Source organism: Flavobacterium sp. R1_16 (assembly GCF_057652095.1).
On record NZ_JBYFCG010000010.1, the window covers coordinates 1 to 57671 of the forward strand.

General features: G+C 33.5%; 52 protein-coding genes, 1 other RNA gene and 1 pseudogene (1 of these 54 running past the window's edge). 32 read left to right on the forward strand and 22 right to left on the reverse strand.

Annotated features, from left to right (window positions below; all coding sequences use genetic code 11):
* A pseudogene (locus AC23L6_RS12580) lies at window positions 1–250 on the forward strand (hypothetical protein); the annotation flags it as partial.
* On the opposite strand, the gene AC23L6_RS12585 reads toward AC23L6_RS12580, so the two are convergent.
* Together AC23L6_RS12585 and AC23L6_RS12590 are read right to left on the reverse strand one after the other, a co-directional pair.
* Window positions 216–839: a hypothetical protein gene (locus tag AC23L6_RS12585; RefSeq protein WP_487562844.1), complete on the reverse strand. Its 624-nt coding sequence runs from the start codon at window positions 837–839 to the stop codon at window positions 216–218. The pseudogene AC23L6_RS12580 and the gene AC23L6_RS12585 overlap by 35 nt on opposite strands.
* Window positions 839–2104: a DNA cytosine methyltransferase gene (locus AC23L6_RS12590; protein ID WP_487562843.1), complete on the reverse strand. Its 1266-nt coding sequence runs from the start codon at window positions 2102–2104 to the stop codon at window positions 839–841. The genes AC23L6_RS12585 and AC23L6_RS12590 overlap by 1 nt, the downstream gene beginning before the upstream one ends.
* A gap of 451 nt (window positions 2105–2555) precedes the next feature.
* On the opposite strand from AC23L6_RS12590, the gene mef(C) reads away from it, so the two are divergent.
* Complete coding sequence (gene mef(C) / locus AC23L6_RS12595; protein ID WP_487562842.1) at window positions 2556–3779, forward strand: macrolide efflux MFS transporter Mef(C); 1224 nt, start codon at window positions 2556–2558, stop codon at window positions 3777–3779.
* 4 nt (window positions 3780–3783) lie between these two features.
* On the forward strand, window positions 3784–4668 hold the full coding sequence (gene mph / locus AC23L6_RS12600) for an Mph(E)/Mph(G) family macrolide 2'-phosphotransferase (RefSeq protein ID WP_078213155.1): 885 nt from the start codon (window positions 3784–3786) through the stop codon (window positions 4666–4668).
* A 236-nt stretch (window positions 4669–4904) separates the two neighbouring features.
* Here the strand turns inward: mph and AC23L6_RS12605 are convergent, their stop codons facing one another.
* The 15 genes from AC23L6_RS12605 to xerA all read right to left on the reverse strand — a co-directional run bounded on the left by AC23L6_RS12605 (window position 4905) and on the right by xerA (window position 16923).
* Complete coding sequence (locus tag AC23L6_RS12605; RefSeq protein ID WP_487562841.1) at window positions 4905–5408, reverse strand: hypothetical protein; 504 nt, start codon at window positions 5406–5408, stop codon at window positions 4905–4907.
* A 201-nt stretch (window positions 5409–5609) separates the two neighbouring features.
* Window positions 5610–7271, reverse strand: coding sequence for an alpha/beta hydrolase-fold protein (locus AC23L6_RS12610; protein ID WP_487562840.1), 1662 nt, complete (start codon window positions 7269–7271; stop codon window positions 5610–5612).
* Window positions 7272–7284: 13 nt separating this feature from the next.
* On the reverse strand, window positions 7285–7452 hold the full coding sequence (locus AC23L6_RS12615) for a hypothetical protein (RefSeq protein WP_487562839.1): 168 nt from the start codon (window positions 7450–7452) through the stop codon (window positions 7285–7287).
* Window positions 7445–7993: a MepB family protein gene (locus AC23L6_RS12620; protein WP_487562838.1), complete on the reverse strand. Its 549-nt coding sequence runs from the start codon at window positions 7991–7993 to the stop codon at window positions 7445–7447. The genes AC23L6_RS12615 and AC23L6_RS12620 overlap by 8 nt, the downstream gene beginning before the upstream one ends.
* A gap of 413 nt (window positions 7994–8406) precedes the next feature.
* Complete coding sequence (locus tag AC23L6_RS12625; protein ID WP_487562837.1) at window positions 8407–9141, reverse strand: YggS family pyridoxal phosphate-dependent enzyme; 735 nt, start codon at window positions 9139–9141, stop codon at window positions 8407–8409.
* Window positions 9138–9743, reverse strand: coding sequence for a MarR family winged helix-turn-helix transcriptional regulator (locus AC23L6_RS12630; RefSeq protein ID WP_487562836.1), 606 nt, complete (start codon window positions 9741–9743; stop codon window positions 9138–9140). The genes AC23L6_RS12625 and AC23L6_RS12630 overlap by 4 nt, the downstream gene beginning before the upstream one ends.
* Window positions 9740–10114 (reverse strand): group III truncated hemoglobin, encoded by a 375-nt coding sequence (locus AC23L6_RS12635; RefSeq protein WP_487562835.1) that lies wholly within the window; start codon window positions 10112–10114, stop codon window positions 9740–9742. Before AC23L6_RS12635 ends, AC23L6_RS12630 begins: the two co-directional genes overlap by 4 nt.
* Window positions 10111–10443, reverse strand: coding sequence for a DUF2024 family protein (locus AC23L6_RS12640; RefSeq protein ID WP_487562834.1), 333 nt, complete (start codon window positions 10441–10443; stop codon window positions 10111–10113). Before AC23L6_RS12640 ends, AC23L6_RS12635 begins: the two co-directional genes overlap by 4 nt.
* A gap of 64 nt (window positions 10444–10507) precedes the next feature.
* Window positions 10508–10786 (reverse strand): DUF2024 family protein, encoded by a 279-nt coding sequence (locus tag AC23L6_RS12645; RefSeq protein ID WP_487562833.1) that lies wholly within the window; start codon window positions 10784–10786, stop codon window positions 10508–10510.
* A 6-nt stretch (window positions 10787–10792) separates the two neighbouring features.
* Complete coding sequence (locus AC23L6_RS12650) at window positions 10793–11530, reverse strand: hypothetical protein (RefSeq protein ID WP_487562832.1); 738 nt, start codon at window positions 11528–11530, stop codon at window positions 10793–10795.
* 81 nt (window positions 11531–11611) lie between these two features.
* Window positions 11612–11845 carry a thioredoxin family protein gene (locus tag AC23L6_RS12655; RefSeq protein WP_487562831.1) on the reverse strand — a complete coding sequence of 78 codons (234 nt, stop codon included), beginning with the start codon at window positions 11843–11845 and terminating at the stop codon, window positions 11612–11614.
* A 543-nt stretch (window positions 11846–12388) separates the two neighbouring features.
* Window positions 12389–13552, reverse strand: coding sequence for an HNH endonuclease family protein (locus tag AC23L6_RS12660; RefSeq protein ID WP_134338253.1), 1164 nt, complete (start codon window positions 13550–13552; stop codon window positions 12389–12391).
* A complete protein-coding gene (locus tag AC23L6_RS12665) occupies window positions 13553–14647 on the reverse strand; it encodes an adenine-specific methyltransferase EcoRI family protein (RefSeq protein WP_134338252.1) in 1095 nt (364 codons plus the stop codon). It lies immediately after the preceding gene.
* A gap of 237 nt (window positions 14648–14884) precedes the next feature.
* Window positions 14885–15706, reverse strand: a complete 822-nt coding sequence (gene blaOXA, locus AC23L6_RS12670) for a class D beta-lactamase (RefSeq protein ID WP_209390865.1) — start codon at window positions 15704–15706, stop codon at window positions 14885–14887.
* A gap of 179 nt (window positions 15707–15885) precedes the next feature.
* Window positions 15886–16923, reverse strand: a complete 1038-nt coding sequence (gene xerA, locus AC23L6_RS12675; protein WP_487562830.1) for a site-specific tyrosine recombinase/integron integrase — start codon at window positions 16921–16923, stop codon at window positions 15886–15888.
* A 470-nt stretch (window positions 16924–17393) separates the two neighbouring features.
* Here xerA and pulA point away from each other — a divergent pair, with 470 nt between their 5' ends.
* The 3 genes from pulA to AC23L6_RS12690 all read left to right on the forward strand — a co-directional run bounded on the left by pulA (window position 17394) and on the right by AC23L6_RS12690 (window position 20781).
* Window positions 17394–19412 carry a type I pullulanase gene (gene pulA / locus AC23L6_RS12680; protein ID WP_487562829.1) on the forward strand — a complete coding sequence of 673 codons (2019 nt, stop codon included), beginning with the start codon at window positions 17394–17396 and terminating at the stop codon, window positions 19410–19412.
* An 81-nt stretch (window positions 19413–19493) separates the two neighbouring features.
* A complete protein-coding gene (locus AC23L6_RS12685) occupies window positions 19494–19676 on the forward strand; it encodes a CAL67264 family membrane protein (protein ID WP_487562828.1) in 183 nt (60 codons plus the stop codon).
* Window positions 19677–19770: 94 nt separating this feature from the next.
* Window positions 19771–20781 carry a helix-turn-helix domain-containing protein gene (locus AC23L6_RS12690; RefSeq protein ID WP_487562827.1) on the forward strand — a complete coding sequence of 337 codons (1011 nt, stop codon included), beginning with the start codon at window positions 19771–19773 and terminating at the stop codon, window positions 20779–20781.
* A 46-nt stretch (window positions 20782–20827) separates the two neighbouring features.
* Here AC23L6_RS12690 and AC23L6_RS12695 read toward each other — a convergent pair whose 3' ends face one another.
* Complete coding sequence (locus AC23L6_RS12695; RefSeq protein ID WP_487562826.1) at window positions 20828–22501, reverse strand: alpha/beta hydrolase-fold protein; 1674 nt, start codon at window positions 22499–22501, stop codon at window positions 20828–20830.
* A gap of 380 nt (window positions 22502–22881) precedes the next feature.
* On the opposite strand from AC23L6_RS12695, the gene AC23L6_RS12700 reads away from it, so the two are divergent.
* The 14 genes from AC23L6_RS12700 (at window position 22882) to AC23L6_RS12765 (ending at window position 41053) form a co-directional block, all read left to right on the forward strand.
* Window positions 22882–23361 (forward strand): nucleoside deaminase, encoded by a 480-nt coding sequence (locus AC23L6_RS12700; RefSeq protein ID WP_487562825.1) that lies wholly within the window; start codon window positions 22882–22884, stop codon window positions 23359–23361.
* Window positions 23362–23374: 13 nt separating this feature from the next.
* A complete protein-coding gene (locus tag AC23L6_RS12705; RefSeq protein ID WP_487562824.1) occupies window positions 23375–24775 on the forward strand; it encodes an FAD binding domain-containing protein in 1401 nt (466 codons plus the stop codon).
* On the forward strand, window positions 24772–27021 hold the full coding sequence (locus AC23L6_RS12710) for a xanthine dehydrogenase molybdopterin binding subunit (RefSeq protein ID WP_487562823.1): 2250 nt from the start codon (window positions 24772–24774) through the stop codon (window positions 27019–27021). The genes AC23L6_RS12705 and AC23L6_RS12710 overlap by 4 nt, the downstream gene beginning before the upstream one ends.
* A 55-nt stretch (window positions 27022–27076) precedes the next feature.
* On the forward strand, window positions 27077–27991 hold the full coding sequence (locus tag AC23L6_RS12715; RefSeq protein WP_487562822.1) for an XdhC family protein: 915 nt from the start codon (window positions 27077–27079) through the stop codon (window positions 27989–27991).
* A gap of 112 nt (window positions 27992–28103) precedes the next feature.
* Complete coding sequence (gene allB, locus AC23L6_RS12720; RefSeq protein ID WP_487562821.1) at window positions 28104–29429, forward strand: allantoinase AllB; 1326 nt, start codon at window positions 28104–28106, stop codon at window positions 29427–29429.
* Complete coding sequence (gene alc, locus AC23L6_RS12725) at window positions 29411–30430, forward strand: allantoicase (RefSeq protein WP_487562819.1); 1020 nt, start codon at window positions 29411–29413, stop codon at window positions 30428–30430. Before allB ends, alc begins: the two co-directional genes overlap by 19 nt.
* Complete coding sequence (locus tag AC23L6_RS12730; protein ID WP_487562818.1) at window positions 30430–31848, forward strand: urate hydroxylase PuuD; 1419 nt, start codon at window positions 30430–30432, stop codon at window positions 31846–31848. The genes alc and AC23L6_RS12730 overlap by 1 nt, the downstream gene beginning before the upstream one ends.
* Window positions 31849–31855: 7 nt before the next feature.
* Window positions 31856–32704, forward strand: coding sequence for a 2-oxo-4-hydroxy-4-carboxy-5-ureidoimidazoline decarboxylase (gene uraD / locus AC23L6_RS12735; RefSeq protein ID WP_487562816.1), 849 nt, complete (start codon window positions 31856–31858; stop codon window positions 32702–32704).
* A 58-nt stretch (window positions 32705–32762) separates the two neighbouring features.
* On the forward strand, window positions 32763–34097 hold the full coding sequence (locus AC23L6_RS12740; RefSeq protein WP_487562815.1) for a DUF6986 family protein: 1335 nt from the start codon (window positions 32763–32765) through the stop codon (window positions 34095–34097).
* A 420-nt stretch (window positions 34098–34517) separates the two neighbouring features.
* Window positions 34518–36404 (forward strand): molecular chaperone DnaK, encoded by a 1887-nt coding sequence (gene dnaK / locus AC23L6_RS12745; protein ID WP_487562814.1) that lies wholly within the window; start codon window positions 34518–34520, stop codon window positions 36402–36404.
* 205 nt (window positions 36405–36609) lie between these two features.
* Window positions 36610–37215 carry a hypothetical protein gene (locus tag AC23L6_RS12750; protein WP_487562813.1) on the forward strand — a complete coding sequence of 202 codons (606 nt, stop codon included), beginning with the start codon at window positions 36610–36612 and terminating at the stop codon, window positions 37213–37215.
* A 51-nt stretch (window positions 37216–37266) separates the two neighbouring features.
* Window positions 37267–39360 carry a phosphate acetyltransferase gene (gene pta / locus AC23L6_RS12755; RefSeq protein WP_487562812.1) on the forward strand — a complete coding sequence of 698 codons (2094 nt, stop codon included), beginning with the start codon at window positions 37267–37269 and terminating at the stop codon, window positions 39358–39360.
* A gap of 5 nt (window positions 39361–39365) precedes the next feature.
* Complete coding sequence (locus AC23L6_RS12760) at window positions 39366–40565, forward strand: acetate/propionate family kinase (RefSeq protein ID WP_487562811.1); 1200 nt, start codon at window positions 39366–39368, stop codon at window positions 40563–40565.
* A 104-nt stretch (window positions 40566–40669) separates the two neighbouring features.
* Window positions 40670–41053 (forward strand): RidA family protein, encoded by a 384-nt coding sequence (locus tag AC23L6_RS12765; protein WP_487562809.1) that lies wholly within the window; start codon window positions 40670–40672, stop codon window positions 41051–41053.
* Between the two features lie 69 nt (window positions 41054–41122).
* On the opposite strand, the gene AC23L6_RS12770 is transcribed toward AC23L6_RS12765, so the two are convergent.
* Complete coding sequence (locus AC23L6_RS12770; RefSeq protein ID WP_487562808.1) at window positions 41123–42172, reverse strand: glutaminyl-peptide cyclotransferase; 1050 nt, start codon at window positions 42170–42172, stop codon at window positions 41123–41125.
* Between the two features lie 87 nt (window positions 42173–42259).
* Between AC23L6_RS12770 and ffs the strand changes: the two genes are divergently transcribed.
* From ffs to fsa, 3 genes are all read left to right on the forward strand, one after another.
* Window positions 42260–42357, forward strand: an RNA gene (ffs, locus tag AC23L6_RS12775) — signal recognition particle sRNA small type.
* 94 nt (window positions 42358–42451) lie between these two features.
* Window positions 42452–43255 (forward strand): SDR family oxidoreductase, encoded by an 804-nt coding sequence (locus tag AC23L6_RS12780; protein WP_487562807.1) that lies wholly within the window; start codon window positions 42452–42454, stop codon window positions 43253–43255.
* A 122-nt stretch (window positions 43256–43377) separates the two neighbouring features.
* A complete protein-coding gene (fsa, locus tag AC23L6_RS12785; RefSeq protein ID WP_487562806.1) occupies window positions 43378–44034 on the forward strand; it encodes a fructose-6-phosphate aldolase in 657 nt (218 codons plus the stop codon).
* Window positions 44035–44122: 88 nt separating this feature from the next.
* On the opposite strand, the gene AC23L6_RS12790 is transcribed toward fsa, so the two are convergent.
* Window positions 44123–45526 (reverse strand): TlpA family protein disulfide reductase, encoded by a 1404-nt coding sequence (locus AC23L6_RS12790; RefSeq protein WP_487562805.1) that lies wholly within the window; start codon window positions 45524–45526, stop codon window positions 44123–44125.
* Window positions 45527–45675: 149 nt separating this feature from the next.
* Here AC23L6_RS12790 and AC23L6_RS12795 point away from each other — a divergent pair, with 149 nt between their 5' ends.
* The 9 genes from AC23L6_RS12795 (at window position 45676) to AC23L6_RS12835 (ending at window position 54346) form a co-directional block, all read left to right on the forward strand.
* A complete protein-coding gene (locus tag AC23L6_RS12795) occupies window positions 45676–47292 on the forward strand; it encodes an ABC-F family ATP-binding cassette domain-containing protein (RefSeq protein ID WP_487562804.1) in 1617 nt (538 codons plus the stop codon).
* A 163-nt stretch (window positions 47293–47455) separates the two neighbouring features.
* Window positions 47456–48838: a T9SS type A sorting domain-containing protein gene (locus AC23L6_RS12800; RefSeq protein ID WP_487562803.1), complete on the forward strand. Its 1383-nt coding sequence runs from the start codon at window positions 47456–47458 to the stop codon at window positions 48836–48838.
* Between the two features lie 170 nt (window positions 48839–49008).
* Window positions 49009–49560, forward strand: coding sequence for a bifunctional pyr operon transcriptional regulator/uracil phosphoribosyltransferase PyrR (gene pyrR / locus AC23L6_RS12805; RefSeq protein WP_487562802.1), 552 nt, complete (start codon window positions 49009–49011; stop codon window positions 49558–49560).
* Between the two features lie 4 nt (window positions 49561–49564).
* On the forward strand, window positions 49565–50491 hold the full coding sequence (locus tag AC23L6_RS12810; RefSeq protein ID WP_487562801.1) for an aspartate carbamoyltransferase catalytic subunit: 927 nt from the start codon (window positions 49565–49567) through the stop codon (window positions 50489–50491).
* A 105-nt stretch (window positions 50492–50596) separates the two neighbouring features.
* Window positions 50597–50929 (forward strand): ribonuclease Z, encoded by a 333-nt coding sequence (locus AC23L6_RS12815; RefSeq protein ID WP_487562800.1) that lies wholly within the window; start codon window positions 50597–50599, stop codon window positions 50927–50929.
* A 272-nt stretch (window positions 50930–51201) separates the two neighbouring features.
* Window positions 51202–52107 (forward strand): ribonuclease Z, encoded by a 906-nt coding sequence (locus tag AC23L6_RS12820; RefSeq protein WP_487562799.1) that lies wholly within the window; start codon window positions 51202–51204, stop codon window positions 52105–52107.
* Window positions 52108–52183: 76 nt separating this feature from the next.
* Window positions 52184–52831, forward strand: coding sequence for a pyridoxamine 5'-phosphate oxidase (pdxH, locus tag AC23L6_RS12825; protein ID WP_487562798.1), 648 nt, complete (start codon window positions 52184–52186; stop codon window positions 52829–52831).
* 226 nt (window positions 52832–53057) lie between these two features.
* Window positions 53058–53561, forward strand: a complete 504-nt coding sequence (locus AC23L6_RS12830; RefSeq protein ID WP_487562797.1) for a CAP domain-containing protein — start codon at window positions 53058–53060, stop codon at window positions 53559–53561.
* A gap of 422 nt (window positions 53562–53983) precedes the next feature.
* A complete protein-coding gene (locus AC23L6_RS12835; RefSeq protein ID WP_487562796.1) occupies window positions 53984–54346 on the forward strand; it encodes a CAP domain-containing protein in 363 nt (120 codons plus the stop codon).
* A 487-nt stretch (window positions 54347–54833) separates the two neighbouring features.
* Here the strand turns inward: AC23L6_RS12835 and AC23L6_RS12840 are convergent, their stop codons facing one another.
* A complete protein-coding gene (locus tag AC23L6_RS12840) occupies window positions 54834–56792 on the reverse strand; it encodes an OmpA family protein (protein WP_487562795.1) in 1959 nt (652 codons plus the stop codon).
* A 12-nt stretch (window positions 56793–56804) separates the two neighbouring features.
* A protein-coding gene (locus AC23L6_RS12845; RefSeq protein WP_487562794.1) for a PorP/SprF family type IX secretion system membrane protein crosses the window boundary here: on the reverse strand, window positions 56805–57671 show its 3' portion. The gene runs 45 nt beyond the window's last position; the window shows 867 of its 912 coding nt (coding positions 46–912); its start codon lies beyond the right edge, outside the window; it ends in the stop codon at window positions 56805–56807.

Below are 57671 nucleotides of genomic sequence, written 5' to 3' on the forward strand. Positions count from 1 at the left end.
AGTGAAATTGTCAATATTGCTAAAAATATTTTCTTCATTTTTTGTTGGTTTGTGTCGTCATAGCCTGACCGCTAACGGTTTGCAGCTTGGCGAAGTGGCGGAAATCGAAGCACAAATGTTCAGTTTTGCACAAACGTTCAATCGAAGAACTGAACTTGAATTTAGCACTGAACCCGCCATTTTGCCAAACTGCTGTTGTGCGATCGCCCTTTTTTCTATTTTATTTTGTTTACTTTTTCTTCGGTTATAATTTGATTACTTTCAATAACTTTCACGGTTGGTGGTTCAGAAAATTCAAACTCTTTTAATTCAAAAATTAGTTGGTTAAAATCTTCTGATGTCGCAACAATCACATCATCAAGTCCAATCACATCTCCACTTTTAATTTTTGCTTTCACGCTTCTTGCTTCATTTTCTTCAAGTGTTATTAAGTAACTCAAAGCTTTTCTATGAACATATTTTAATGCAATTGCTTCTAAATCTGCTTGCTTATATCTTTCTCTTAAGCTAGTTTTTACACTCCAACAAATTGGGCCACGTTCAGTTGTGTAAAACATTAAATCATAAATTACGTTTGGAACAAATGCAACTTTTGCACTCATATAAATTGGCAAAATGCCTTCTCTAACACAAAGAGTTGCTAAAATATATTCAAACACTTTTCCATTTAGATTATTATTTCTTTCTGGATGTAGCAAAAATGCGTTCCAATATTTCTGAATGTATTCGTTTGGTTTTTCGTATTCTACTTCTAAAAAATTAGGAAACAAACTATCAAAAACTATTTCGGCTTTGTTATCTCGTCCTATTGTAATACTTAAATCGTTTAATTTTCCCATTATAGTTTGTTGATTAGTTTTAATATTTCCATTGCAGTTGCTTGAATAGCTGGAACGGCAACGGAGTTGCCGAATTGTTTATAAGCAGATGCGTCAGCAACTGGAATTAGAAATTCGTCTGGAAATCCTTGTAATCTTGCCCATTCTCTTGGTGTCATTTTACGAATTCCTTCACGATTTACAGTTCCTTTGATATGAGTTGTTGGTGTAAAATCTGTAATTCTGTGGTCTAAAACCAAGTTTCTTTCTCTTCCCATTCCGCCAACAACAATTGCGTTGCTAATTCCATCATCGGGAATTATGGCATAACCAAAACCGTTTCCTTTTCCCTCGTGTCGAGCTTTATGATTAACTAAAGTTTGAACATATTGAGTTGAAAGAAAGTATTTAGTTGCTGGAACTTCTTTTTCTTTAATGTCAGAAAAAGCAACTTTTATATTTGTTGGTTTTGGATATTCAAAACTCTCAATTCCTAAATCATTTCTAAAACCCACGATATAAATTCGTTCTCTGTTTTGTGGAACTCCAAAATCTTTTGCGTTAATAATTTGAGGTTCAGGAACAAAATAACCCAAATCATTTCTTAAAACGTTTAAGATTGTCGCTAAAGTTTTTCCTCCGTTATGGTTTCGTAAACCTTTTACATTTTCAAGAAAAATTGCTTTTGGTTGTTTGCGTTTGATGATTTCGGCAACGTCAAAAAACAATGTTCCTCTTGTATCTTCAAAACCACCACGTTTTCCAGCAATTGAAAAAGCTTGACACGGAAAACCTGCACAAAGCAAGTCAAAACCGTCTGGAATAAAGGCTTTTGTTTCTTCTTTTGTGATGTCGCCAAAAGGTCGTTCTCCAAAGTTTGCTTTGTAAGTTCGTTTTGCATCTTTGTCCCATTCACTTGTGAAAACGCATTTTCCGCCAAGGTTTTGCATTGCCAAACGAAAACCGCCAATTCCAGCAAATAAATCGATAAACTTAAATTTAGGATTTTCAACTGGCGGAAATGGAATATCAAATGTGTCAAAAATTCCGTATTGCAATGCTTCTTCCGCAACAATGTTTGAAATTTCTTCTTTTGGGTATTCGTATTGTAAAATTTCTTTTGTGTATTTTACAGCATCTTTTTTGAAAAATTGAGAAACACCATTTTTACTGTTGTGCAAAAAATGAGTAATAACCGCTTCCTTGTTGCTTTCAAGTTCAACAAGTTTTACTTTGTATTCTTTTTCAAATACTTTTTCGAGCGATATTTTCTCTTTTAATTTCATTATAATTTTTCAAATTATTTTAAGATGCTAAAATACAAAAATTATTAGAAATGGTTTTCGTTTACCTTTGATATTGTTGTCAGGTAAATGTTAGCGGTCAGTTTGGTTAGGGTGTCGCACAACGGTTTGGGTATTGCCGAAGGCGGGGTTTTTTAGCACTAAAGTTTAACCGAAGAACGAATGTTTAACCTTGCACAAATGTCCAATCGAAGCCGTTCAGCCCCGCTTTTGGCAATACCTTGTTAGCTGCTGGGCTTAATTTTGCTAAAATAGCTTATTTTTTTAAGATAATAATTTGTACTTTTGTGGCTTCACTTCCAAAAAGTATACAACACGTGGCAAAGCCTTGGATTAAATAATAGGGTTATTCTCTTTAAACCCCACTTTTATGGTATAGTACTCTATAGTATTATGCTACAATTATTTTGTTGTATAATTTAATCAAGTTTTTATGGAAAACCGTAAATGGTTTAAGACCTATATGTATATATGGGCTGGACAGTTTGCTTCAATGCTCACAAGTTATGCTGTTCAGTTTGCTATTGTTATATGGCTTAGTCTGGAGTACAATTCAGCCGAAGTTTTAGCATACGCAGGAATAGCAGCTATGTTACCTCAAGCATTGATAGGCTTAATAGCAGGTGTATATGTTGACCGTCTCAATCGGAAGTACGTTATGATTTTTTCGGATGCTTTTATAGCTCTCTGTGCCCTTTTGTTACTCGTCATTTTACAAAATGAAAATGTTAATCTTATATGGATATACATTTTATTGGGTTTACGCTCTGTTGGTAATGCTTTTCACGCTCCGGCACTACAGGCAATTGCTCCGCTGATTGTACCCCAAAATGAATTGATAAAGGTAGCAGGAATTAATCAGGTGTTACATTCGGTTTGCAGTATTGGTGGTCCTGCCATTGGCACATTAGCCATTGCTTATCTTCCTATTTCAAAAGTATTGTACTTGGATTTGATTGGAGCATTGCTGGCTATTCTTTCACTCGTGATTGTGAAAATTCCCAATGTGGCTACGAAGTCAAAATCGTCTGCACATTCTATTGCTACAGAATTTTCGGAAGGGTTTCAGACTGTTTCAAAAAACAAAGGTTTGCGTTATCTTTTTCTTTATGCAATGGCGATAACCTTTGTTATAATGCCAGCTGCCATTATGTTTCCGTTGCTCACAACAGGGCATTTTGCAGGAGGAAAATGGGAGATAGGAATTGTAGAAGTGGTTTGGGGCGGAGGTATGCTTATTGGCGGTGTCATCCTGAGTATTTTCAAATTGAAAGGCTCAAAAGTAGTCGCAGTCAATGTTATGTATGTATTATTGGGACTTACATTTATTTTGAGTGGTGTATTACCTGCAAGTTGGTTTGTAGGATTTGTGATGGTAACAGCCATTGGCGGTATCAGCCTGTCTGTTTTCAATGGCTGTTTTACAGCAATTGTACAAACAGAGGTAAGTCCTGAAAAATTAGGACGTGTATTTTCACTTTATTATAGTTTGGCAGTTTTGCCAAGTGTAATCGGTTTATTATTCACAGGCCTGATTGCAGAAGTTATTGGTGTAAACATTACGTTTATCATAAGCGGTTGTTTGGCAATCCTTGTGGGTATTCTTTCGTTTAGCACTCGCAACTTAATGCAATTAGGTAAAATCAAAAATATTTAAAAAAATGAAAAATAGAGATATTCAAAAATTAGCGGAAAGAAATGGGTTAATTCTTTCGGATGAAATGAGTTTTAATGAAATGGGAATTGATTTTAAGGTTGGTTTCGCTACAGATAGGGATGGCACAAAGTGGTTGTTGCGTATTCCAAGAAGAACAACCTTAGGCGAACAGATTGCGAATGAGAAACGCATTCTTCAATTGGTGTCGAAATACCTTTCGGTTCAAGTTCCTGATTGGCGTATAGCTAATGAAAAACTGGTAGCCTATCCTTTGCTCGATGGAAAACCTGCACTTACTTATGATGCGGAGACTTATGAAGTAACCTGGAATATGTCTAAAGAAAACGACCTTTATATACCATCATTAGCGAAAGCACTTATAGAACTTCATTCAATTCCTACGGAAGAAGTACTTCGTAATAATCTAAAAGTTTTGACACCTGAACAGGTTAGAAATGAGATTTCTGAAAGATTGATTTTGGTGAAATCTGAATTAGGGATAAATGCCGAATTAGAACTTCGGTACCAAAAATGGCTGGATAATGATGCCTTATGGCCGAATTTTACAAAATTCATTCACGGTGATTTGTATGCAGGTCATACACTTACTCATCATAATGGAGAAGTTTGTGGAATTATTGATTGGTCAACTGCACAAGTCAGCGATATAGCACAAGATTTTTCAGGTCACGTTACTGTTTTCGGTGAAGAAAGTCTGAAAAATTTAATTTCGGCATACGAAAAACAAGGTGGAGAAGTATGGGATAAACTGTTTGAACAAGCAGTTGAACGAGCTGCTGCCGCACCTCTAGCTTATGGATATTTTGCTTTAGAAACACAAGATGAAATTCATCTTAGTTCTGCAAAATTACAGTTAGGTGTTGAGTAGATTTTTTTTAGTAGGGGCTGACACCTTAATCGGGTCAGCTCCCTATTATTTCAAGGGATGTTTGTCTATTAGCGTTGTTGTGTAGCCTTGCAGCTAACGTCCCGTGGCTTCATGAAGTTGGGGTTTATATGTTCCCAAACCTTTCCATTATCACGGAAGTCAAATATATAAAATAACCTTTAAATTTAGCCTTAAAGCCCCAATTTCATGAAACCACTGTTAGCAACAGTTTCTTTCTAAAAATCGTATTCAGATTGTTTTATTAAATTTTGAATAACATCTTTTTGTGTACTTCCACTTTTTAATGTTTCCATCATTTTTAAAACCGTTTGTTTTACTACTGATGTTTCAGAACCATAACCAGCTGTTATATAACGATTCATATAATAGTCAATATTATAAAACTGTTTTTTCTTTATATCAAAAAAAGCGTAGTTGCCTTCTTCATTATTCGCCACAATATATTTATCCGTTTTCTTTGTTATCGTATAGTTATTCATTCCCTTTGGATTTGGATTGTCATAAGTGGAGAATTTTAAATTTGTTTTGTCAAAAATTACAGTTAAAGTATATTCTCTTTCAGTTTCTGTGATTCCAAATTTTTGACTGCAACTAATGTCGGCTGTACATTTAGTAGTTATTTTAGATTCTGTAATTGCAGTTTTACTTTTAGCTTTTGTTTGCGAAAAAGAAATAGATGTAAAGACAATTAATAATAAAGTTAGTAATGATTTTTTCATAATATTTTATTTTTCAATGTTATTGATTATGTGGTGTTTAGGTTTCGTTCGTGTGAAATTGTTGCTAACGGTTTGCAGCTACCCGAAGGTGGCGATTTCGGAGCACTTCACTGTCAACCAAGCAGAAACTTTGATAGAAGTACAAAGCTTGATTTAACCACTGAATCGCCACTTTTGGGTAGGTGCTGTTATGCCCAGTTTTTATTGCTTTCTAAGCTTTTCTAAATCGCCCTTGTTAAACAATTTATTTACTTTAAATGTCTTTTCAACTTGCTTTAAATACTTTTTGCTTTTTTCAATCTGAATATTATTTTCAATCCCAATTTTAGCTAATAGATATTTAAATTCTAATTCATATTTGGGATTTTTTAGAAGCAAAATTTCAAGATTCCGATATGCTTGTTCTTTTTTGTTTATATTTTCATACGTTTCAAATAAATATTTGGCATATGTAAAAATGATGGCTCGTATGTTTTGTTCCTTATTTTCATCTATTACTTTTTCCCAATACTTTACAGAAGTATTATAGTCGTTAAATCCTGCAAACATATTTGCTCTTGCATAGTAATCAAATATTTCAAATTCTGGGTCTTCAAATTCAAGCATTTGATAGAGAACATCAACTTTCTTGGATTTCATTACAATTTCAGTTATCAAACTTGTCTTTTCATTTTCTGAATAGGGCTGTATGTATTCTTCATTTTGTCTAATGAATCTCAATTTTGTTTTTTCATAGTTAAAGGTGTCTTCTGTAAAACAAGTTTCAAACAAACTAAAATCTTGATAATCAGAGAAAATGAATTGGAAAGCATCTAAAACTGATGAAGCAATTAAATCTTCGTGTCCACTTTTATAAAATTTTTGTTGAAAAAATAGATTTTCATTCGGAACACTTTTGATAATTTTTTCAATTTCCAAACCGCTCGGATAACGATTTGGATTATCATATTTTGAGCTTGCAACAAAATATTTAATAGGCTTTTTATTATGATTTAAGAATTCAATAAATTTATTTTTAATTGGGTCAATATTGCCGTTTTCTAAGTCAATTAAATTTTCACTAAAATTGATAAACGCATCAAATGGATTGTTTTTTTCAAACATTAAATAATGGTTGTATTCAGCACCATTTGAGTGTCCAAAAATTGCTTTAAAAGAACTTGTAGAATAGTTTTCATCAATAAATGGGATTACTTCATCAAAAATATAGTTTTTAAATTTTTGTCCTTTCTCACTGTAAGTTATATCTAATTCATCGTTTCTATTTTCTCCAATATGATAAATACCAATAACAATACATTCAGGAAAATTTGAAAAATTTGACTGTTGCCTAATGGTTTGTGATACAATTTCAAAATGGTGTAAATTGTGAGCATCGGTAACATAAATTACAGGATATTTAATTTGCTGATTATAATTCTCGGGCAATGAAATGTAAAGTTTTCGTTTTTGGTCTAATACTTTTGAGTTTATTTCAACTATTTGAAAATCACTATAAGTTGAGAATTTGTTTATTTGGTCAGTCCAACCTTGTATTTTATAATATTCATCTTGAATTGGTTTGTTTTTCAAAATAAAATTTGGTTGTCCTGAAAGTTGATTAATAATAGCTTCGCTATCCCACTTACCTCTTGTGAATTTGAATTCAGCGGGAAAAGTCAAGTTCAATGAGATTTCTCTCTCATATTCAGAAATTTTATTCAGTTTTATTTTGTCAGGTTGCCAATTACCTAAGTTTTCTTGATTACCTACAATATATACATCGTCTGTTTTGTTTGGAACAGAAACCTTGATTGTTGTTATTTCTTGTCCAAAAGATACAATGGAAATTAATATTAAAATATTTGTCAAAATCGTTTTCATTCTGCGTTTCGGTTTAAAATTGGGCATAACGTTTTGCAGCTACACGCAGGTGGGGATTTTTAGCACTAAACTTCATTAAAAATACAGAACTTGGATTTAGCACTTCACTTTCAAAGAAGTACTGAACCCCCACTTGCGTGTAGGTGCTGTTGTGCGTTCGGTGTTTTTCTTCGTCAAACATTTTCGATTGTTTGTGTTAGTAATTTCTTAGTCAAATCAAGGTCGGTTGAGTTGTCATTCTTGATTGTCAAAAAATATTTTGTCTGCCAGGTTTGTGTTTTTTCCGCTTGTTTATTTGTTGTTTTGTCCCAAGGTGGATAAACTCTTATCCCACGTTTTCCTTCTTTTCCTTTTCTTGTTATTATCCCTTTGTCAGCCAAAACCGATTTTGGAAAAATAAACTGTCCGAAGTTGTTGTCATTTCTTGCTGTTATAATTACGAAATCAAAATCGTCAGAAGTGTCAAACGGTTCTGTAATTCCATCTTTATTTCGTTTCCAAATCGTCACAAATTGTCCTGTTTTTGTCGGTGTGATTTTAGAAATTCGTTGTTGAACTCTCTTCCCGTTAAGTTCAAAAGTGCAAGCTCCGTATTCTGAATTTTCTATGTTCTGGTTCAAGTTTGACAAGTCAAAACCACATTTGTCATAAACCAATTCTTTTACAACATTTAAGTCGCTATGAATTGATTTTAAAAGTTTCAAAGTGTTTTCGTTTGTCATTTTTCTGTCAATATTTTGTTAGTTCGTTTCTTGTTTGCAGTGTCGTTTTACACTGACGCACAACGGTTTCGGGCTTTGCGAAGGTGGCGATTTTTAGCACCGAACTTCATTCGAAGCACCAAACTTCAAATTTACGAAAAACTGTCATACGAAGAACTGCACCGCCACTTTTGCAAAACCCGTGTTACCAGCTGGCGTTCTGTCTGTCGTGTTGTGTAAGTCAAGTCTGATTGGGGTTTCGCTGTCATTGTCCAGTGAGTGTTTTGGTTTTTATGTGTCGGCTGAGCGTTGGTGGGTTTAAAAATTTTTGAAGGGAAGGAAATTTTAAAAATTAATTTTCTTGGGTGGCAAAGGTGGAAGCTCTTTTGCAAACTTTAGTCTTAGGGTATGCTTGTAGCGGTTTGCAAATGTGCTTACACCTGTGGGTTGGTTTCTATGTTGTCATTCCAATAATAGCTGTCTGGATAAGGTCGTATGCCAAATATTGCAGTTCCAACACGAATAATCGTTGAGCCTTCTTCTATGGCTGTTTCTAAGTCGTTGCTCATTCCCATTGATAAATCGTAAACAGGTAAGTCTTTATCTAACATTCGTATTTGAATGTTTTTCAGTGATCGAAAGCACTTGCGAACTTTTTCTGTTTCCGCAGAAAAAAGTCCGATGGTCATTAAACCTTTAATGTTTAATCGGTCAAATTGTTTAACTTGTTGAGCAAAATTCAAAGCATTTTCGGGTGAAATGCCAAACTTACTTTCTTCATAGGAAGTGTTTACTTGAATAAAAACATCTATAGTTTTATCTTCAATTTCTAATCTGCTTTGTAATTTTTTAGCTACTTCCAACCTGTCAACCGATTGTATGCAGTCGGCATACCTGATAACTTCCTTAATTTTATTCGTTTGCAAATGTCCGATAAAATGTTTTTGATGCGGGATAGCTTTGAGTACTTCAGCCTTTTCAATTAGTTCCTGCACTTTGTTTTCTCCTATCAAAGTTTCTCCTGATTCAAGAGCTATTTTAATATTCTGTGCTGAAACAGTTTTAGTGGCTAAAAGAAGTTTGATATCATTTGGATTGCGACCCGAAAACTCAGCCGAACTCTTAATTCTGCTTTTGATATTAGCTATATTTTCAACTATGAGATTCATAGCTGTAACTCGTGTTCAGGGCAATCAACTCTCAATTCCCTTTCAGCAAGTTGACTTTTTAAAAGTTTGCAATAATGAACACCTTTGTCAACCTGATAGTTTGAGCAAGTAAAACACATTCGTTGAATGGTAATGATACCTGATTTGTTAAGGTCATAAATCAATTTTAGTAATCCATTAAGCATTACGGTTTTTTGTTCTTCGTTCAATTTTTCAAGAGGTTGCTCTATGGAAGAAGCGAAAAAGGACGCTTTTATGGCTATTTTTTTTCCTTCGGTTGTTAAGGAAAGTGAATAACTTCTTGTGTCTATTGGGTCAGTTTCTTTAGCGACTAAATCTTTTGAAAGCAATACTTTTACACTATCACTAATGGTGGCTTTGGTCATATTGAACTCATCCGCTAAATAACCAACTTTACATTTTTCTTGTGAATGAAAATAAACAAAAATCAAAATCTGAATTTGGATAGGACTTAATGAATTTTCTTTGCTTTCGTTCCATAGCAAAACTCGAAACGCTTCTGATATTCGTTCCAAAGCCACTACAATCCGGCTCTCTACCTTTTGGTTTTGCTCACTTAAATTGAATGAAGAATATTTCATACTGTTTGAATATTATGCAACATTAATCTTGCTATGTTTCCTGCCCTTAATTTTGCTTCGTTTGCTTTTTCGCCCAAGAAAAGTTCATCAACGGTTTCAACGAAAAGATATAGCCATTCTGAAAATTCCTTATCGGTCATTGCGGTTTGCTTACTTAACGCAATGTGTTTGTGCATTGGGTTTCCTGAAAAACTATGTTCACCCAACAGAATACTTGACCAAAACGAATACATTTTAGGAAGATGCGTTTCCCAATCAATTTTTGCAACATCATCAAAAATGTAACCCAATACAGAATTAGTTCTTACTTTCTGATAGAAAGTATTCACCAATAATTCTATATCCTTTCGAGTATTGATATCTGTTTTCATTCGCAATTTTCCATTTCAAGGATGAAATATCCCTGCTTTTTTATGTCGGCTTCCCATTGGGGTTGCAAACTTCTAACGTGGCAAAACCTACATTCTTTAGATGTTAAGGGCTGACCTTCTTGTTTTTTAGTTCTTAAATAGGCTCTGCCATATTCGTAAATAACGGCAGTGTCTTTTACTGATGATGGTGCAATAATGTCAAAGTGCATCACGCTACCATCTTTCTTAGTTACATAGGTGTCCCAAACTGCTACTTCCATTTTTTTAGTGTTTTGTGCATTTGCTGAAATCGCAAATTGCAATATGAATAATAAACTTAAAATTCTCATTTTACTTAATTTTAAAATGCCCTGCAAAGATAGGAATCCTAACTTTGCAGGGCAAATAATTAAACTATTTTGCTAAAGTTGTGAATCCCCAATGTTTAAAAATCGAGTATCCCTTTTGTTTTATATCATCTTCAATCGCTCTTGTAGCTACTTCCAAATGACAAAAAGTACACTCGTCAGCACTTATAAGGGTAGTTGCCTTAATTTTTTCAGATTTTAAAAAGGAATTGCCAAATTCGTAAATTTGCTTTAAATCTGTAAGGTTTGATGGAACAAGAATGTCAAATTTGAGCAATGTTCCGTCTTCTTTTTTAAAAACTGTATCGTAAACTGAAATTTCCATTTTAGGTTATTTTACTTTATAAGGTAATGATAAATTACCGCTTGCTACTGAATACACTTTGTAAACACCAAGCATAGGTTTGTCACCACCACCGTGGCCACCATCACCGCCTGTATTCACTTGCATATAAGCCGCAACACCGTCATAGGAAAAATCGGTTTTGTTGTTCATTCGATAATTGGGAACAACAACTCTAATGGTATTTCCCTTAGTGATGACTTGAAAACCGGGAGAATCCATATACATTGGCATCCCAGGATTGGTTGGGGGTAAAACAACTGTTGTATCTTTGGGGTCAAACTGTTTTACGGCTAAACCGCCTTCTACCCTTTTGTCTTCCGTAAGAATTACCCAATGAGGATGCCAAACGATACCGTCATTGTCAAATTTACCATCAGAGTTTTCGTCCCACAGTGGGCTGTCATCAAAATCAGGATGTGAAGTAAGGGCAAGGGCAACTATGCCTTCTGTATTGCTGAATCCAACATCCGTTGGTTTCAAGGAGGTAGGGAAAACGTAACCCAAAACAGGAGCACCGTTAAGTTGACCTACTGGTGTTGGTGTAGTTTTCCCAGCTGTACCTTTTACGGTAATTTCCCAGATAGTTGCTCCAATTTCAGGTGAGTGTTTTACGCTTACTTTTTTGATTTGAAAATCATCATTGTTGTAGTTTCCGCATTTGTCGCAAGCAAAGCCTTGAACGGTAAAAAGGGAAATTCCGAGAAGTAGAAATAAATGTTTCATTTTTTTTAAAATTTGATGGTTAATGATAAAGTTAGGAATCCATTTTAAATTAGGATTCCTAACTTTAAGGTTGAAATTTTTTTAGCCTTTTACGTCAGCCATAGACGCGCCAAAATTGATGTGAAGCACATTTCCGTTTGGAGTAAGCAAAGCTGGAACAGATTTCACACCTGCATTTTCAGCTTCTGCAATTCGGTTGCGGTCTTCACCGATGTGAACGATTTCTACATTGGTTGCACCAATAAGATTTACGATGTCGTGCTCTGCACTCACGCATACTGGACATCCTGCGTGATAGAAAATTGATTTTGCCATTTTTTTAAATGATTTTAATTGTTGTTTGGCATTATTGCCGCTGCAAATATAGTAAGGATTCCTAACTAAACAAATTATTTTTGAGAAATCTCAAAGAAATTTTTTATATAATTGATAATCAATATTATAAAATTATCGAAGTGATGGGGATGATTGGCTCTTTTGCAAAACTTGGGTTGTGTGTTGGCTTGTGTGGTTTTGTAAATGTGCCAATGTGCGTAGGCATAAAATTATTTTTTAGAATGTGCGGTGGGGAAAATTTTTAAAACCATTTGGGTCGGCTTGAGTGTCGGAAAAGTTAGGTCGGTTTGTGTCAAGGAACAGCTAAATTGTCTGTCGAGTTTTGGTCGTCTGTTGGTGTCGTGGTGGTCGTCTTACGCTTGCTGGTAACGTTTTGCAGCTTGGCGAAGTGGCGGATTTAGAAGCACTTACTTTCAATTTAGCACTAATGTTTATTAGAAAACCAAATGTTCAATTTAGCACTGAACCCGCCATTTTGCCAAACTGCTGTTAGCCGTTCGGTGTTTTTTTGTTCATCATTTTCTATTTATTTCCTTTTGCTCTGTTATGCGATTTACACAACATTTCGCAGTTTTTCGTGTCTGTCGCTCCGCCTTTACTCCAAGCTGTAACGTGGTCTGCGTCCATTTCTGCTAATTTCCAAATTTTGGTTTTGTTAGCATCGTGTCCGATTGCACAATGTGAACAATTTGATATATTTTTCTTTTCAGCTTCTGCTGTCTGAATAGCGTAAGTTGATTTTTTTGTCGCTTCGTCAAAAACTCGAACTTCCAAAAGTTTAAAGTCTGTTGAGCCACCCAAAATAAATTCAAAAACGCCTTTTCTGTTTTTTATGTATGGGTCGGCATACAATTTTTTAACTTGTTCAGAAACTGTCTTTGAGTTGTATGGTTGTTTCTTATACGTTTCGTAAAGTCTGCCCCATTCAAGTCCTTTCATTTCGCTTTCTACGTCTGTAAACACTGTAGAAACCCAGTCAATAACACTTGTAAAATAGTTTTTAAGTTCTGTAATGTTGTTGTCAAATCGGTGTTTGCTCATATAATCGCCAACATTTTCTTTGCTTACCCATTCCAATGCTCTTTCTAAAAAGTCTTGTCGGTTTGCACTACCAGAAACGTAAGCACTCCATTTTTGAATGTTTGCATTTTGGCTGTTGCTAAATTCTTCTTTACCAAGTGTTACAAATGGTCCAGAATAGACAGCGTTTAATAATTCTTGATTTGTCAAAGGAACACCTGAAATATTAATGGTTCTAAACCATTCTTTTATTTCGCTTTCTGTTCCTTCACATTCATAAATTAAAAGTTTCGCTTCTAAAATTTTCTTTTGTTTGTCTTCTGCAATACCACTAAAATATTGCTCCATTCCGTTTTCGTCTTTTATGGCAAATTTGTTAGTTACAAATCTTCCAAAACTTGTAATTCGCTGTTGTCCGTCTAAAACTTCAAGGCTGTTTTTATCTACTCTGTTGAAATAAATTAAACCTAATGGATAACCTTTTAAGATTGAATTTATTACTGCAACATCTCTTTTTCCGTCTGCATAAATATAGTTGCGTTGGTATTCGGGTTGAATTGTTAAAGTACCTGAAAGTCCAAACAAACCCTTTCCTTCAAGTTCATTGTATATGAAACCATCGCAAACGTCTTTTACTGTTATATCTGTTCGTAAAGTAGTATCCATTTATTTCCTCTTTTTTATTACAAGTCTTACATAAGTTGGTATGCCATTAATTGTTCCGTCTTTGTCTTTAATTAAACCGTGCTCTTTAAATGGCATTGTATCATTTGTTATTATATCATTTGAACTAATTATTTCAAATTGTTCAGGTGAATACTTATCTAAAAAACTAATTGGAACTGCCATTGCACCGTCATAATCGCTAGGTATTGCATCCGTAAATGGAATATTAATAGCATCGTAATTATCAAACTTTTGATATTCTTTTCCTTTGATTTCCTTGTGTTTACTGAATTTTATATTGTCTTGCATTGTCATTAATGGCAAAGGTTGGTGTCGTCTACCGTGGTCAAGATTTGAATACCAAACAGAAGGCGACCTTAAATAAACTACACCATCAACAGTTCTTGTGGCTGAACTTGGTTTTTTTGTTGGGTCAACTTCTTCCGGTGAAATAAACAACATATCTTTATTAAAACTTGTAGTTCCAACCCACATTTTATTAGCTTTTATTAATGGGAAAACTTCTTTTAATGTAATTGCATTTTTGCTACCAACAATTACAAACTTCTTATCTGCTTCAACTATCCACGCTAAAAAATCTCTAAATAAAGAGAAAGGTGGATTTGTAATAATTATGTCCGCTTCGTCACGCAGTTTTTTTATTTCATCACTTTTAAAATCTCCATCGCCTTTTAAGTAAGTCCATTCCAAATCATTTACATCAATTTTTCCATCGCCACTTTTGTCATAAGTTAATGAAAATATTTTTCCGTTTTTAACAGTTTTCTTTTTGTCAAATTGAGGATTGTTCGTTTCGAAAAGAGTTGGTTGATAATTGTTTTTGTATAGTTTGCTGTCAGGGGCGTAACTTGTACTTATTAATTTTTTAAGTCCAAAGCGTTCAAAATTCTGTGCAAAAAATTTTGTGAAGTTGCTCCATTCTGGGTCATCACAAGGTAATAAAATAGTTTTGTCCTTAAATGTATTTGGGTCATAGTCTAAATAAGCCATTATTTCTTTCTCAATGTCTTGATATTGAGTATAAAATTCGTCATTCTTCGCATTTTTCGCTTTTGATAGATTACTATTTGCCATTAATTTATTGTCAATATGTTAAGTCGCAAATTTACGATTTTTATTTCTGTTATTTGTCGGTTTTGTCTGTCGGTTTTGCGGTTCGCTACACTGACGGCTAACGGTTCTCATATTTGCGAAGGCGGGGATTTTCAGCACTAAACTTCATTAGAAGCACAAAGCTTGAATTTAGCACGTCACTGTCATAGAAGCACCAAACCCCCGCTTTTGCAAATATGATGTTGTGCGTTCGTCTTTTTATTGAATTATTTTTAGTTTTCTGAATGCTTCTTTTGTTGAATTCAATCGAATAATTGGAAATTCGTCCATATTTGTTTCTTGCTTTTCAACGTTTGTAGCAAAAAAGTACACTGAGTTATTCGTTTCTAAATATCCAACTAACCAACCATTATTCATTTCATTCCTCATTCCCCAACCTGTTTTTCCACTTATAACATAATTTTCAGTTTTTTCAATTTGCATTATGTCTTTCATTATATTTTCTGTTTTTTTTGAAATCGGTAATTTTGAGAAATATAATCTTTCTAAAAAGTCGATTTGTTGCATTTGAGAAAATTTGGATTTTCCTTCAAGCCAAAAATTATCAATGGTTAAAGTGTCGAAAACCATTCCTTTGTAATCTAATTTTCTCAAATATTTTTTCATTCTTTTTACACCAACTTTTCTAGCAATTTCTTGATAACAAGGAACACAAGAAACTTGAAACGCTTTTTTAAAAGTCAAATCTTCTTCCCAACTTTTAAATCTCCGTTTTTCACCATTCCATTTGAAAATTGCAGAATCATTTTTAATTATTCCAGTTTCTAAAGCAATTATTGAGTTCGGAATTTTGAAAGTTGATGCTGGAATTACTCCAGTTTTTGCCCAAGAAAAATCGTTAGAATAATATATTTTGTTTTTTACGTCATAAATTAAAATTGATCCGTTTACTTCTAAACTATCCAAAATATTTCCAAATTCTGTTTTTACAACTTCTTTTGTATTTAGTTTTTTAGTTTGGCAATTTGCGGTAAAGTTTACTAATATAATTATATTTAAAAGTATTATTATTTTTCTCATTTTAATTTTTGTTTCATTAAGGTTTATGTCGCTTCAAGATGACGCACAACTATCTTATATGCGAATAAAATACACCGCTTTTATTCCTTTTTGGTATGTTATACGAAGGTTTTGGCTTATTTTTATTCACTTATTTCTAGTCTTTTTCTAACGGCTACTTACAAATTTAACTATTTTAATCAGACGTCAAAGGGATTTACAATTTTTTTCAATGAGCTACTACTCACGTGAGTATAAATCATAGTGGTTTTAGGACTACTATGACCCAAAAGGTCCTGTATATAGCGCAAATCTGTTCCGCTTTCCAGTAAATGAGTAGCAAAACTATGTCGCAAAGTATGCAAACTAATTCGCTTTGTAATTCCAACCTTAGCGACACATTCTTGTAATACTAACTGAGCACTTCTACTGTTATATTGTCCGCCATTTTGTCCCTCAAATAAAAAGGTTTTCGGTTTATAAAGACTGTAGTATTCTCGTAGCAATCCCAAAACCTTACTGGATAACAAAGTATACCGATCTTTTTTTCCTTTAGCATTCTTAATATGAATCAACATCCGTTCACTATCAATATCAGTAGCTTTTATATTCAACGCTTCACTAATTCGTAAACCAGAAGAGTAAATTAAGGCTAATAATGTTTTGTGCTTCAAATTAGTAGCAGCATCAATGATACGAAACACTTCTTCTTTGCTCAAAACATTTGGCAACTTTTTAGCGTTATTGGGTCGGTGAATTTTATCTATTTCAATTCGAGTATCTTGCGTAGTTTTAAAGAACAATTTAATAGCATTCACAATCTGATTTTGATAAGATGCAGAAAGTGTATTTTTTATGATGTACTCGTTGTTAAAAATTATGATGTCTTCATTTGTGATATCACCAATCGATTTTTCTCTGTAAAAAACCAAAAACGATTTTAACGCCTCCGTATACGTACTAATCGTACTTTCGCTGTACCGCTTAGAACGCATCCATTGTTTAAAACGCTCTATTTGAGCAATCCCTTCAGCATTGGGCACTGTATCAACAATTCGTGTCAACTTAAAACGTATTCGGTTTTCATCCGTATCCGGAATATGCCAAGCCCTCATCTGCATACTCCATTTCGAACCCTCAATCGCTTTAATGCGCTCAATCAATTCAGCATCTTTTTCAAAATAAACCGCAATACGGTGTTTTCCTTTGTGTTTTACTGGTTTGGCTTCCCATTTCATCGGCGTGTAATTTAAAATACTAAAATAGAAAAATTAAATAAAAGCAGGAAAACTAAAACAAAAGTTTTAATCCTAAAAAACAGTTGTATAGTAACTTTAGGATTAAGTACCCGAGCCGAAGGCGAATTGAGCGAAGCTAATTACATTTGTATAACTATAATAGGATTTATTTATTAATCTGTATAGTTATTTTAGGACGGGTCAACATCCATACCTTAAGCATACCAAAGGCATAGATAAAGCATACATAGTGTATATGGAGTGTATGTAAAAGTAAAATAGTCATATGCAGCTACATAAAAAGATTCGTACTGTAGTGTGGGGATGGTAAGTTTTTGAATAAAAATAGTTAAAAAGCGTAATTCCTAATTTTCAATAGACTAAATAGTGTATTTTTGATAACGATGTAGTACAGCGCACAGACACTAGTCGTGATTGTTGATGTCAATTCATTTATAAATTCAAAAATCATGTTTCATTTATCACCTCGAAAACTAATGCTGGTAAGTTTTTTTCTTTTGACCCAATCTTTTTTAGGGCAACACACTAAGACAAATACAATCAAGTACAAGTCCTATGAGGACTATCCTGTCTATTTGAAATCGGATTTAGGGTGTACCTACACGCCCAAGAAAACTACCATAAAGCTATGGAGTCCAAATGTGGAAGAAGTGAAAATAAACCTCTACAAAAAAGGTGATGGCGGTACAGCAATAGCCGCAGACAATTTACTTTATGAACCTAAAACAGGAGTATGGCACATTGTTTTGAATGGAGATTATCACAACACCTATTATACTTTACAAGCAAAAAATGATGGAAAATGGTCTAAGGAAATGCCCGACCCTTATGCTAAAGGAGTAGGGGTAAACGGAAAGCGTGCGCTAATTTTTGATGCTTCAATGACCAATCCGCCTCAATGGAATTCAGACTCAAAACCACCGTTACAATCCTTTTCAGATATTGTTCTTTACGAGGCACATGTCCGTGATATCTCAATTGATGCATCATCGGGGATTGTAAATAAAGGGAAATTTCTCGGTTTGACAGAAACCAATACCCAAAATGATTTTGGACAAGCTACAGGTTTGGCACATCTCAAAGAAATGGGCATCACGCACTTGCATTTGTTGCCTGTCTTTGACCATAGGTCTATTGACGAGTCTAAATTAGAGCAAAACAACTACAACTGGGGGTATGATCCTCTAAATTATAATGCTCCAGAAGGTTCTTATGCTACCAATCCGTATGATGGCTTGGTGCGAATTACCGAATACAAACAAATGGTGCAAGCGCTACACAAATCAGGAATACGAATGGTGATGGATGTGGTGTACAATCACACGAGTTCGACAGCTGTTTTTGACGAATTGGTTCCGGGTTATTATTACAGAAGTTGGCCAAATGGAAAACGCTCTGATGCCACAGCCTGTGGTAATGAATTTGCCTCCGATAGAATTATGGCGCGTCAGTTTATGTTAGAATCCTTAAAATACTGGGTTAAAGAATACCATGTTGATGGTTTTCGTTTCGATTTAATGGCGGTACACGATATCGAAACAATGAATCTCATTTCTGAAGAGTTGCACAAAATAGACTCGTCTATCTTTCTTTATGGTGAAGGTTGGACGGCAGGCGATTCTCCACTTCCAGTAGAAAAAAGAGCACTAAAAAATAATGCAAAGCAGTTAAATAACATTGCTGTTTTTTCAGATGATATTCGCGACGGCGTGAAAGGGTATTGGGCCAATGTCAAAGAGAAAGGCTTTGTGAGTGGAAATCCTGATTTAAAAGAGGTGATTCAATTCGGAATTGTCGCTTCGACTAAGCATCCACAAATACAATATGATGTAAAACGAAGTTATGCACAATTTCCTTATGCTGATGCACCAACAAAAGTTATTGGCTACGTTTCTTGCCATGATAATAATACTTTGTACGACAAGTTGGTCATCGCCAATCCAAAAGCTACCGAGGAAGAATTGGTACAAATGGATCGTTTGGCCAATGCGATTGTTTTTACCTCACAAAGTATTCCTTTTTTACACATGGGCGAAGAGATGAAGCGCACCAAAAAAGGGGTAGAGAATTCGTATAACGCACCCGACAGTATCAACAAAATCAATTGGAACTGGAAGCACGAAAATGTAGCATTGCTGGAGTATTATAAAAAAGTAATCCAACTCAGAAAAAATCATCCTGCTTTTAAAATGCCTACGGAGCAAATGATACAAGAGCATTTGGAATTTCTAGCACTTGAGTCACCATTATTGGTAGGTTATACGATTAAAAACAATGCCAATGGCGATCAATGGAAAACCATTAGAGTGTATTTTAATGGAGATGAAAAAGCTATAGTTCAGCCATTAGAAAGTACTTGGATCATGGTGTGCAGTGGAGAACTACTAGATGAAAAGGGTTTGCAAACCTTGTCTTCAGGAACAGTAACTATACCCGCAAGAAGTGCCGTCATTTTATATCAAAAGTAGACAGTACGAAAAAGAGAAGTTTTGGTTGTAGAATAAAAATGTGCGATATTCGCACTTCTAAAATAATAAAATACCACAATTATGGGAATGAATAAAAACACCATCTTAGGATGGGCTACTTTATTAATGGTAGTTATGGGATTTCTATTAATAGGTTTAGGGGCTTTTCGATACAGAGATATTTCAGGCTGGGGTTTTGCTGCGGTTGGGATAGGATTCTTAGCCAATGCTTGGGTTTTTAGCTCTTTGAAAGGAAGACTTTAAGCTTTTTAAATTTTAAAAAGGGGATTAAGTTGTAATTTTTTTGTCCTATTTTCTAAATGAGAATTATTAACAAAGCTAATACTTTACAAGCTGTATGAATAATATTGCATTAATTCAAATTGCATTGGCTACAACAGGCATAATTAACTGCTTTTTAGTGGCCTTATTTTTATTTTTTACTAAAAGAGGTAATAAAAAATCAAATGTTGTACTAGCTTGTATTGCTTTGACAATATGCCTAAAATTAGGTTTTGCTTTGGTTATTAATATCCCACACGAATGGAATTTAATTAGCCTAACGGTTTATTATTTATCTCAAGCTGCATATTTGGCAATTGGACCACTTTTGTTACTTTATTTTAATAGTTTAATTAAAAAGAACACCAATTCGATTACTAGTTTTTTAATTTTTACACCTATTATTTTACCATTTATTTACAATGTTCATTTAGAGATAATGCAATTGTATTTTTTATGTTTTTTAATAATTGTTTTTGTTAATTTAAGAAATCATTATGCACAAAGCGGTGATTTTAAAATCTATAAATCTGACAAATTTTGGATGAACACCTTTTACATAACCTTTAGTTGCATTTGGATTATTGTAAATCTTTTATTTATTGATTTTAAATACTATTTTTTTGAGTTATCAATAATATGTATTACCGTTTTTTATATTAATTTTTACATCGGAATAAAACAATATTGGCTTATAAAAGCAGATAGTATAGAACCCCTGAAATACAAAAAATCTACATTAACTACAGAAATAGAAAATGATGTTTTATCAAAATTAGAATCATTAATGTTGGTAGATAAACAATATCTAGATTCAGATATTTCATTACCAAAAGTTTCAAAATTAATTAATTGTAAACCACATTTACTCTCACAAGTAATTAATCAAAAAATGAATATGACATTTAATGAGTATGTTAATTCATACCGAATTAATGAAATAACAAATATTATAAAACTTCCTGAATATAAAGAAGTTAAAATATCAAGTTTGGCTTTTGATTATGGTTTTAATTCCATCTCATCTTTTAATACAGCTTTTAAAAAATTTACAGATTTAACTCCTTCACAATATAAAAAAGTCTAATAATAAGTTTAGACTTACTATTAGACTTTTTATGTTAAAGCCTTTTTTAATTAAAAATTACTTTCTCGATAATCTGGGTATTATTAACGAATGCTTTTACAAAGTAAGCACCAGAGGTAATATTATCTCGCTCTATAATTACAGATTCAGAAGGGGTTGAAATATTTTTTTGTGAAATAATACGTCCGTACATATCTATTATTTCTATACGATGAATTAAGTATTTTTCGTTTGATACTACAAAATTATCAGTTACCGGGTTTGGAGTGATTTTTAATTTTATTTTTTGTTTTTTAAATATTTCGTTACTTAATTGTGTATTTACATACACAATCCACGACGTATTTACTTTTCCGTTTTCGGATCTTACAGTATAAATTACTGAACCAGATGAAAAATCTTGTACTATACCTTGCGCTGGCGAAATCTTTGCACCAGGGGATAAATAAATGATGGGTATTATAGTTTTTAAATTAGTTCCAGTTTTTAAAGTAATGTATATTTTTTTCTCCACAGAATCTATAATAGGATTGCTAACTTGGGAGGAACAGGTCAATTTCTCAATTAAAGTAGCATCACTCAGATTTTGATCGTCGTAGGTTAAAAGTGCGTCACAATATGGTAATTGTACATTTTCTGTTCGGGTTTTATGCAAATTACCATGTCCGCCGTTATTTTTCCATAATTGATTGGGTATTCCTTCTTCTGTAAGAATATTACTGTAATAAATACTTCCTTCAGTTATCCATTTAAAAACATCAGCGGTTCCATAATCAATGGCGTAACCTTTTAATTTTAATAAATTGTTTTTGTACTGTTCTACTTTTGTCTTTAAATTTCCAAAACCATTTTCGTATTGCTGAAATATAGTTTCGTCTTTTACTAAATTGTTTTCTGAATCTAATGTAAAGGGATAATAAAAATAAGGAGCGTTGCCAGTAACATCTGGGGCAAATGCAGATCCGTATGCTAATGAAAATAAAGTTATCCAATCTCCTTGACTTTTATACTTATTTATGATTTCGAAATATTTTTTATGCGCCTCTTCTTTTGAAAGTGCATTAAGTTCTTTTTTTATTCCGATTATTCTTTTTATAATAGTTGTGTTATCAAATAGAGAAGTTTTCATCATTCCTGTTGGATCAGCTAATCCCGGACACTCTCCTAATCCTATTGAAAAAATGGATGGATATTTCATGCTCAAATGCAATGCACCATAGCCACCCATAGAAAGCCCAATTAATGCTCGAGAACCTACTGCTGGAATGGTTCTAAAATTAGTATCAATATAATTTACCACATCTTTTACCACAAAATCTTCCCAATTTCCTGTTACAGGGGAGTTATTAAAAAAACACCCTTCTAGGATATTATAGCCGTTTACAATAACCATAATCACTTCCTTAATTCTCCCCTGGGTCAAATTTGAATTCATAGAGTTTTCAAAATAATAACCTCCATAGAATCCTTTTGTATATACATCAATAGTATCTTCATAACCAGGTAAGAAATAAACAACAGGATATTTTTTATTTGGTTCTTTGTAATAGGATGGAGGTAAATAAATTCCTATTGGTTGAGATGTAGATTCTCCAATAATTGAATTTGCTAAAGACGGTGCATTCATGTTTTGAAAGATGGTTGTGCCTTTTTGCTGACTAAATGATGTAAACTGACAAACGATAATTATCAGAATTACTAATTGAATTTTTGCTTTCATAAAGAATTATTTAATGATTGTTTAATAAAGCAAAATTGAGTTATTTCAAATTTTATAGCTATTTGATTTATAAATTCATAAACGATTTTTAATCTAATTACACTCACATAGATTAATTTAGGTTATTTTTTTTATCTCTTTTTCAAATTACTTTACCTAAAAAGACAACAAATTTTTCTTTGTAATTTACCCTAATTGGTAAATGAATTTTTTCTAATGCATTATTGTTAAAAACTTTTGCTTTTTTGTAGTAATTGTATCTAAAAATGCAATAAATAAATCTAATTTTTATGGAATAGTTTCTTAATCAACAAATATGTTAACAATATCTTTGTTTGTGTTTTAGAAGTTTTCTATATATTTACAAAAAAATATTATACATGTGTGCTACAAAACAAAATGAATTTATGCAAGAGGCTATCAACCTGTCTATCGAGAATGTAAAATCGGGAAAAGGCGGGCCTTTTGGTGCAGTAATCGTTAAAGATGGAAAGATTATTGCCCGCGGAGCCAATGGAGTAACTTCTACTAATGACCCCACAGCACATGCTGAGGTTGTAGCCATTAGAAATGCTTGTGCAACATTGGGAACCTTCCAGTTGGATGGTTGTGAAATTTACACCAGTTGTGAACCTTGTCCAATGTGTTTGGGTGCTATTTACTGGGCTCGACCTGACAAGATGTATTTTGCCAATACTAAAAAAGATGCAGCTGATATTCAGTTTGACGACCAATTTATTTATGAAGAATTGGAAGTTCCGTACCAACAGAGAAAGTTGAATACAGAGCAAATGATGAGAGAGGAAGCTCTTGAGGCATTCCGTCTTTGGTCAGAGAGTATCAACAAAATAGAATATTGATTCCGTTAGACTTATGATTCAATTTTTTTTAAACAACCGGCTTATCACAACTGATAAGCCAGCGAGTACTACGTTATTGGATTTTATTCGTTACGATGAAAATCTTCGTGGTACTAAAATAGGATGTCGTGAGGGCGATTGCGGTGCTTGTACCGTGCTCATAGGTTTGTTGAAAGGAGACAAAATGGAGTACATGAGTGTTACTTCTTGCTTAACTCCTTTGCCTAATGCTCATGGAAAACATGTTGTAACTGTTGAGGGTTTAAATTTACCAGACCAACTCAATCAGGCGCAACAAGCTATGGTAGATTGTTCCGGAACTCAATGTGGTTTTTGTACTCCCGGATTTATTAATTCGATGAGTGGTTATGCCTTAAACACTACTTCGGCTACTATCGAAGAAGCGATTAGTGCTATTGACGGTAATATTTGTAGATGTACAGGATATAAATCTATAGAAAGAGCTGCAGCAAAATTGACTGAAAAATTAACCTCTAAAGATCAAGAAAAGCCTTTGGAGTGGTTGGTTTCAAACGGCTTTGTTCCAGAGTATTTTAAACACGTTGCAGACAGATTAAAAGAAATAAAAATAGAATATCATACCAATGGTCAAATTCCAATAGGAGGAGGTACTGATTTGTACGTGCAGAAACATGACGAATTGCATGACATGGATTTGCATTATTTGTTTGATAAAAGTCATCTCAATGGTATTTCTTTCAGTGAAGGTCAATGTACTATTAAATCGGCAGTTACCGTTTCCGATTTGATTGCCAATGAAGTTTTGTTGGATGCCATTCCGAATTGGTACAACTATTTGAAATTGGTTTCTTCAACACCCATTCGAAATATAGGAACCATAGCTGGAAATATCGCCAATGGATCACCAATCGGGGATTTTACAATTATTCTTTTAGCGATGAATGCACGAGTAACGCTTACCAATAAGGAGGATGTTTCTCGTAGTTTGCCTTTGAAAGATTTTTATTTAGGCTACAAAGTATTGAATAAAACTGCAGACGAAATCATTACTGCCATTACTTTTGATGTTCCTAATGCTCAAACACAATTCAATTTTGAAAAGGTGTGTAAAAGACAATATTTGGACATAGCTAGTGTCAATGCAGCTATTACAATTGCTTCAGACGGTACCACCATCAATGAAGCTCATGCTTCTATGGGAGGAGTGGGGCCAACACCAAAGTATTTAGAGAAGACCAGTACGTTCTTAGTGAACAAAACGATAGAAGCCCAAACTATTTTAAGGGCAGAAGCGCTATTGCAAACGGAATTATCGCCTATTAGTGATGCAAGAGGAACAGAGGCCTACAAAAGATTTTTAGCACGTCAATTGTTCTTTGCTCATTTTATTGCACTTTTTCCTAACCACATTAAAATGGAAGATTTGATATGATAAATATAGACGCACACAATCACGTAAGAGGGAAATCCATATATCTTGATGATATTCAAGAAATACAAGGAACCTTATATGCACTTCCTTTTGATACCACTGTAGCACATGCTAAAATAAAGAGTCTAAACCTAGAAGCGGCCTTACATAGAAAAGGAATTGTGACTATTTTGACCGCTAAAGATATTCCTGGAGAAAATCAAATAGGAGGTATTCTGCCAGACGAGCCTTTATTTGCTGATGGAGAAGTACATTTTAGAGGGCAAGTCATAGCACTTATCATTGGAACATCTGAACATCATTGTCGTCAAGCAGCGAAACTGATAGAGGTAGTTTATGAAGAATTACCTATAATCACAGATGCGAGAGAGGCACAAAAGCAAAACAAATTAATCATACCACCAAGAAGTTTTAAATTGGGGAATACTTCTGAAGCTTGGTCTCAGTGCGACCATATTTTTGAAGGAAGAACCGATGTTAACGGACAAGAACATTTGTACATAGAAACACAAGGAGCCTATGCTCGACCTAAAGAAGATGGAAGCATTATTATTTCTTCTTCCACTCAAGGGCCAACAGCGGTTCAAAGAATGGTTGCTAGAGTTTTAGGTATTCCAATGCATAAAGTTGAAATTGATACCGTGCGTTTGGGAGGTGGATTTGGAGGAAAAGAGGACCAAGCAACTCCATGGGCAGTTATGGTGGCTCTAGCATCGCAACTTTTGCATAAGCCTGTAAAAATGGCAATGCATCGTATGGACGATATGCGAATGACAGGGAAACGACATCCGTACTCCGCTGATTTTAAAATAGGATTAACCAAAGATTTAAAGATAGTAGCCTACGAAGTAACTCATTACCAAAATGCTGGTGCTGCTGCCGATTTATCGCCAGCCGTTATGGAGCGAACGTTATTTCACTCTACCAATGCTTATTTTATTCCCAATGTTATAGCGACTGCCTATAGTTGTAAAACAAATTTACCTCCTAACACAGCTTTTAGAGGGTTTGGAGGGCCACAAGGTAAATTTGTAATTGAAGCCGCGATTGTAAAAGCCGCTGAGAGCCTCGGAGTTTCTCCAGCAGTAATTCAGAAAGCGAATTTAGTTGTTGATGGAGATGAGTTATCCTACGGACAGATTTTGCAACAAGTAGAGGCAAGAAATACTTGGGAAACGGCGATGAAAAATTATGATTATGAAGCCCAAAAGGCAAGAGTCGAGCATTTTAATAAAACCAATACCCGTTTCAAAAAAGGTTTGGCTATTCAGCCAATTTGTTTTGGAATTTCTTTTACCAACACGATGATGAATCATGCGCGTGCTTTGGTTCATATTTATCATGACGGTAGTGTTGTGGTGAGTACTGGTGCAGTTGAAATGGGTCAGGGTGTCAATACCAAGATGCTTCAAATTGTAACAGAAACTTTTGGAATACCTAACAATCGTGTTCGAATTGAATCCACGAATACCTTAAGAGTAGCAAATACCTCTCCTACGGCAGCAAGTGCAGGAGCTGACCTTAACGGAAAAGCGTTGCAAATGGCTTGTGCTGCTTTGTCTGAGCGGTTGAAGGCAGTAGCTCAAAAAGAGTGCAGTGATGCGACGATTGAGTTTAAAGAAGAGATGGTATTTGCAAATGGTGTGAAAACTGAAATTAGTTGGAACGATTTGGTCATGAAAGCTTTTACTCAAAGGGTGGCATTAAGTGAGAATTCGCATTATTCCACTCCAACCATACATTATGACAAGACCAAAGAAAAAGGGCATCCTTTTGCCTATCACGTTTACGGAACTGCCATTCATGAAGTAACGGTAGATTGCTTGAGAGGGACTTATGATTTTGACAGTGTTAATATTGTACATGATTTTGGGAAAAGTATGAATACTGACATTGACAATGGTCAAATTGAAGGCGGATTGGTTCAAGGAATTGGATGGATGACTTTGGAAGAAATCATATACAACAATCAAGGACGATTGGTTTCTAATGCACTTTCTACCTATAAAGTTCCTGATATTTACTCGGTTCCGAAAGAAATCAATATCAAGCATTTGGAAACCGAGGGACATGAATTGGCCATAAAGAAATCTAAGGCTGTTGGTGAACCGCCTTTGATGTACGGAATTGGAGCTTATTTTGCGATTCGAGATGCTATCAAAGCTTTTAATCCAAGTGCAGATTTGGCAGTTAACGCACCATACACTCCTGAAAAGGTTTTGATGGATTTGTATCGCAATTCATAGGTAAAAGATTTTATCTAAAAAAATACTTCGGTTAACAGTTGAGGCTTTTTGATTTATGACGATAGATTTTTATAAAAAAGTTGAGGATATTCTCAGGCAAGAGCAGCGATTGGTTTTACTAATTGTTATTGACAATGAAGGAAGTAGTCCAGGACGAAAAGGATTTAAAATGGCTGTCAGTCGTAATCAAATGTCTGGAACTATTGGTGGAGGAATCATGGAGCATAAGTTGGTGGAATATGCGCAAACGCTTTTAGATAAACCAAGTTTTGATCCATTTATTAAGCATCAAATTCATGATAAATCGGCAGTTAAGGATCAGTCAGGAATGATTTGTTCTGGGAGACAGACCATTGCTTTTTATGATATCAAATTAGATTTTCTCCCAATAGTGAAGCATATCGTTAATGATAAAAATCTGACGGTATGTTACTCTAATCAGGGAATAGGAACTAAAGTCGAAAAAGCTAAAACCTTCGAATGGTATTTTGAAGAAAAAAATGAGTTGGTTCAAAAAGTCTATATTATAGGCGGAGGTCATGTTGGTTTAGCTCTTAGCCAAGTAGTGTCGCATTTGGATTTTGAAATACACGTTCTTGACCATCGAGAGAATTTAAATACGATGTTAGCCAATAGCTATGCTCATTCCAAGCAAACCGTAGATTTTGAAGATATTGAGCGATATATTCCTGAAGATGATTCGGTTTATGTGGTAATCATGTCATTTGGGTATAGAACAGACGATATCATTATTAGAAGGCTAATCAATAAAAAATTTCGGTACATTGGCATGTTAGGGAGTAAAGAAAAAATAGCGACTTTGTTCCGAAGTATGATTGAAGATGGATTTGATAAAGATAAAATTTCAAAAGTATATGCACCCATTGGAATAGATATCAAAAGCGAAACCACCCAAGAAATCGCCATTAGTGTAGCGGCACAACTTATAAATGTTAAAAATCGCAATTAATTAACCTTTTGATTATTAAATTCTAACAATTCCGCAAGGATTTGTTGTCTTTTTTTTATTTTAAAAGTATATTTGTTGCCCCAAAAATAAATCGGTTTAAAAACAGAACATCTTGCAAGAAAGAAAAATATACAGTAAAAGAGTTTGGATTAATAACGTTTTGCAACCAGCAACAGTTGGATTTGCTGAAGGTTTTATAACATCCATTCATTTTGAAAAATTACAGGATGCCGAGGATATTGGACAAGCCATTTTGATGCCCGGTGTTATTGATGTTCATGTTCATGTTAATGAGCCAGGAAGGACAGAATGGGAGGGTTTTGAAACGGCAACTCTAGCAGCGGCAGCTGGTGGCACTACTACCATAATTGACATGCCTTTAAACGCTAGTCCAGTAACTATAACTTTGGAAGCATTTCAACAAAAACTAGAGGCTAGCAAAGGGAAATTGAATGTCAATGCGGGATTTTATGCGGGTCTTATTCCAGGAAATGCTCAACATTTAGAAGAGTTATTGCAATCGGGAGTAGTAGGTGTAAAATGTTTTTTGACTCATTCAGGAATCGATGAATTCCCTAATGTTACCGAAAAAGATTTGGACAAAGCCATGCCAATAATCGCTAAATACAATTTGCCCTTGTTAGCTCATTGTGAATTGTATGATGAAGAAGTGGCTAGTGATTTTGAAAATCATCCAACGAGTTACCAGCATTATTTAGCTAGTCGACCCAAAAAATGGGAGAATGATGCCATTGATTTAATGATACGAATGAGTCGCAAACATCAATGTGCTGTACACATTGTTCATGTTGCTTCTGCAGAAGCTTTAGCTAAAATTGAAGCCGCTAAAAAGGAAGGTTTGCCAATTACGGCAGAGACATGTACCCAATATATTTATTTTAATGCTGAAGAAATACCTGATGCAAATACTATTTGTAAATGTGCTCCGCCTATTCGTGAAAAGGCGAATAACGAACAATTAAAGGAAGCTTTAGGTACGGGTGTTTTGAATTTCATTGCAACCGATCATTCTCCTGCACCTCCGAATATCAAAGAAATAGAAACAGGGAATTTAAAAAAAGCTTGGGGTGGTATTGCTGGAATTCAGTTCTTGTTGAACGGTTCTTGGACTGCTTTGAGAGAAACAATGTCTCTGGAACAGTTTATTCCGTTAGTTACCTCTAAACCTGCTGAATTTATAAAGGCCAGTCAAAAAGGCACAATCGAAATGGGAAAAGATGCCGATTTTGTTATTTGGAATCCAGAGGAAAGCACCGTTATCACCGAGGAAGCTATTCATTTTAGGTATAAAATAAGCCCTTACATAGGACAAGAATTAAGTGGAATTGTCTTGGAAACTATAGTAAATGGAGAGACAGTTTATAAAAATAAATCAATTATAACTAAAAATAAAGGACAATGGCTTTTACAAAAGTAACTGAAATACTGAAAGAATCACCAGCATTTACACAATTAACCGACTTAGCTGCAGAGCGATTAGGAGGTAAAGTCTTGTATGCCACCGATGATTTTTTTGCCGAAAAGGAGAATTTAATTGCCCCTACCAGAGGTGTCTTTATAGCAGATAAATATACAGACAGAGGTAAATGGATGGACGGTTGGGAAAGCCGAAGAAAAAGAGTTCCTGGTCATGATTGGGCTGTAATTCAATTGGCAACTTCAGGAAAAATTAAAGGATTTGATATTGATACCAATTTCTTTCTAGGAAATCATCCACCTCATGCTTCAATTGAAGCTATTTATCTTGAGAATGCAGAAGACATAACGGATTGGGAAAATCTGGCATGGAAAGAAATTTTACCGAAATCACATTTGGATGCTGGTTCACAAAATTTCTATGAATCCAATAGCGATGCCATTTATACCCATTTGCGTTTGCATATTTATCCCGATGGTGGTGTAGCACGATTCAGAGTGTATGGTGAAGTATTTAAAAATTGGGACACTTTTGACGCTTCTCAAGAAATTGATTTGGCAGCAGCTATTAATGGAGGTCAGGCAATTGCATGTAACGATATGTTTTTCAGTTCGATGAGTAACTTAATCATGCCTAATCGTGGTGTAAACATGGGTGATGGTTGGGAAACGAAAAGAAATAGAACTCCAAATAACAGAGACTGGGTGGTTTTGAAACTAGCCCACAAAGGTACTGTTGATAGAATTATTGTAGATACTTGTCATTTCAAAGGCAACTATCCGGACAGCTGCTCTATTGAAGCTTGTGTTTCTGATACTGACGATGTAGTTAATAAAGCTACTTGGCAAACACTTTTACCGCAACAAAAATTAAGTGCTGACTTTATTCATGAGTTTACTCAAGAGGTTAATAAATTAGGTGCGGTAACTCATATTAGATTAAATATTTTCCCTGACGGAGGAGTAAGTCGTTTAAGAATTTTTGGAAAAATCGATAGATAGTGAAAGTAAACCTCTTTATTTTAGTAGTATTATACATAGTATATTTTGGTGTTTTACTAACGCTTGGATATCTCTCTTATAAAATGCCTTCCTTTTTAAAAGGGAAGTCAGGTAAGTCTTCAGAAGAAAATGAAGAAATAAAAAATACGATTCAAAATTATATTTACACCATAATTTTATTGTCGATAGTTGGGATTCTTGTCAATACCTACATTTTGGTGCAGGGAACCGCTCTCGAAAGCCATTTAATGGAATGGTTAAATATAATAATTCGTGTCATGCATATTACTTTTGGAATTGCATGGATTGGCGCTTCTTTTTATTTTGTTTTCTTAGAGAATGCTCTGAATAGAACAGAGGATGTCCGTGAGGAATTAGCAGGAAACCTTTGGGCTGTCCATGGCGGTGGATTTTATTATTTAGAAAAATACAAAGTCGCACCTAAAACTATTCCAAAGGATTTGCATTGGTTCAAATATGAGGCTTATTTTACTTGGCTTTCAGGTTTTTGTTTGTTGTTTGTCGTTTATTATTTCAATGCATCGGCTTTCCTAATTGACAAAAATGTTTTAGACATCACTGCCACAGAAGGGATACTAATTGGAGTGGGGTCTTTTGTAGTGGCTTGGGTGATTTATGATGTAATGTGTAAATCAGCTCTAATCAAAAATCAATTGGCTTTTGCCATTATTGGGTTTCTTATTCTAATAGGTTTTGCGTGGTTTTATTGTCACGTTTTTAGTGCTAGAGCTGCTTACATTCATTTTGGCGCTATGATAGGCAGTATTATGGTGGCGAATGTCTTTTTTGTTATTATTCCATCTCAAAAGGCTATGGTGAAAGCGGCCAAGTTAGGACTGCCTTTAGACCCAACTCTTGGTAAAAAAGCTTTGGCTCGTTCGTTGCACAATAACTATTTTACATTACCTGTTTTGTTTGTAATGGTGAGTAACCACTTTCCATCAACTTTTGGTTATGAATATCCGTGGTTGATTTTAGCTATCATATCTTTAGGAGCGGCAGGAGTAAAGCATTATTTGAATTTAAAAGAGAAAAAACAACTCAATGTTTGGATTTTGCCAGTTTCGGTACTGATTCTTTTGTCTGCTTGTTTCATTTCAGCACCAAGTACTAATCCTAATGAGTGTAAAAAAGAAGTTAGTATCACCGAAGTACAAGAGATTGTTCAAAAAAGATGTGTACAATGTCATTCTGCTAATCCAACAGATGATGTATATAAAGTAGCTCCCAATGGAGTTATGTACGACACGCCAGAAGATATTGTAAAGAAAAAAGATTTGATTATGCAACGTGTGGTTTTGACCAAAACGATGCCTCAAAATAATAAAACCAACATCACCGAAGAGGAACGCAATATGATACGATGTTGGATTGAACAAGGTGCAAGCCTGAAATAAAAAGAATATGAATTTAAACGAATTTAATACTTTAGATAAAGCATCTGCAAGGAAAGAATTGTTTGCCTGTTGTGGTTCAAATAAATGGGCTGATGCAATGATGAAGCATTTTCCTTTTGCTTCAGAAAAGTTGTTGGTAGATTTGTCTGCCAAAATTTGGTACGAAGAATGTTCGGAATCAGATTGGCGTGAATCGTTTACACATCATCCTAAAATTGGTGATGTAAAAAGTTTGACTGAAAAATTTGCTGGAAAAGAGCAAGCTGGAGTTTCAGTTGCAACATCAGAAACTATTGAAGTTTTGGCAAAAGCGAATGCCGATTATGAAACTAAAAACGGTTTTATTTTTATTGTTTGTGCTACTGGTAAATCAGCAGATGAAATGCTATCGTTACTGTTAGACAGATTGCAAAATTCACCAGAGGAAGAACTGCACATCGCTATGGGCGAACAGCAGAAAATTTCTATCATTCGTTTCAAGAAAATGCTTCCAGATAGTGATTTTAGCTTCTTGAAAGTAAGCCAAATTACAACCCATGTTTTGGATACATCCACAGGAATTCCTGGTGCGGCTATTTCTATTCGATTACAAGCTTTCAGAAATAATTCATGGCAAACCATTGCTCAAGGTATTACCAACAATGACGGTAGAATTCCGGATTTATTGCCACAGGATAAAAATCTAAAACCAGATGCCTATAAAATGGTTTTTGATACAGGAAGTTATTATGCTAAAGCCAATATCAAAACCTTTTACCCAATTGTCGAAATCATTTTCAATACTTTTGATGAAACGCATTATCATGTTCCATTATTAGTGAATCCTTTTGGATACAGTACCTATAGAGGAAGTTAAAAAGAGAGTAGACCGATAGATAAGAGATAATAGACAAAATAAATTTAAAATAATAAAGATGACCATTCCATCCAATAAAAAAGAACAATTGTTCAATAGTTTAAGCAAAGCCAATACGAGTTTTAACGAAATCTATCCTGGAGACAGAAGCGACCGTCAGCCTGTTCATACACTGTATGGAGGAGCAAACCTTTTTAAATCTGATGCGCCTATTCTTTTGGGGCAAAGAGCTTTAGAAATATTAGAAACCTATGCACCCAATCACGAAGTTTTCGGAAAAGCTTTTGGTTTAAATGGAGGTAACGATTTTAGCAAACGTATTTATGATAAAGTTGTGGCCAAATTAAAATCGGAAGCGATTGAAGATTTCCGTATCGATTTTGAAGATGGATTCGGGAATCGTAGCAATGAAGAAGAAGATGCAACTGCCGAAACAGCAGCAAAAGAAGTCGCTAAAGGAATGAGTGAAGGAACACTTTCTCCTTTTATAGGTATCCGTATCAAACCGTTTACTGAAGAAATGCGAGAAAGAGGATTGAGAACCTTAGATATTTTCCTGACTACTTTGGTAAAAGAAACAGATGGAAAATTACCCGACAATTTTGTGGTGATGTTACCTAAGGTTACCATTCCAGAACAGCCTGAAACCTTGGCAAATTTCTTCACTATTTTGGAAGAAGAATTAGGATTAGCCAAAGGAACCTTGAAAATGGAGATGATGGTAGAAACTACTCAGGCTATTATGGACATAAACGGAACTAATCCGTTGTACCGATTTATAAAAGCCGCTCAAGGTCGTTGCATTGCGATGCACTTCGGAACCTATGATTATACAGCAAGTTGTAGCATCACGGCAAAATACCAAGAAATGGATCACCCTGTTTGCGACTTTGCCCATCATGTAACCAAAGTTGCTTTGGCTCACACCGGAATTTGGTTGAGCGATGGAGCAACGAATACGATGCCTATTGGTCCACACCGAGGTGAATTAACTCCAGAACAAGAAGAAGAAAACAGACAAGTAGTTCATAGAGCTTGGAAAAAAGGATACGACCATATTCGTCATTCATTGTGGAATGGCTATTATCAAGGTTGGGATTTGAACCCAGCACAGTTTCCAATGCGTTATGCAGCAGTGTATGCCTTCTTTTTGGAAAGTTATGATGATGCAGTAGATCGTTTGAAAACCTTTGTAGAAAAAGCGGCACGAGCTACCTTAATTGGTGATGTATTTGATGATGCAGCCACTGGACAGGGATTATTGAATTACTTCCTTAGAGCTCTTAACAGTGGAGCGATTACAGAAGAGGAAGTATTGGCAACAGGATTGACTTTAGAGGAAATTCGCGGGCGTTCGTTCAAGAAGATTTTGGAAAACAGAGCAAAAAAATGATTAGTTGTGTTTTAAAGTTACACCATTTATGAATATAAAATAGGTTAATTATATTTTGAACCATTAAGAAAATTAAGTTACTTGTTAGACTTAACTTTCTTAAATCTCTTAATGGTTTACTGCTATTTAATGGTTTGCTTTATTAGGCTTATCAATAACCATAAATGGTATTAAAAGCTATTAGACAAACGACTAATAATAAAATAAAATTTATAGGGGTTTATAAAATGGCTAAAGCATAGTTTGTTTCAGCTTTTTTAGTATATAAGATGACAATCTCAAAATGTCAACTTGTCATATTGTTTGTATTAATTACAACAATAACTGACAATTTATTGGGATTTTTATATTGGCATAAAGATTGACTTAGAGACAGAGAGTTGTTAAAATAAGTATACAATAAAATTAAATATAATAAAAATGGGTAAAATAATCGGAATCGATTTAGGTACAACAAACTCTTGTGTTTCTGTAATGGAGGGTAGCGAAGCTGTTGTTATTCCTAACGCAGAAGGAAAAAGAACAACACCGTCTATCATCGCTTTTGTAGAAGGAGGCGAAATCAAAGTAGGAGATCCAGCAAAAAGACAAGCGGTAACTAATCCAACAAAAACGATTGCTTCTATCAAACGTTTCATGGGTCATTCTTTTTCTGAAATTACAGAAGAAGCAAAGAGAGTTCCTTATTCAGTAGTAAAAGGAGACAACAATACGCCACGTGTGGATATTGATGGTCGTTTATACACTGCACAAGAATTGTCAGCTATGACACTTCAAAAAATGAAAAAAACAGCTGAAGACTATTTAGGTCAAACTGTTACAGAAGCAGTTATCACTGTTCCTGCTTACTTTAATGATGCACAACGTCAAGCTACAAAAGAAGCTGGTGAAATTGCAGGTCTTAAAGTAATGCGTATTATCAACGAACCAACAGCTGCTGCTTTAGCTTATGGTTTAGACAAAAAAGGTAAAGATCAAAAAATTGCTGTTTACGATTTAGGTGGAGGTACTTTTGATATCTCTGTTCTTGAATTAGGAGACGGAGTTTTCGAAGTGTTATCAACTAACGGAGATACTCACCTAGGAGGAGACGATTTTGACCAAGTAATTATTGACTGGTTGGCAGACGAATTCAAAGCCGAAGAAGGAATTGATTTGCGTTTAGACCCAATGTCATTGCAACGTATTAAAGAAGCTGCTGAAAAAGCAAAAATTGAATTGTCTTCATCAGGAGAAACAGAAATCAACTTGCCATACGTTACAGCTACAGCTTCAGGACCAAAACACTTGGTTAAAAAATTATCTAGAGCTAAATTCGAGCAATTATCAGATGCTTTAGTAAAACGTTCTATGGCTCCAGTTGCTAAAGCATTAAAAGATGCTGGATTGTCTATCTCTGACATTGATGAGGTAATCCTTGTAGGTGGTTCTACTCGTATCCCAAAAATTGTTGAAGAAGTAGAAAAATTCTTTGGTAAAAAAGCCTCTAAAGGAGTTAATCCTGACGAAGTTGTTGCTATTGGAGCTGCTATCCAAGGAGGAGTTTTGTCTGGAGATGTAAAAGATGTATTGTTACTTGACGTTACACCATTGTCTTTAGGTATCGAAACTATGGGTGGTGTTTTGACTAAATTAATTGAAGCCAACACAACCATTCCAACAAAAAAATCTCAAGTATTCTCTACTGCTGCTGATTCTCAACCATCTGTTGAAATTCATGTATTGCAAGGAGAAAGAGCAATGGCTGCTGATAATAAAACAATTGGTCGTTTCCACTTAGATGGTATTCCACCAGCACCTAGAGGAGTTCCTCAAATTGAAGTAACTTTTGACATTGATGCTAATGGTATCATCAAAGTTTCTGCAACGGATAAAGGAACTGGTAAATCTCATGATATTCGTATCGAAGCTTCTTCTGGGTTAACAGCTGAAGAAATCGAAAGAATGAAAAAAGATGCTGAAGCGAATGCTGAAGCTGATAAAGCAGCTAAAGAAAGAGTAGAAAAATTGAATGAGGCAGATGGAATGATTTTCCAAACTGAAAGTCAATTGAAAGAGTTAGGCGATAAATTATCTGATGATAATAAAACGGCTATCGAATATGCTCTAACTGAATTAAGAATGGCTCATCAGTCTCAAGATATTCCAGCTATTCAAAAAGCGTTAGATAACATTAATGCAGCTTGGAAAACAGCGACAGAGTCTATGTATGCTCAAGGAGAACAAGGTCAAGCTCAAGAAGCACAACCACAAGGTGAAGCTCAAGGAGACAATGTTCAAGATGTTGAATACGAAGAAGTAAAATAGGGATGAGCGTTACAAAACAGTTCAGAGAACTGTTTTAGCGAAGTAGCCAGCAGGCGCAATGCCTTAAATAAAGAAAACCGAGTCAGAAATGACTCGGTTTTTTTATTTTAAAATTCACAAAAAGTTTACAATAAAACAGAAAACATTTCTTTTCCAAATCAAATATTTTCGTAACTTTAGACAACTTTCAAATCTAAAATAAAGCATGAAGAAAATACTCCTACTTTTTATTATTTCCTCTATTTTCAACTCTGTTTACAGTCAAAAAAAGAAATCCTCACAACAAATTTCTTCATCTGTTTTAGCCAAATCTGATAATCTATCAGTTGAAATTGTTAAAAGCAATCTTTGTTTGTTAATTGCCAATAAAGGAGCAAAAAAAGATACTATTGTATTAAAAAATAAAGTTGATAATAGCCTGCCAAAAGAATGTAAAATTCAATCATTTTTAGCAAAAAATTTAAAACTATACAGCATCTCTTGGATTGAAAATAAGCTTACCGAAACCAAATTAAAAACAGAAGATGCCACAACAGTGTATACAGAACTATGTGACATAGCCTCAAAGACTAAATTACTTTCTAATGCACAAACAACCACAAAAATTAAAGAAATTCATTTTTTAGATACCAAACAAACCGTTTCTGAGACGATTCAAAAAGTGAGAAATGAAGGTTTTGTTTTAAGTTTGACAAAAGAGGGTGATGTTATTCTGAAAAATAAAACTCAAGAAAATAAACTCACCTATAATCCAACCGAGAATAAGCTTGTCAATGCTTCTATCTCAACTCAACCAAAGAAAAAGAAATAAAATATTAAGGTGTAATATGTTTACACAATATCAATTGTAATACCAACTATAATGAACAAGGCTATTTATGTAGCAACTACTAAAGAAAACAGCGGAAAGTCAATCATTACCTTAGGTTTAATGAGTATGCTTATAGGTAAAACAGCCAAAGTGGGTTATTTTAGACCTATTGTAGAAGACTTTGAAGAAGGGAAATTTGATAATCATATTGAAACTGTTATCACACATTTTAATTTAGACATTCCTTTTCACGATGCATTTGCTATAACCAAGAGTAAGTTAATCAAAAAAAAGAATAAGGGAAAATTAGGAGAGGTCATTGATTTAATTATCGATAAATACAAAAAATTAGAAGAACGATTTGATTTTGTATTAGTTGAAGGCACTAGTTTTACTGGAGAAGGTACAGCGATAGAATTAGACATCAACGTACTTATCGCTAAAAATCTAGGAATTCCAGCCATTATTGTTGGTTCAGGAGTAGATAAAACCTTAGAAGAATTAATAGACAGTCTCTACTTAGCCTATGATTCTTTTAAAGTAAAAGAAGTTGAAGTTTTAGCTGTATTTGCCAATAAAGTGCAACCTGAAAACATAGATTTAGTTACTGCTGGACTAAGAAAAAGCCTGCCGACTAACGTTTTAATTAACTCAATTCCAATTATATCAAGTTTAAATAATCCTACCATTCAAGAAATTGCAAACGAATTGAATGCAAAAGTTTTGTTTGGTTCTGCCTATCTCAATAATCAAACGAGTAATTTTAGTGTTGGCGCCATGCAATTGAGTAATTATCTCATTCACCTGAAAGAAGGCTGTCTAGTAATTACTCCAGGAGATAGAGCAGATATCATTTTGGGAGCTTTGCAAGCCAATGAGTCGGCAAATTATCCTACCGTTTCTGGAATAGTATTGACAGGAAATATTTTGCCTGAACCTAGTATTCTAAAATTAATTGAAGGACTTTCTACCATCGTACCCATAATTTCTGTAGAACATGGTACCTATCAAATCGTGAATAAAATAGGGGATATTAAGGCAAAAATTTATTCTAATAACAAACAAAAGATAGAAACCTCTATTCACACTTTTGAGAAGTATGTGGATTTAGATAATTTAACCGAGAAATTAATCACTTTTGAAGCTGAGGGAATGACTCCAAAAATGTTTCAATATAATTTGGTTAAACGAGCTAAAAAGAATCGAAAACATATTGTTTTACCCGAAGGAAATGACGAGCGCATCATTATGGCAGCTTCTCGATTGTTAGATATGGATGTTGTTGATATTTCCTTGATTGGGAATAAGAAGCAAATTGAGAATAAAGTGTTGGAGTTAGGTTTGGATTTCGATTTTTCAAAAGTAGCCATTATCAATCCTTTGACTTCTAAACATTACGATGATTACGTAAATACCTATTGCGAATTGCGAAAAGCAAAGAATGTAACTCTAGAAATGGCTAGAGATTTAATGGAAGACGTATCGTATTTCGGTACCATGATGGTCTATAAAGGACATGCAGACGGAATGGTTTCTGGTGCTGCACATACTACTCAGCATACTATTTTGCCAGCATTGCAATTTATTAAGACCAAACCGAATTCTTCAGTAGTTTCATCAGTATTTTTTATGTGTTTGGAAGATCGTGTTTCGGTTTTTGGAGATTGTGCTATCAATCCAAATCCTACTGCCGAACAACTTGCCGAAATTGCTATTTCTTCTGCTGATTCGAGTTTGGCTTTTGGTATAGAACCCAAGGTAGCCATGCTTTCGTATTCATCAGGTTCATCAGGCAAAGGTGATGAGGTAGACAAAGTAAGAACAGCAACTGAAATTGTGAGAAGAAAACGTCCAGACTTAAAAATAGAAGGACCTATTCAATATGATGCCGCAGTAGATTTAGAAGTAGGACAGAGCAAAATGCCCAATTCAGAAGTGGCAGGACATGCTAGTGTTTTAATTTTTCCAGATTTAAATACAGGTAATAATACTTACAAAGCGGTTCAAAGAGAAACAGGAGCTCTGGCCATTGGTCCAATGTTGCAAGGTTTGAATAAACCTGTTAATGATTTAAGTAGAGGCTGTACCGTTGATGATATTATTAATACAGTTGTTATAACTGCAATACAAGCACAAGGATTATAAAACAGATGAAAATAGTAATTATAAATTCAGGGAGTTCCTCCATAAAATACCAATTAATTGAAATGCCCTCTAATACTGTTATTTGCTCAGGCATGATTGATAGAATTGGTTTAGAAACATCAAATTTGACTTATAAAACGGATACTATCACAATAGAAGAAGTACTTCCCATTGCAAATCATAAAATTGGATTAAATACGATAGCGAAACTTTTGATGGATAACAAAGTTGGTGTCATACATAGTACTTCTGAGATTGATGCTGTAGGTCATCGAGTGGTGCATGGAGGCAATACTTTTTCAAAAACAGTCGTTATTGATGCTCATGTGAAGCACGAAATTAAACAACTTTTTGATTTAGCGCCTTTACATAATCCCGCCAATTATGAAGGTATTATTGTAGCCGAAGAGATATTTAAACAAGCTAAACAAGTAGCAGTTTTCGACACAGCTTTTCATCAAACTATTCCAGTGATGGCTCATAAATATGCGATTCCTAATTCTTTTTTAACCGAACAAAAGATGAGAGTCTATGGCTTTCATGGAACCAGTCATAAATATGTTTCTGAGAAAGCGATTGATTATTTGAAATCCAATTCGACCCATTCAGGTTCCAAAATTATTACCATACATCTGGGTAATGGTTGCAGTATGACAGCCATTAAAGATGGAAAAAGTGTGGACCATTCGTTAGGATTTGCCCCTATGAATGGATTGATTATGGGAACACGAAGCGGAGATGTAGATCAGTCGATAATTTTTCATATGGTTAATGCTTTGGGATATTCATTGGAAGAAGTGAATACACTATTGCAGAAACAAAGTGGAATGCTAGGACTTACAGGCTATAGTGATTTGAGAGAAATTGAGGAAAATGCACAAAAAGGAAATGCAGAATGTCAATTGGCATTAGAGATGAAAGCCTATAGAATTAAAAAATTTATTGGTTCGTATGTTGCCGTTTTAAACGGTTTGGATGCCATTGTTTTTACAGCAGGAATTGGAGAAAACTCCTCTTATATCAGAAAATTAGTATGTACTGATATGGATTATTTTGGTATTGAATTGGATGATAATAAAAATGAAATTCGCTCAAAAGAAATAAGAGAAATTAATACAGTCAATTCTAAAACAAAAGTATTGGTAATCCCTACTAACGAAGAATTTGAAATAGCCAATCAAGTATATGATTTACTTTTAAATTAAAGAGCCGTTTCCAATTAAACTCATCAAATTTTTATAAATTGTCACCAAGTTATTTAGTCGTTAAGTAGTATTTAAAGTTTTAAAAATCAGTTAATAATAAAAAAATGAAAAGAGAAAATATTTTAACAGGTTCGCCTTGGGAAGACAAAATGGGTTACTGTCGTGCCGTCCGAATTGGAAATATCGTTGAAGTTTCTGGAACTGTGGCTATTGTAGATGGTGAAAAAGTAAAAGCAGACGATGCTCACGCCCAAACTTTAAATATTTTAGAAAGAATTGAAAAAGTCTTGGAAGATTTAAATGTGAGTATGAAGGATGTTATTCGTACCCGAATCTTTACTACAGACATCACTACTTTTGAGGCTGTTGCAACTGCACACGCTACCTATTTTAAAGATGTAAAGCCCACAACTGGCTTTTATGAAGTAAGCAAACTTGTAGCTCCAGAATATCTTGTAGAAATTGAGTTTACAGCTGTAGTTGCTTAAGTAAGAAAAGGTACAAACTAAAAAAGCTCTTGAATTTCAAGAGCTTTTTTAGTTGAAAGAGTTAAAACATTATTCAGAAACTTTAATTTCAAACATTTTATCCCAATTTTTACCAGTAACGAATAGTGTTTTTGTTTTAGGGTTATAGGCAATTCCGTTTAAAACTTCTGCCTCTGTGTTTTTAACTTGTTTTCTCAAATCCGATAAATTTAGAATTGCTTCAACTGAGCCATTTTCTGGATTAACTACCGCAATAGCATCCTTAGTCCATATATTGCTGTAGATTTTACCATTAATCCATTCTAATTCATTGACACTTTTAATTTTATTGCTGTTAGTATACACATTAATGTAATCAATCATTTTTAAAGTTTTCGGATCTAGCTTCCAGATTTTTTCTGTACCGTCTGATTGATATAGAAATTTACCGTCGTTGGTCAATCCCCAGCCTTCAACTTGTTTGTCAAAAGTAAATGTTTTCTCAACTTTCCACGTATTCACATTGTATACAAAACCTGTTAATTCTTTGTATGTTAGTTGAATAATCTGGTTGTTTATAATTGTAATACCTTCACCAAAATACTTGCCATCTAAGTCAAGACTTTTAAAGCTTTTACCTGTTTTATAATCTATTTTTAGTAGTTTGGATTTGTTGTATTGACCTGTACTTTCATATAGGGTATCTCTAAAAAATTCTAAGCCTTCGGTAAAAGATAAGGTATCGTGAGGAAAGACATTTACGATTTTATACGATAGTAATTTAGGTTCTACATTAGACATTAGTTCTACTCTTGCAGTGGTTTCAACATTTTCACCTTCAAAATAGACTAAGGCTTTCAGATTTTGATAGCCTAATTTTTTATTTTTAAAGTCGTAAGATACTTTTTCTAATCCTTTTTTAGTTGCAATTTTTACATCGTTTACATAGTAAATAATGCTATCAACTTCTTTTTTTTCATTATTTAGGATTTCTAACAATATACTTTCATTAGGTTGATATTGTTCTTTAAATGAAGAAGTATTGAACGAAAAATAGGACAGCTTATCTTTTTGAGATGATCCACAGGATGTTATTAAAATCCCTAATAAAATGATTGATAGAAGGTTATATTTTTTCATTAGTATAAATTTGAATACGCAATATACAATAGTAATTTATAAGTTTAATTCCGTTTGCAAAAATACAAAAAGATTGTATATTTGCGCCGGCAAGTCCTACACGACCAGCTCCTGCAAAATCCTCCAGGATGGGAACATAGCAAAGGTATGTGGTTGAGCGGTGCGATGTAGGTCGCTTGCCATTTTTAATCTTCCTTTTTGGAGGATTTTTTTTTGACCTTAGATGAAATTTTTGAATTAAGGTTTAAATAACTACTTTTATAAACTCATACATCGTTAATGAATAAAGTTGTTTTAATTACAGGCGGTTCCTCAGGAATAGGAAAATCTATTGGTGAATTTCTACATCATAAAGGATTTATAGTTTATGGAACTAGTAGAAACCTAGAAAAATGTATCAATTCTATTTTTCCATTAGTAACACTTGATGTAAGAGATACTGAAAGTATTCAATCGGCGATAGCTAAAGTAATGGCTACTTCAGGAAGATTAGATATTTTAATTAATAATGCAGGGGTAGGAATAACGGGGCCTTTGGAAGAAATTCCGACAGAAGAGATTAAAAATAATTTTGAAATCAATTTCTTTGGACCCATTGAAGTGATAAAAGCAGTCTTACCTCAAATGCGTTCTCAGAAGTCAGGATTAATTATTAACATTACTTCCATAGCTGGTTACATGGGATTGCCCTATCGAAGTGTTTATTCCGCGTCTAAAGGAGCTTTAGAATTAATTACAGAAGCTTTGCGAATGGAGGTCCAATCTTTTGGTATTCAAATTACAAATGTGGCTCCGGGAGATTTTGCTACCAATATTGCTGCTGGTCGATTTCATGCTCCATTACTAAAAGGCTCTGCCTATGAAGTACCTTATGGAAACACTCTAAAAATGATGGATGAACATGTAGATAGTGGTAGTAACCCCATAGAAATGGCTGAGGCGATATTTGCTATTATTCAAAATCCAAATCCAAAAATTCACTATAAAGTAGGCGCTTTTATGCAAAAGTTTTCCATAGTCTTAAAAAGAGTATTGCCTGATAAAGTCTATGAAAAAATGTTGATGAATCATTATAAATTGTAATTTTGCACAACAAATTATTTATGTTGTTAAAAATTATCATTTTTTATCATCAATTAATGATTATTTCATAATAAATGAACAAAGTACAGAGATAAACATTTAAATAAATATAAATCAAGAATATGAAATTTTTTATAGACACAGCTAATTTAGCTCAGATTAAGGAAGCACAGGCTTTAGGCGTTTTAGACGGAGTGACCACAAACCCAAGTTTAATGGCCAAAGAGGGTATTACAGGTAAGAACAATATTTTGAAACATTATGTTGACATTTGCAATATTGTTGATGGTGATGTAAGTGCTGAAGTGAACGCTTTAGATTTCGACGGAATGATTAAAGAAGGTGAGGAGTTAGCTGATTTGCACGAACAAATTGTTGTAAAGTTGCCAATGACCAAAGAGGGTGTTATGGCAGCAAAATATTTTTCAGATAAAGGAATAAAAACCAATGTTACCTTAGTATTTTCTGTGGGACAAGCGATACTGGCTGCAAAAGCTGGAGCTACTTATGTTTCCCCATTTATAGGTCGTTTGGATGATGTTTCTACAGATGGATTGGCACTTATAGAAGAAATAAGACAAATCTATGACAACTACGGATTCGAAACTCAAATTCTTGCTGCATCTGTGCGTCACACCATGCATATTGTAAATTGTGCTAAAATTGGTGCAGATGTCATGACAGGACCATTGTCAGCTATTCACGGTTTGTTAAAACATCCTCTTACTGATATTGGATTGGCTCAATTTATTGCTGATTTTGAGAAAGGGAACAAATAAATCTAGCGTATTTCCGTTTACGGATAATGCAAATAGTAAAAAAGCGATTTTCATTTGAAAATCGCTTTTTTATGTTTGAGTATTTTTGTTATAGATTGTTTTCAAAATCAACATTGAATATATTCGTAAATGCGGTCTTGATCTTACCATCACTATTGAGAACGATAGCTCTGTGAACTTTCATAATTGCCCATTTTGATTTTATATCTTCAAAGTCGTTACTTCTTAATTCAATAATGCCATCAAATTTATATTTAGATAAAGCGATGTTCCATTCCTCTTGATCTTTATCTAAGTTGATTCCAATGAATTGGTAATCAGGATATTTTGATTTTAGGTAAGCAATCTTTTTATGAGCTGCAACTAAGTGTGAAACTAGATTTTTAGTCCAAAAGAAAATCACAGTTTTTTTCTTTGCTAGACAAGTAGAAGAAATTAATTTTTTGTTTGTGTCAACAAAAGTAATTTCAGGTAGTTCATTACCAACCTTTAATAACTGTATAGCATTTCCAATTTTTAGGATTTCATTTTTTTTACTTTTATCGGTTGAAAATTTATGATAGATATCAAGAAACTTTTGATTATTAATCATATTTTGATCTTCAAGCAAATAAGTAAAAGCAATGTTATTGAGAATGGTATTTTTAACCATTTCATTTTTAATTAAGGTGTCGGCAATATTAAGTTTGTTGATATTTGTTTTTAATGCTAAATCAACTTCAGTAAAATGATTATGATAATTGATAGAGCCTGTATTGTTCAGCATATTTGATAAATACATCACATACGGTGAGAAGTTAGCCAACTCAGGGCTATTAAAATTAATTTTCTTTCTAAATGCGTAGTAATTGTTTGGTAAACTATCTAGGATATTGATTCCTGTTCGGGCTTTATGAATTACAGGGTACAATTCTTTTTTGGAGTAATAATGAAAATCCAAAGCACTCTTTGCATAAATATCAAATTCGTCGCTCCATTTTAATTCTTCTTTTTTAGCACTGTAGAATTTTTTTGTGTCTAAATAGGTTGAATCTATGTTTTTATTGAATTTAGGAATATCATAATCAAAGACTTCAAATAAATTACTTTTATCTCGTTCATTTTTTAAATACAATTCCATTAAGAAATTGTTTTTTTCATCACCTCTACCACAGAATACAATAGATTCGTCGAAATCTTTAGAATTAATATGTACCATGATACTATCATTCTTATCAAAATATACATATTGATATTCTGGCTCGTTCTTAAAAGTGTATAGACCGGGAGGTAACGAATCAAATTTTACAAAAAAACGATTGTTTTGGTCAATCTTTATCGTATCAATGACATCAGAGTTTTTACAAAATAAAATATACGGGCTAGTTGGGTTAGTTACTTCTCCTCCAAAATAAGCAGTATAATCGTCGCTTTTAAATTCATTTTTACATGAACTTAAAAGAAAAGCAAGAGTAATAGCGATTAAAGAGGAAAGTTGCTTAATAATCAACATGTTTAATATTACTATAGCTTACAAAAATATTTAGTTCAAATTAAAGTTTCTGTTAATGCATAGTTAAATATAAACACCCAACGAAATAGCGTAATACTAGGTATAAACTACGGTATTTTTTCTACTTTTGCAAAAAAAAAATAGATTTCATGTTAACAGTTAATAATTTATCAGTTCAGTTTGGCAAAAGAGTATTATTTGATGAGGTGAATACGACCTTTACTCACGGGAATATTTATGGGGTGATTGGAGCCAATGGAGCTGGAAAATCAACTTTTCTTAAAATAATAGCAGGTGATATAGACCCTACATCTGGAAACATTCATTTGGAGCCGGGTAAAAGGATGTCTGTTTTAAATCAAAATCACAACATGTTTGACGAGCATACGGTTTTAGAAACCGTTATGATGGGGAATAAGATTTTGTTTGCTGTAAAAAAAGAAATGGACGAACTCTATTTGGATTACAATGACGAAAATGCCGATAGAATAGGAGAGTTACAAGTACAGTTTGAAGAAATGAATGGTTGGAATGCTGATTCTGATGCTGCTGCGTTGTTATCAAATCTTGGCATATCAGAAGATAATCATTACACTCTAATGGCTGATTTAGATAGTAAACTAAAAGTTCGTGTTCTTTTAGCCCAAGCCCTTTTTGGTAATCCAGATGTATTAATCATGGACGAGCCTACGAATGATTTGGATTTTGAAACCATTGCATGGTTAGAAAATTTCTTGGCAAATTATGATAACACAGTAATTGTAGTATCACATGACCGTCACTTTTTAGATGCGGTTTGTACTCATATTTCGGATATTGACTTTGGTAAAATAAACCATTATTCAGGTAATTATACCTTTTGGTATGAATCGAGTCAATTAGCTGCAAAACAAAGAGCACAACAGAATAAAAAAGCAGAAGAGAAGAAACAAGAATTGGAAGAATTTATTCGTCGTTTTAGTGCCAATGTTGCCAAATCGAAACAGGCAACTTCTCGAAAAAAGATGATTAGCAAATTGAATATTGCTGAAATCAAGCCTTCAAGCCGTCGTTACCCAGCTATCATTTTTGATCAAGAGCGCGAAGCAGGAGACCAAATTTTGAATATTGAAAATTTAAGTGCTTCTATTGACGGTGAAACGTTATTTACTAATGTAGATTTAAATATGGCTAAAGGAGATAAAATAGTTTTGTTTTCTAGAGATTCTCGCGCTACAACTGCTTTTTATGAAATATTGAATGGAAATAAAAAACCTGATTCAGGAACTTATGATTGGGGAATTACTACTAACCAAGCTTATTTACCAGTTGATAATCATTCTTTTTTTGAAAATGATTATTCATTAGTAGATTGGTTACGTCAATGGGCGAAAACAGAAGAAGAGCGTGAAGAAGTTAATATTCGGGGATTTTTAGGAAAAATGATTTTTTCAGGTGAGGAAGCTTTAAAGACATGCCGAGTTTTATCTGGTGGTGAAAAAGTAAGATGTATGTTATCTCGAATGATGATGGAACGCGCCAATGTTCTAATGTTGGATGAACCAACAAACCATTTGGATTTAGAATCGATTACAGCATTTAACAATTCATTGAAGAATTTCAAAGGCTCCGTTATCTTTACTACCCATGACCATGAGTTTGCTCAAACAGTTGGTAATAGAGTAGTCGAATTAACTCCAAAAGGTATAATTGATAGGTACATGACTTTTGATGATTATTTAGATGATGAAAAGGTTCAGGAATTGAGAACAAAAATGTATTCTTAAGTTTGTAGTTGAAGCTAGTTTTTGTTGAGTATTTTATATTTTTTAGTATCTATTTTTGTTAAAATTGTATTATTTGTTGAAAAATGATGAAATAATATTAATTTAGCCAGCCGAAAAATATAAAATAATCTAAAAAACAAAGCACAATTGCTTTAAGAATAAAATGAAAAAAAATACCACACTTTTTGTTATTCTAATTACGTTCTTATTACATGCTAATACTACATTTAGTCAAATTAATACAAGCGCTATTAAAAGGTCATCGACTGGAAAAATTCGTTGTTTAACAACCGAATATGAAAAGTATTTACAATCTAAAAATACTAAAAGAGCAACAAAACAAGATTTTGAGAATTGGATAGCTCCAAAAATAGAAGAGTATAAAAATAATCAACTTGTTAAAAAGACTTCTACAACAGTTATAACTATTCCAGTTGTAATTCACATTATTCACAATGGAGACGCTATTGGTAAAAATGAAAATATTACCGACGCACAAGCATTATCACAAATTACTGTTCTTAATCAGGATTTTAGAAAAATGTTAGGAACACCGGGTTACAATTCTAATGCAGTTGGTGCCGATATTGAAATTGAATTTTGTATGGCTCAAGTAAAACCAGACGGAGTTACTCCTACAAATGGAATCGATAGAGTGCAAAGGTCAGCAGCAACATACTCAACTATGAATGCTACAGAGACGATGAAATCAGCTACTCAATGGGATCCAACGAAATATTTTAATATTTGGACAGTTTATTTTTCAGATAACTCAAGTGCAGAAATGAATGGAACTTTAGGATATGCTCAATTTCCTAGTACTTCGGGCCTTACTGGAATAACAGCCGCTGATGAAGGAGAAGCAGATACGGATGGGCTCGTTATAGATTATAGAAATTTTGGCTCTGTAGATATTGCTCCAGGTCCTTATTCTACTGATTATGACAAAGGAAGGACTGCTACTCACGAAATAGGGCATTGTTTTGGATTATTACATATTTGGGGAGATGGTTCAGGAGATGAATCAATGAACAAACCAGATTGTAGCGCCTCAGATTATTGTGCAGATACACCTCAAGCTGGTTGGGAGCACTATGAATGTGGGACATTTGATACATGTCCTTCAAAGACGGGTAAAGATATGAATCAGAATTACATGGATTATTCTCCCGATTCGTGTATGAATATTTTCACTTTGGATCAAAAAAATAGAATTCTTGCCGTTATGAATAATTCACCAAGACGGAAAGAATTGAAAACATCAAATGTTTGTACAGCTCCACTGGCTACAAATCAGTTTGATTCACTTAAAGGAATTGTATTGTATCCAAATCCAGTAAAGAATATTTTGAATATTTCTATTTCACAATCACAATTGCCAGAAAGTTTCGTTGTTTGTAATAGCTTGGGTCAAGTTATCGAAAGAAAACAGATAGGAACATCAAACGATTTAACAATTAATACATTTTCTTATGCTAAGGGAGTTTATTTAATTAGAGTTATAAAAGGTAACACTTCCAAAACGCTCCAATTTATTAAAGACTAGGTTTAGGAAATCAATTAAGAATATAAGGCCGTTTGAAATGAACGGCTTTTTTTTATTGTATTAGCTTTGAGTCATAATTTTATCTGGAGAGGGTTTGTTAAAACAATTTAAAAAAAAGATACTTCATACATCATATTTTTGTACTTTTACAACCCAAACACTACTCCGCTATGAGTCAAAAAATATTGCTCACTTCCAAAGAAGTCAATATTATACTGCATCGTTTGGCCTGTCAACTGATAGAAAATCATCATGATTTTTCTGAAACTGTGTTGATTGGAATTCAACCAAGAGGAATTTTTTTGGCGGAACGACTCAAGAAAATCTTACAACAAGAATATCTCATCCAGAAAATTGCTTTAGGTTATTTGGATATTACTTTTTTTCGAGATGATTTCCGAAGAACTGAGAAACCTTTGGAGGCCAATCAAACTAAAATCGATTGTATCGTAGAGAATAAAAAAGTTATTTTTATTGATGATGTGTTGTACACAGGAAGAAGTATCAGGGCTGCTTTAACAGCGATTCAGTCTTTTGGTAGACCATCAGAAATAGAATTATTAGTCTTAGTCGATAGGCGTTTTAGCCGTCATTTGCCTATTCAGCCTGATTATTACGGAAGGCAAGTTGACGCAATAAATAATGAAAAAGTAAAAGTAACTTGGATTGAGAATGATGGAGAAGATGGAGTTTTTTTAATTAACAGTAATCATCAAAAATAAAGAAATGGGCGAGTTAAGCGTAAATCATTTATTAGGAATAAAATACATTACTAAACGCGATATAGAGCTCATTTTTGAAACTGCCGACCATTTTAAAGAAGTTATCAATAGACCCATAAAAAAAGTACCTTCTTTACGCGATATAACAATCGCCAATATATTTTTCGAAAACAGTACTCGAACTAAACTTTCCTTTGAATTAGCCCAAAAAAGACTTTCAGCTGATGTGATTAGTTTTTCTGCAGCTCAATCATCAGTCAAAAAAGGAGAAACACTTATAGATACGGTAAATAACATCCTTTCTATGAAGGTAGATATGGTTGTTATGCGTCATGCTAATCCGGGTGCCGCACACTTTTTATCACAAAATGTTAAAGCTAGTATCATTAATGCTGGAGATGGAGCACACGAACATCCAACACAAGCTTTATTGGACAGCTACACTATTAGAGAAAAATTAGGGGAGTTAGCTGGGAAAAAGGTAGTTATTGTGGGTGATATCCTACATTCTAGAGTTGCATTATCAAATATATATGCATTGCAAATGCAAGGAGCAGAGGTGAAAGTATGCGGTCCTAAAACACTTATTCCAAGGTATATAGAATCATTAGGAGTTGGTGTTGAGTCCAATCTAAGAAAAGCACTAGAATGGTGTGATGTAGCCAACATGCTTCGAGTGCAAAATGAAAGAATGGATGTGAATTATTTTCCCTCAACTCGTGAATACTCCCAGCAGTATGGTGTAACAAAAGATGTATTGGACTCATTGAATAAAGAAATTGTAATTATGCACCCAGGACCAATTAATAGAGGAGTAGAAATTACTAGTGATGTTGCCGATTCAAGTCAATCAGTTATCTTGAATCAGGTTGAAAATGGTGTAGCCGTTCGCATGGCTGTAATTTATCTTTTGGCATCAAAAATTCAATAAAATTATTTTTCATTATTGAAATTTTCTGTAAAATAATCGTAAATTAGCTACAGTTATTTCACATGTGATTTACTCCAATTTTAATAAAATCAATATCCATTTACTATGAAAGTTGAGCAAAAAGGTCATACGGTTTCTATAAAAGATACTCAAGGTGATTTGGTTTCCTTTTTGATGAAAGTGACTCATGAGCATAAATCTTTTGAAAAGTACAATATGATTATTGATATTAGTTCGCACAAAAATCTTTCTAAAAAAGATATCAATAGTTTTTTACCACTTTCAAAAAATCATAGGGCACATCATAAATCCTTTGTTATAGTTGCTCAAGATATTGATTTTAATACTGTTTCAGAAAAATTGACAGTCGTTCCTACTGTATTAGAAGCCCACGATATTATTGAAATGGAGGAAATTGAAAGGGATTTAGGCTTTTAAATTATAATATATGGACTTTTATAGTAACCCTAAGAAGCTAAGTAAAGTAATGAATATGGTAAATATTTTATTATTATTAATTTATTTAGTTGCATTTTCCTTCATAGTGTATGATTTTTTAATTTATAAATCAGATAATTATATTTATTTGTTTGGGAATATAGTTTTGGGAGTTATTATGATTAGACCAATTTTGAAGTATTATAAAGATAGAAAAATTGATAAATAGTAGATTTATTAGTTAAATCAATAAATCTAAAATAAATTTAAAATTGAAACTAACCATTCTCGGTTGTTATGCCGCTACACCAAGGTCATTTACTAATCCAACTTCACAAGTTCTAGAGATTAGAAATAGGCTTTTTTTAATTGATTGTGGCGAAGGGACTCAAGTTCAGTTGAGGAAGAATAAAATTAAGTTTTCAAAAATTAATCACATTTTTATATCTCATTTGCATGGAGACCATTTTTATGGATTGATCGGATTGATTTCTACATTTATGTTACTCAATAGAAAGAATCCTTTACATATTTATGGTCCCAAAGGAATTAAAGAAATACTTCTTTTACAATTAAAGCTATCTAATTCGTGGACTAGCTATGACCTGTTTTTTCATGAATTAGAATCTACAAATAGTGAAATAATTTTTGAAGATGACAAAGTAGTCGTAAAGACAATTCCTCTAAAACATCGTATTTATACAAATGGCTTTTTATTTGAAGAAAAAGTAGGAGATAGAAAACTTAATATGTTGGCTGTCAAGAATTTTGAAATAGATACTTGTTATTATCAAAAAATAAAAAATGGTAGTGATATTTCACTAGAAGATGGTAGGCTTATCGAAAATAGTCTTTTAACTTTTGATCCAATTCCAGCCCAGAGTTATGCTTTTTGCTCGGATACGGTATATGATGAAAACATAACTAAATACATTGCTGATGTGGATGTATTGTATCATGAGTCTACTTTTTTGAATAAAGAAGAAGATTTAGCAATAAAAACGATGCATTCAACTGCTTCTCAAGCTGCTAAAATTGCCAAAAAGTCAAATGTTAAACAACTTATTTTAGGTCATTTTTCAACCCGTTATGACAGTATTTTGTCTTTTAAAGAAGAGGCAGAACGTATTTTTCCAAACATTTTGCTTGCTGATGATGGAGTTTCTTTTGAATTTTAACAGGTATTATTTAACAAATCATTTTTGTAATTTTAAGCATGCATAACAAAGGATTTTAAACTAAATCAAATAATATATGAATCAAGATTTGAGCAATTATAGAAAATCATATACCAAAGGAGAGCTTTTAGAGACAGATATTCCAGAAGATCCAATTAATCTATTCCATAGATGGTTTCACGAAGTTCAGGATTTTGGTGGAGTTGATGAGGTGAATGCAATGACAGTTTCAACTATTGGTCTTGATGGTTTTCCAAAGGCAAGAGTAGTCTTGTTGAAAAAATTTTACGAAGAAGGTTTTGTTTTTTATACGAATTATAATTCCGAGAAAGGTAAAGCAATACAAAATAATCCAAATGTTTGTTTGTCTTTTTTTTGGCATTCTCTCGAAAGGCAAGTAATTATAAAAGGAATTGCAGAAAAAACTTCGTCTGTTGAATCGGATAATTATTTTGCATCTAGACCAGATGGAAGTAAATTGGGCGCTATTGTTTCCAATCAGAGTCAAGTTATAGACTCAAGAACTCAATTAGAAGAAGAACTTAAAAAGCTTGAGATCGATTTTCAAGGTAAAGATATTCCTAGACCTGACTTTTGGGGTGGTTTTTTAGTTCGCCCCATGGAAGTTGAATTCTGGCAAGGAAGACCCAATAGATTGCATGATAGAATTCGTTATCGTGTAGAAGATGATTATTCTTGGTCAATAAATAGATTATCTCCTTAGTTTTTTATTTACTCTAAATTGTATAACCACTATTTTAGTGGTTTTTTTGTTTTAATTTGTAAGAAAAATATAGATAAAAATATTAAATTTATGCATTTCATCGATTTTATTTGTCACTTAAGCGATAAATGTAGTAATATTGACATAAGAAATTAAAACAACGTTCTGATAATATACTTAAAGAAGTTTGCCCCACAATCTACTTTAAACTTAAACCTACTAGACTATGAAAACAAAATTACTTCGAGCATTGTTGCCGATGGCGTTAGTGTTCACTTTGATATCCTGTTCATCAGATTCAGCTACAGAAGAAGTAGCTACATCACAAGCTAGATTAATACAAGATTACAACTACCAGCCAGAGGAGTTGGAACTAGCTGACTTGATAAATGAGTACAGAGCTAGTAAAGGTTTAAGAACATTACATATTATTAATCATGTTTCATTCAAATCAGAGGAGCATAATGAATATATGATTTCAAAACGAGTTGTGAATCATGATTTGTTCCAAGAGCGAGCTGAAAATATTATAGAAGTTTTGGGAGCAGTAAAAGTAAATGAGAATATAGCATATAATTTCTCAACTCCTTATTCAGCATTATATGCTTGGTTAAAGAGTTCAGGACACAAAGCAAATATAGAAGGAGATTTTACAGATTTTGGAATTTCAATTCGAATAGATCCAAACACAGGAGATAAGTATTACACCAACATTTTCATAAAAAAATAAATTGAGTTTAGTTTAATTACGTTTTGTTTTGACGATAAAGTCACTCCGATAAGAGTGGCTTTTTTGTTTAATAATAGTAGCAAAGTATTTAATAAGTTTAGTTTTATAATTAAGTAAGAAAAATACAGATAAAAATATTTATTTTATTCATTTCATCGATTTTATTTGTCACTTAAGCGATAAATGTAGTAATATTGACATAAGAAATTAAAACAACGTTCTGATAATATACTTAAAGAAGTTTGCCCCACAATCTACTTTAAACTTAAACCTACTAGACTATGAAAACAAAATTACTTCGAGCATTGTTGCCGATGGCGTTAGTGTTCACTTTGATATCCTGTTCATCAGATTCAGCTACAGAAGAAGTAGCTACATCACAAGCTAGATTAATATAAGATTACAACTACCAGCCAGAGGAGTTGGAATTAGCTGACTTGATAAATGAGTACAGAGCTAGTAAAGGTTTAAAAACATTACATATTATCAATCATGTTTCGTTCAAATCAGAAGAGCATAATGAATATATGATTTCAAAACGAGTTGTGAATCATGATTTGTTCCAAGAGCGAGCTGAGAATATTATAGAAGTCTTGGGAGCAGTAAAAGTAAATGAGAATATAGCATATAATTTCTCAACTCCTTATTCAGCATTATATGCTTGGTTAAAGAGTTCAGGACACAAAGCAAATATAGAAGGAGATTTTACAGATTTTGGAATTTCAATTCGAATAGATCCAAACACAGGAGATAAGTATTATACCAACATTTTCATAAAAAAATAAATTGAGTTTAGTTTAATTACGTTTTGTTTTGACGATAAAGCCACTCCAATAAGAGTGGCTTTCTAATTTTAGGCCAGTTACAAATGGTTATTTTCATAGATATGTTTAAGTGAAATCTTTTTTAGGTCAATAGACTGTTTACTTACTATTTTACAGAAGTAAATTTTATTGATTTTATATTTTCACAAGTGAGATTTGATTTCTTGTTGTTAGGTAACAGTATGCTTTAATCTTCAATCTTTTCAAATTTACTTTGTTTTAAAGCCGTATTATCAACTTTACGAGCAACATTATAACCTAACATGTTTAGTATTTATTTAAATGCTTTAAATCGCTAAACAAGACTAATTTTGAAGTTAAATCAATCTGTTATTTAGTTTATTCACGTTCATTTCATTTTCTATCAAGATTTTCTCAGCAGAGATAATAACAATAAAAAAGCACTCAACATGAGTGCTTTTTTATTGTTATTAAGTAGTATGTTACTTTACAATGCAGTGATGATAAATTCACTACGTCTGTTTGCTTGATGTTCATCTTCTGAACATTTAACTCCGTCAGCACATTTGTTTACTAATTGAGTTTCTCCATAACCTTTTCCAGTCAAGCGATTTGCATCGATACCATTTTTAACCAACCATGACATGGTAGATTTTGCTCTTCTGTCAGACAGTTTTTCATTGTATTTATGAGTTTGACGACTATCTGTATGAGAACGAACATCAATTTTCATGTTAGGATATTGTTTCATAACATCTAATATTTTTTCTAACTCAAGAGCAGCATCAGGTCTAATATTCCATTTGTCTAAATCAAAATAGATAATCTTTATTCCAAAAGCTTTTGCCAAATCATCACCAACAACAACTGGTTTTACTTTTTTCTCTAATTGAATAGGTAAATCGGTTTTTCCAGTTAGAGTAGGGATAGTGATTTTCTGTTCTTTTGTGTCGTATGTATCTTTTTCAGCTCTTATAAAATATGATTTACCACACTCAACTTCAAAGGTGTAAAAACCTTTATCGTCCGATAGAACCTCTTTTATTTTATTGAATTTATCATCAAATAAAGTCACTTTTGTATTAGGTAAAATTTCACCAGTGTCTAAATCGGTTACGATTCCTGACAATACTTGTTCGCAAACTAATTTTCTTGTTTCTAAAAACTTGTAAATGTCATCATATCCTTTTCCGCCATCTCTGTTGGATGTTAGAAATCCTTTTCTTGTTTTTGTGTCAATTAGATAAGCAAAATCGTCTTGAGGTGAATTTGCAGGTGCGCCAATGTTTATTGGTTCTCTAAAACTTCCGTCAGGATTCATTTTCGACATAAAAATGTCTAAACCTCCTAGTCCTGGATGTCCATCGGTAGCAAAATACAGTTCATTTTCATTTGTGAATATTGGAAAAGATTCTTTACCTTCAGTGTTAATAGTTACTCCTAAATTTTCAGGGGTTCCAAAACTTCCGTCATCATTAATCGTTACTTTCCACAAATCAGATTGACCATGAGTTCCTGGCATATCCGATGCAAAGTACATCGTTTTTTCGTCAGGACTTAATGTTGGATGAGCTACACTATAGCTATCGCTGTTGAAAGGCAACTCTTCAGCATTTTTCCATTGATTATCAATTAAGGTTGCTTTATAAACTTTCAGCAAAGTAATTCTATTAGCATCTTTTCCTTTTTTACCATTATTGAAATTATTTCTGGTAAAGTACATTGTTTTTCCATCCTTTGTAAAAACAGGAGTTGCTTCATGAAATCTTGAGTTGATGTTTTTAGCAAACTTTTCTGGTACACTAAGACTGTCCTCAATCACACCTTTCTCGTCTTTTGGTGTTATGTCAGCAGAATACATATTGGTGAAGTATTGATTGCTCCATTTGTGTTTTCTTTGAGCAAAATTTCCAGTATCTCTTGATGAGGTGAAAATCAATTTATTTCCAGAATAGGCACTACCATAATCAGAGTATTTTGAGTTTATTCCAGCGTCTTTAATAATGTATCTTCCAGAATTGGCTTTGATAATATCCATGTAATTTTGTTTATCATTAAAGATTTTTCCTCTCAAATCTTCACTTGATTTCTTGTGAAATAGATTCATCATCTCATCTGCTTTGGCATATTGTCCAATAGATTTAAGTGACTGAGAGTATCTGTAATAATATTCAGGAGCTACTTCTTCATTCATTGCAAATAACTCACCATACCATTTTGCCGCTTTTTCTAAATTGGAATTAAAATAGTATGCATTACCAAGTCTTTGAAATAAATCAGCTGATTTATACCCTTTTTCTGCTATTCTTTCATACGTTTTAGTAGCATCAATGTAGGCAAATTTATCATATTCTTTATTTCCCTTTTTAACTTTTCCATCTTGAGCATAGCTTGCAGAAGCTATCAAACTCAAGAATGCGATTAAAATTATTACTTTATTTTTCATGATGTTACAGTTTTAGAAGAATCGTGGGGATATAATTTTGTTAATGTTATTGAATAATTCATAACGCAAGAATATCTCGTGCGAACCAGAATTATAGTTTCTCAAATTTGTTGTATCCATATCATAACCATATCCAATAAACAAACCATCTGTTACTTGGAATCCAGCTAATGCACTTACAGCAGCATCCCATCTGTAGGCAGCACCGATAACGAATTTTTCATACAACATGAAATTTGCTGAAACATCTACTTGTAGTGGAGCTCCTTCTACTACTTTTGTTAATAGAGCTGGTTTGAATTTTATGTCGCTATTTAAGTCAAAAACATGACCAGCAATCAAATAGTAGTTGATTCTTTCTTTGAAAATAGCTACCTCATTATCATTGTATCTATTTGTCTCTATAAAATTAGGTACTGAGATACCAATATAGCTTTTATCAGAATGTAAGTAAACCCCAGCTCCAATATTAGGTGAAAATTTACTGTAGTTAACTAATGATTTATCAACAACAGTTGGATCAGAGTTTAATTTACCAGCATCGACATTAAAAAAGTTACCAGTTGCTTTTACACCAAAAGATAATTTATAGTTTTCAGATGCTTGAACTGTGTAAGATATATCAGCTGATATAGTGTTCTCAACTGTAGGCCCAATTCTATCATTGATAAACGAAAGTCCTAAACCTAAGTTACTCTCATTTAACGGTGTGTTCAATGACAATGCATTTGTTACAGGCGCTCCATCTAGTCCAACCCATTGGGTACGATGCAATCCAAATATACTCATAGCTCCTCTCGATCCAGCGTAAGCAGGATTGACATTAATTGTGTTGTACATATACTGCGTAAACTGTGCATCTTGCTGCGCATGGCTTAT

Coding starts and splice junctions, on each gene's coding strand:
- AC23L6_RS12585 (WP_487562844.1), bottom strand. CDS start 839: ATGGGAAAATTAAACGATTTAAGTATTACAATAGGACGAGATAACAAA.
- AC23L6_RS12590 (WP_487562843.1), bottom strand. CDS start 2,104: ATGAAATTAAAAGAGAAAATATCGCTCGAAAAAGTATTTGAAAAAGAA.
- mph (WP_078213155.1), top strand. CDS start 3,784: ATGAAAAATAGAGATATTCAAAAATTAGCGGAAAGAAATGGGTTAATT.
- AC23L6_RS12605 (WP_487562841.1), bottom strand. CDS start 5,408: ATGAAAAAATCATTACTAACTTTATTATTAATTGTCTTTACATCTATT.
- AC23L6_RS12610 (WP_487562840.1), bottom strand. CDS start 7,271: ATGAAAACGATTTTGACAAATATTTTAATATTAATTTCCATTGTATCT.
- AC23L6_RS12615 (WP_487562839.1), bottom strand. CDS start 7,452: ATGTTTGACGAAGAAAAACACCGAACGCACAACAGCACCTACACGCAA.
- AC23L6_RS12620 (WP_487562838.1), bottom strand. CDS start 7,993: ATGACAAACGAAAACACTTTGAAACTTTTAAAATCAATTCATAGCGAC.
- AC23L6_RS12625 (WP_487562837.1), bottom strand. CDS start 9,141: ATGAATCTCATAGTTGAAAATATAGCTAATATCAAAAGCAGAATTAAG.
- AC23L6_RS12630 (WP_487562836.1), bottom strand. CDS start 9,743: ATGAAATATTCTTCATTCAATTTAAGTGAGCAAAACCAAAAGGTAGAG.
- AC23L6_RS12635 (WP_487562835.1), bottom strand. CDS start 10,114: ATGAAAACAGATATCAATACTCGAAAGGATATAGAATTATTGGTGAAT.
- AC23L6_RS12640 (WP_487562834.1), bottom strand. CDS start 10,443: ATGAGAATTTTAAGTTTATTATTCATATTGCAATTTGCGATTTCAGCA.
- AC23L6_RS12645 (WP_487562833.1), bottom strand. CDS start 10,786: ATGGAAATTTCAGTTTACGATACAGTTTTTAAAAAAGAAGACGGAACA.
- AC23L6_RS12650 (WP_487562832.1), bottom strand. CDS start 11,530: ATGAAACATTTATTTCTACTTCTCGGAATTTCCCTTTTTACCGTTCAA.
- AC23L6_RS12655 (WP_487562831.1), bottom strand. CDS start 11,845: ATGGCAAAATCAATTTTCTATCACGCAGGATGTCCAGTATGCGTGAGT.
- AC23L6_RS12660 (WP_134338253.1), bottom strand. CDS start 13,552: ATGGATACTACTTTACGAACAGATATAACAGTAAAAGACGTTTGCGAT.
- AC23L6_RS12665 (WP_134338252.1), bottom strand. CDS start 14,647: ATGGCAAATAGTAATCTATCAAAAGCGAAAAATGCGAAGAATGACGAA.
- blaOXA (WP_209390865.1), bottom strand. CDS start 15,706: ATGAGAAAAATAATAATACTTTTAAATATAATTATATTAGTAAACTTT.
- xerA (WP_487562830.1), bottom strand. CDS start 16,923: ATGAAATGGGAAGCCAAACCAGTAAAACACAAAGGAAAACACCGTATT.
- pulA (WP_487562829.1), top strand. CDS start 17,394: ATGTTTCATTTATCACCTCGAAAACTAATGCTGGTAAGTTTTTTTCTT.
- AC23L6_RS12685 (WP_487562828.1), top strand. CDS start 19,494: ATGGGAATGAATAAAAACACCATCTTAGGATGGGCTACTTTATTAATG.
- AC23L6_RS12690 (WP_487562827.1), top strand. CDS start 19,771: ATGAATAATATTGCATTAATTCAAATTGCATTGGCTACAACAGGCATA.
- AC23L6_RS12695 (WP_487562826.1), bottom strand. CDS start 22,501: ATGAAAGCAAAAATTCAATTAGTAATTCTGATAATTATCGTTTGTCAG.
- AC23L6_RS12700 (WP_487562825.1), top strand. CDS start 22,882: ATGTGTGCTACAAAACAAAATGAATTTATGCAAGAGGCTATCAACCTG.
- AC23L6_RS12705 (WP_487562824.1), top strand. CDS start 23,375: ATGATTCAATTTTTTTTAAACAACCGGCTTATCACAACTGATAAGCCA.
- AC23L6_RS12710 (WP_487562823.1), top strand. CDS start 24,772: ATGATAAATATAGACGCACACAATCACGTAAGAGGGAAATCCATATAT.
- AC23L6_RS12715 (WP_487562822.1), top strand. CDS start 27,077: ATGACGATAGATTTTTATAAAAAAGTTGAGGATATTCTCAGGCAAGAG.
- alc (WP_487562819.1), top strand. CDS start 29,411: ATGGCTTTTACAAAAGTAACTGAAATACTGAAAGAATCACCAGCATTT.
- uraD (WP_487562816.1), top strand. CDS start 31,856: ATGAATTTAAACGAATTTAATACTTTAGATAAAGCATCTGCAAGGAAA.
- AC23L6_RS12740 (WP_487562815.1), top strand. CDS start 32,763: ATGACCATTCCATCCAATAAAAAAGAACAATTGTTCAATAGTTTAAGC.
- dnaK (WP_487562814.1), top strand. CDS start 34,518: ATGGGTAAAATAATCGGAATCGATTTAGGTACAACAAACTCTTGTGTT.
- AC23L6_RS12750 (WP_487562813.1), top strand. CDS start 36,610: ATGAAGAAAATACTCCTACTTTTTATTATTTCCTCTATTTTCAACTCT.
- pta (WP_487562812.1), top strand. CDS start 37,267: ATGAACAAGGCTATTTATGTAGCAACTACTAAAGAAAACAGCGGAAAG.
- AC23L6_RS12760 (WP_487562811.1), top strand. CDS start 39,366: ATGAAAATAGTAATTATAAATTCAGGGAGTTCCTCCATAAAATACCAA.
- AC23L6_RS12765 (WP_487562809.1), top strand. CDS start 40,670: ATGAAAAGAGAAAATATTTTAACAGGTTCGCCTTGGGAAGACAAAATG.
- AC23L6_RS12770 (WP_487562808.1), bottom strand. CDS start 42,172: ATGAAAAAATATAACCTTCTATCAATCATTTTATTAGGGATTTTAATA.
- AC23L6_RS12780 (WP_487562807.1), top strand. CDS start 42,452: ATGAATAAAGTTGTTTTAATTACAGGCGGTTCCTCAGGAATAGGAAAA.
- fsa (WP_487562806.1), top strand. CDS start 43,378: ATGAAATTTTTTATAGACACAGCTAATTTAGCTCAGATTAAGGAAGCA.
- AC23L6_RS12790 (WP_487562805.1), bottom strand. CDS start 45,526: ATGTTGATTATTAAGCAACTTTCCTCTTTAATCGCTATTACTCTTGCT.
- AC23L6_RS12795 (WP_487562804.1), top strand. CDS start 45,676: ATGTTAACAGTTAATAATTTATCAGTTCAGTTTGGCAAAAGAGTATTA.
- AC23L6_RS12800 (WP_487562803.1), top strand. CDS start 47,456: ATGAAAAAAAATACCACACTTTTTGTTATTCTAATTACGTTCTTATTA.
- pyrR (WP_487562802.1), top strand. CDS start 49,009: ATGAGTCAAAAAATATTGCTCACTTCCAAAGAAGTCAATATTATACTG.
- AC23L6_RS12810 (WP_487562801.1), top strand. CDS start 49,565: ATGGGCGAGTTAAGCGTAAATCATTTATTAGGAATAAAATACATTACT.
- AC23L6_RS12815 (WP_487562800.1), top strand. CDS start 50,597: ATGAAAGTTGAGCAAAAAGGTCATACGGTTTCTATAAAAGATACTCAA.
- pdxH (WP_487562798.1), top strand. CDS start 52,184: ATGAATCAAGATTTGAGCAATTATAGAAAATCATATACCAAAGGAGAG.
- AC23L6_RS12830 (WP_487562797.1), top strand. CDS start 53,058: ATGAAAACAAAATTACTTCGAGCATTGTTGCCGATGGCGTTAGTGTTC.
- AC23L6_RS12840 (WP_487562795.1), bottom strand. CDS start 56,792: ATGAAAAATAAAGTAATAATTTTAATCGCATTCTTGAGTTTGATAGCT.